Origin of the sequence: Ornithinibacillus californiensis, from assembly GCF_001038485.1 — a bacterium.
Lineage (GTDB): Bacteria > Bacillota > Bacilli > Bacillales > Amphibacillaceae > Ornithinibacillus > Ornithinibacillus californiensis.
In genome coordinates this window covers 1-57,671 of the sequence record NZ_LDUE01000035.1, presented here as the reverse complement: position 1 = coordinate 57,671, position 57,671 = coordinate 1, and the positions used below count along the sequence as shown (strand labels likewise).

Sequence of the window (57,671 nt, the reverse complement as noted above, 5' to 3'; positions counted from 1 at the left end):
AGGCAATGACATTATGGTTGGAAAGGTTATTGGTCTCCTCCAACAACGATTCGAACGTATTCATAAACGCTTTTGCTTTGGCGATATCTTTTTCCTCAGCTGGGTATAAGGAATCATGGATAAAACGTGCATGATCAGCCAGTACCCGTAGCCAAAATTGGTGCTCAAAGGTAGCACTTGTTAGATAATCCTTCAATTTGACTCACCCCTTTTTCTTCGTCATATTAATGTATTCCTATTCTGGAGCTAATATTAATCAAAAATGAAAGAGGGACTGACCCCTTTAAAGATAGATTATCGTACATTTTCTATTTCGACTGGTATTTGTCCAATAGATTCGGTCTATCTTCACATATGGTAATGGTATAAGGGGGGTGAGAAAATGCTAGAGGTATTATTTCTTCCGATTATAGCGGCTCTATTCTTTCTACAGATGTCCTTTTTTAGAAGATTAATGGCAAGACAGGTCGATCAGACGCTACAAACTCTAGTAACAGACTATGAGCCAATACGAACTCGTGAGAAGGTTGTCGCTGTTCCTAGTCAAGTGCAACCTGTTGCAGTCCAGCAACCGATCAATCAACTAAAAGAATAGTGCCCATGAGCATGACCCATGCCCGGCCCCAAAACGTTAACCCACTCCCAATCCAACTAGAAAGAAGGTGAAAACTTGTATCAAATCCTGCTGTTTATCCTGACACTTGGTGTATTTCTATTTGGGATGTACCTCGTACGAACCGGTCTATTTAATCTTTCCGCTGATAGACTAAAGCAGTTGCTAATGAAACTAACAGACTCCCCGTGGAAAGGCCTCCTTCTTGGAACGGTCGTCACGGCTATCTTGCAAAGTAGCTCCGCGGTTTCCATTATTGTCATTGGTCTGGTGGCTGGAAGGATGCTCACCTTCTCCCAATCCATCGGTATTATCCTCGGTGCAAATATCGGAACAACCGTCACAGCAGAAATCATTGCCTTAGACATTGACGCGATGATCCTACCAATGGCCGCCATCGGTGCGATTATGTTTCTCATCAATCGGGACAAAATTCGTAACTCCGGAATGGCCATCCTAGGCTTATCCGCTGTCTTCGGGGCAATGTGGGCGTTCCAAGAGCTTGCAGCGCCACTGAAGGAATTGGCCATCATCGATGATATATTCTACGTCCTAGATGGCAATCTATTCTATGCTGTCATTGCCGGTGCCATCCTGACCGCTGTTATTCAGTCTAGTTCCGCAACAACTGGTATTACGATGGGATTCATTGCAGCGGGTGTCTTACAACTAGATACCGCTGTAGCCATCGTACTAGGAGCAAATATCGGAACCTGTGTGGATGCTTGGTTAGCTTCGATTGGTGGAGGAAGAGAGGCAAAGCTTACCGCTTGGTCACATATATGGCTCAACGTTATCGGAGTGGTCTTATTCTTCCCATTCATTGGCTTACTTGCCGAGCTTGGAACACATCTAGCCAACAGCCCAGCAGTACAAGTTGCCCATATTAGTGTCGTCTTCAATGTGCTTAGCTCACTCATTGCCCTTCCATTTGTCCATAAATTTTCTAAATTCATTAAGATGGTCCACGACCGAAAACCTGTAGATGACACTTAAATCAAACCAACCATCTCCTATGGATAAAGGAGATGGTTTTTTTAATCGAAAGGAGGAAGCGTATGATTATCGTTATAGGAGTTATTCTACTGCTTGGTGGATTGCTTTATGGAATGTATCTTACCCGAACAGCTTTGTCAAAATTAGCTTCCAATGCATCTAATATCCCACTCATCGCCAAATCTACCTTACTAGCATTTCTAATAGGTATTGTCTTAGCCATAACCGTCCAGCATAGCCTCGTAGCCATCGTCATTCTCGTAGCATGGGTAACCGCAAGTTCCCCTTCCTTTCAGCAATCAATTGCCATAGTGCTCGGAATCAACCTCGGTGCTAGTATCGATATCCTTCCTGTGGATTATGAGCTATACGTAGCTCCCATGGCTATCACAGGTGCGTTACTTTATTATGTTAGAAAAGGTAATATCCGCAGCTTAGGTTATTTACTGATGGGGATTGCGACTATGCTCGGGGCGCTATGGGGGTTAGAAAAAATCGGGTATATCTTTTTCCAGATGATTGATGTGAATGAGATGGTGCCTGTTATTAAGTCTAGTCAGTTGTATACCTTGTTAGCGGGAGTGGTCACTCACTTGTTTGGGAATGTGGAGGGGCTACTATTAAACGGGGAAGTTGCTTGTCTATTAGGAGGAAATGTCGGCCTAGCTTTGTTCGCATTAATCGCTTTGGTTGGTTCTAGTAAAGTAGCGTATGATGTGGTGCGAGTCTATGTAGGTGTCAATATAGTCGGTGTGCTGCTTTGTTATCCGTTTATCGAGTTCTTGGAAGCGAGTATTCCAGGAGATTACGTGAACCTCGTATTTAATAGTACGATCTCGATTCTAGCTTTTCCTATTATCTATCTACTAAGTATGCTTAAGGAAATAAAGAAAGGGCTGTGAGTTCGTCTCACAGCCCTATTAAAGATGCTTACTTACACATCAAATTCAATCATGTCAATTCGGTCACAAATCGCAATAAATGTGTGATGGTCATCGTTCGTAAAGTACACCAGACCTCTTAAGCGATCATATTTTACGAAGGTGTCTACAGTTGATATGTCTTCTCCGTTCATCATTAATTCCTTAACTCTCGTACCAGATGGCGTTTGTTCTAGCACTTTGCAGATAGGATTGGTTGTAAACATGGATTACCCTCCTTTTACTAGATTTACTACACTATATGAAAACTAGTGGTGTACGTGTAGTTGGTTGATGGAATTAGTAGAAAATGTGCGATTGATTGATAGATTTAGTAGATAAATGGCTAGTGCGGCTTGGGGTTGGAGGCCAATATAAAAACACATTGGAAGGGGGCGATCCAATGTGTTTTCCAGCAACTTCTCAGAATGAGAAAGAAATATATTATTTAGGCTTTACTGCTATAAATTCATCAATTGTTTCCGGTGTATGTTTCCCGTCTTTATCTTTGAAAATATCGATATTAACGGTCACATCCATACAGCCTAGGTATTTCCCATTTTCATCGCGTACGGCCATGAACTTTTGGTAGATTTGGCCAGCGTCTGCGCCTGAGCGTTTCGGGAACCAAAATTCCCATTCGTCACGTGCGCCTGAACGGAAATCATTCAACAACTTTTCAACATGGTGAGCCATTCTTGGATGAAGCTCTAGCACATGGCGACCAATCGCTGATGTACGGCGACCATGAACGCGGTCTGGATTATTGGAATACCAGCGGAAAATATCGTCCGCATCGCAGAAACCCATTTCAAATGGTAATAGATTAATGATGGCATCTAGCGTGCTTGCTTTAATGGCACCCGTTTCAAAATTGATCACTGCTTCTGGACTAATTAATTCGGACAGTTTGTTCATATCTATCAATCTCCTTTATGAGAATAGAAAATAAAATATATGTGAGATAAGTATCGCCTATATCTAGGTGATTGGTTATCTTATTTTCATGGTAGCGCACTGTGATGTACTTCACAGTGATTTGAATCACTTAAATGCCCCATATCTAAATGTTCAAGAATATCTCACAGAATGGTTACATTTTGTTCACATGGATTTAGGTATTTTTAAAAAGGAAGCTCACGTGTTAAATTACGGCTGGTTTGATACACTAATAAAAGAAGAATGAAAAAGGACGGTACGAGTCATGAAAATAACGATTATATCGGTAGGGAAATTGAAAGAAAAGTATTTGAAGCAAGCGATCGATGAGTATTTGAAGCGGCTAACGTCATATGCCAAGGTGGATATTGTCGAGGTAGCGGATGAGAAGGCTCCGGAAAATATGAGCGAAGCGGAAATGGTTGAGGTGAAGCGGAAGGAAGGCGAGCGGATTCTTTCCCATATCGGACAGGATACGTATGTCATCACGCTTGAAATCGGTGGAAAGATGATAAGTTCCGAGCAGCTAGCAGCTAAAATGGATGAGCTAGCGACGTATGGGAAGAGTAAGCTTGCGTTTGTGATTGGTGGATCGCTGGGGATTAGTGAAGAAGTTCAGAAGCGGAGTGATTATGCGTTGTCTTTTTCGAAGATGACGTTTCCTCATCAGTTGATGCGGCTTGTTTTGTTGGAGCAGGTTTATCGGGGGTTTCGGATAATAAGGAATGAACCTTATCATAAATAGTGGTAAAGCAGATAGTAGAAGTTGAAGTATGCAATACTGTGTTAGAGCAAATTAAATAATAAGTTAACAGCCCCTAAGGATTTTATAACAAGTCTGAAGGGGTTTTATATTTGTTTTAGAAATAGTTATTAACACGGGAATGAATGTTCTGTTTTTGTTCAGGGATTCAGTGATATTATGATATAATTATACATAGTAGAAAGTCGAAAAGGAAGGTAGAGCAATGTTAAATAATATTAAAACCTTGATCTATCAACCAGAGGGCAGGAATACATCAGTAGAAGTTAAAATAGCAGATGGAACAGTTTGGATGACACAGAAAGCAGTAGCAGCACTTTACCAAACCACTCCGCAAAATATAACAATTCATTTGAAAAATATTAGTAGAATTTTAGATTTACTTCAAGATACTAGGTATTACATAGTTCAAAATAAGGAAGGAACTAGGAAAGTAAAAAGGAAAATTTTACATTATAATTTAGATATTATTTTTAATATCGCTACAAGAGGCCAATATTTTGAGGAATTTAATAATCTTATTAAATTCGCACAAATAAATGGTGTGAAAAAAGAGTTCTTAATATTTGTACCAATTAAAGAACGCAGATTTGGAGAAATACTAAATAATTCTTTAGAAGGAATTGTTGATATTTATTATCAATATAAAGTGGACAATTACATGGTTGATTTTTATATACCACAATTAGAATTAGTAATTGAATATGATGAAAAACATCACAAAAAACAAATAAAGGTCGATAAAATACGCCAAGAATACATTGAGGAATTGTTAGGAGTTCAATTTATTAGGGTTAATGAGGGGAAGGAATTACAAGGACTAAATCAGGTTATTAAGTTACTTTTAAAAATGAACGTTAGGATGTCAAAGTGAATTTCTTGGAGGTGTTGGAGATGAATAATAAAACAGATATCTTAATCTATCAAACTGAGGACGGAAACACAAAAATAGATGTTAGATTGGAGAATGAGACAGTTTGGATGACGCAAAAGGCGATAGCAGAAATGTATCAATCGACTAAGCAGAATATCAGCCTTCATATTAAAAATATTATTGATGAAGAGGAATTAGATGAGGATTCAGTTGTCAAGTTTTACTTGACAACTGCAAAAGATGGAAAAGGTTATAAGACAAAACACTACAATCTCGAAATGATCATAGCAATCGGATACCGAGTTCGTTCCCATCGAGGCACACAGTTCCGTCAATGGGCAACAGAACGCTTAAATGAATACCTTGTCAAAGGTTTTACGATGGATGATGATCGTTTGAAAGACATGCGTAATTTTGGACAAGACTATTTTGATGAATTACTTGAAAGAATCCGTGATATTCGTGCTTCAGAAAAAAGGTTCTATCAAAAGATTACAGACATTTATGCTACATCGATTGATTATGATTCAAATGCAGAAATTACACAGGAATTTTTCTCAACGGTTCAAAATAAACTTCATTTTGCAATCCATGGTCAGACGGCTGCTGAACTCATAGTAGAAAGAGCAAATGCAGGGAGAGAAAACATGGGACTCACTTCATGGAAAGGTGATAAAGTACGCAAGCGAGATGTTACGGTTGCTAAAAATTACTTATCTGAAAAGGAGTTAAAGTCGCTTAATCGAATTGTTACAATGTATTTAGATTATGCAGAGGATCAGGCTGAAAGGCAACGTCCAATGTATATGAAGGATTGGATTGATAAACTAAATGCATTTCTGCAATTCAATGATCGTGAAATTCTAGAAAATGCCGGAAAGGTCTCAAATGCCGTTGCGGATAAGATAGCAGTACAAGAATACGAAAAGTATAATCAAAACCGGATTCAACAAAATACAAATGATGACTTTGAAAAATTTATCGAGAATCAGAATTTAAAGAAGTGAAACAGTAGCGATCAATTCACGCTATCTGGAAAAAGTTCCTCACTCTTGAAACTTTGAAACTACTTATTAAAAAAATATTGACATGGAGTTAACTCCATCTTTTAAAGTGTAAGTAATAAAAGATGGGGGTGTCGGAAATGATTCAAAAGGAAGAACAAATAAAAGAAATAAAACAAGTACTGCTAAGAGCAGATAATAAAATTGAGTATCTGCTGAATAAGAATAAGCGGATGAATATTCAATAATTAATTTTTGGGGGATATCTTTTATATTACATCTAAGATATTTCACAATGAGCCATATCATAAATAGAGAACCTAATGGTAAAATTAGTTTGTTCCATTCAAACTGTACGTAGTAGCTAAAACTACTAAGTACCACATCTTAAGTTGTTATATCAAATAAGAAGTAATCGCAAAACCTTGTCACGGGGGCGGTTACTTCTATTGATTTAGAATGACGACGACAATCTGAAGTGAAAAAGGAACTAAACTATGTCAGTTTTTGGAATATTTTGTATTTACACCACCCCTAGTAAGCAATATAATTAAAGGAATTAAGAGCCAATATAGATTGGGGGACGTTGAATGAAAAAGCTCTTTAAAATCACATTGATTAGCTTGATATCTATTTTACTAATTGCAATGGTACTACTTTTATTAATAGGAAGAGACAATCATAATGACCTCAGTGGAACCCTACCAGAACAGTTAGACCAATATCTCATAGAGGAAGGTTTTCAGGGAGTTGTTTTAATTTCACAAGATAATGAGGAAGTATTCAAAAAAGGCTATGGACTGGCAGGAGCAGATATTCCGAACACCCCAAGTACCCACTTTCAAATCGCATCTTTAACAAAGACCTTTACCGCTATTGCAATTATGCAGTTAGTGGAGGAGCAATTGTTATCCATAGATGAACCAATCCGTACATATTTCCCGGAATACCCCAATGCAGACAAAATTACCGTTGGCCATCTACTTAGTCATAGTTCCGGAATCCCAGATTATCTTAGTCCTGATTTTAATTTTGACTTTAGTAAAGAATGGAATCCAGAGGACATTGTAAAAGTTACTCAAGATGCGGAGTTGTTATTTACCCCAGGAGAGAGTTTTCAATATAGTAATACTGGTTACGTAATGTTAGGGATGATTATTGAAAAAGTTAGCGGATTAACCTATGAAGATTATATGGAAGAGCATATCTTTAAACCAAGTGGAATGGCGAATTCCATGTTCTCTTTAAAAGAAGGAATCCCGGCAGCAATTGGGCATGTTAATGGTGAAGAAGGACCGTTTATAGATAATTCAGCGGCATTTGCTGCAGGAAACATTATCTCAACAGCTGAGGATCTAGCCCTTTTTTATCAGGCTATCAGAGATCACGTGCTTATTTCTGCTGAATCAGATGAGTTGATGGGAACTACTCATTTTAAGAAGTTTCCATATGAATATGGTTATGGATGGGAAACTCAGAATGTAATGGGATATGAAGCCGTAGGACATTCTGGTGGATACCCGAGCGGATTCCGTCACTATGTCACTCTTTTACGAGATAAGGGGATTACGGTCATTGTATTAAGTAATGAAGCGACCAATAAATCAAAATCCATGAATCGGAATCTTACTTCGATTGTGTTGCAGGAACCAATTTGGATTTGGGAAGAGAAATATTAAAATACTACTTTTAAAGCATATCTTACTTATATTTTCTTAATAAATTACCTATAAAAAGGAAAGAGATAGCGTTTTTTTGCTATCCCTTTGGATTTCGATTATTTAGAAAAACCGACTCTTATATCATTACCTGTGAAGACTACTTTTGTTTTTAAGCCGTCATAAGAGAATGTCTTTCCTCTATGATTTAGAGAATATTAATAAGGCTTTTGAGGATTCAAAAAAGAAGTTTGAGTCTATTGAATATGAATTAATAATTATATTACACTCCCATCTTAGTTAAGTGGAATGAGTTGTATACATGTCCCTCTTAGCAAAAATCGAGTCTACCAACTAGAAATTACCTAAAGTCCTAGGTGGTAGACCAATCTTTTCCAGCGCCATGGTTCTGTCGTTTCACGCTGAGGTTTTACGTTATAAACGAGACAAATTCAAAACAGAAATTGCTAAAAGCTTACACCGTTCAAACAACGAATCTACCACTGCATATTCATGTGGTGTATGATTTCCTTCTCCTACTGGCCCTAAAGAACAAACAGTAGGTACACCAGCTAATGTAGCATATGCAGAATCCGAGCTTCCTTGACTAACAACTGCATTCGGTACATCCATATCTAGCTCCTGTGCAGTTGCCTTAATTACTTCAAATAGCCTTTTATTCCTTTCTGTCACTTCCATTGGGTCAAAACCACCCATATACGTTAAGGTCGTTTCCGTACCTTCAATAAATGTTTTAGCACTAATCGCTTCTAATGTATCATACATCATTTTCTGTTGGGCTGCTGTTTGACAGCGTGTTCCGATTGTAGCTTTGGCATAATCAGGACAAGTATTTGCTGCTGTACCACCTTCAACTAATGTAACATTAAAGGTATATCCTTCATCATGGTTCGAAGCTGCATCAATTTCAATCATCTTTTTCGATAATTCTATAATCGCATTCCGTCCACTTATCCAGTCGATACCCGTATGACTCGCTACCCCGCTCACTTCTAACTCATAGACAGATCCACCGGCTCTTCCGATAGATAGATTATTTTCTAAGCTTCCAGTCTCCGTATTAAACGCACATAATCCATTTTTTGATTCCTCAAGTAACATAGCTTTAACATCAGAGTTCATATGGGCATCCTCTTCATCCCCTACAATGATTACCTTCAATGGATAATCAAACTTGCCCGCTCTCAATGCTTTTATTGCATACAAGATGGAGACGACGCCACCTTTCATATCCAGGATTCCCGGTCCATATGCTTTCCCATCCTTGATATGAAAAGGATGATCATGTAAGAATCCTTTTGGAAATACGGTATCAACATGGCCAATAAAAAGAATTGGTTTAGCCTGTTCTACATCTCCAAATTCAGCAACGACAGCATTTCCTGCCTTTTCATAGGTGATAATTTTCGTACGGAAACCCTCTTCTTTTAAAATTTCAGCTACTTTATCTACTAATGTATCAATTCCATCTTTATGATCTTTTGCACTTTCCACATTTACTAGTTGTTCCCATAGAGCCAACATCTCATCTCTACTATGATTAATATAGTCCATCACCTTTTGTTTCATATCTTCCATTCCTCTCCTCAACTAAACTCTATCTATTTTTCTATTCTCTGGCTCTTTAAAACGGCCCATAATTAATCATAACAGCAACTGCTACAAATACGCCCCCAAGAACTAACCAGATGAGTAGTAACGGAAATACAAACTTTACCCATTTAACATACGATACTTTTGCAATTGCCAGACAAGCCATTAATGTTCCGGATAAAGGGGTAATAATATTCGTTACCGCATCCCCTAACTTAAATGTTATAAACACGGATTGTCTTGTCACTTCTAGCATATCGCCAATAGGAACCATAATCGGCATAACAATGGCAGCCTGTGCAGATCCAGAAGATACAATTCCATTGAATATTAAATTGAATACGTATAACATCACCATCGATACGACTGGTGTTAAGTCTTCCAATGCAGTAGATACTACGTACACGATCGAGTCGACCAGGTGTGCATCTTGTAATACGACAATAACCGCTCCAGCTACACCAACAACCAAGGCACCATACATCACCCTGCCGGCACCTTCCATAAATACTCTTACAAACTGATTTGGATTAATTCGTGCAACGAAAGCAACAAGCATAGCTAACATGAGAAAAATTGCAGAAAGTTCGTTAATGGACCATCCAAATTGTAAGGAACCATATAGAAACAGGCCTATCGCTGCGAAAAATAATAGGATGATTAATTTATGTGAATGGGTAAAAGGTGTAACATCTTCCATTTCCCTTTCATTATTCAGTTTGCTAGATTTGCTTAACAAATTAGTAGAAGAATCGTAGCTCATCTTCTTCGCGTATCTACTTATATAGATAATCGTAGTAGACACAAAGGCTACAAATATGATGACCCTAAAATAAACGCCAGAGAATATAGGAAGACCTGCAATCATTTGCCCCATAACTGTAACAACTGGATCAAAAACACCACCTGTAAATCCTGAATAGGCACCTAAGAACACCATTGCCACTCCGATAACCGGATCTAGCTTTAATTTTTGTGCTAGCAAGATACCAATTGGAACAAAGGCAACGGTAAGGTTAGGTGCAATCCCCATGGTAGAAATCACTGCAAAAATCGTACCAAAAGTAAAAATGAGTAGGTTTCGATTTCCTTTGGATTTTTGGAGAAGCGTATGAATTCCTGATTCAATTGCTCCAGTATGTTCGATAACTTTAATAACTCCACCAACGATAATGATGATAAAAATAATACTCGATGCACCAACTAATCCCTTTTGAATCGCACTAAATAAATCCATAATGGAAAGTGGATCTGTTGTTATATATTGAAAACTACCTGGAACAACTTGTGTAATTCCATCCATCTCTACTCTTTCATATGCACCTGATGGAAGGACATATGAAGCAACATACGCTAATACCAAGAAACTAAATAAAATTACATAGACGTCTGGTATGGCTAGCTTATTCCCTTTCTTCTTACTCTTACGCTCATCTCTCTCCTCAACTCGACTCAAAATAGACATCATGTCATCCTTTCTTTTTCATATTAAATTTTCTAAGCTAAAAGCTCACTCATGTTTCTATTTCCTCAACTCAGCTAGGAATAATTAGCCAATCACCCTCTCTGCTCACTTTCTTTAATAGTTCAAAAAAGTGTTAATGGTCTAATATTAACATGGTTCTCTGATTCACAACAAGATAAATAGGACATGGGCAGCGTCCTTAGCTAGGTTCACTGTCCCATTTAGGCTGCAAGTAATTTGGGAGAAGGTTCCTGTCCCCTTGTCACTATTTAAATGAAGTTGATGGACGGTTCTTGTGCTTCAAAATTGCTCGGGTGAGGCATGAGAATAACCCCCACACTCCATCTAAACTAATAATCCAATTCCCTCTGTAAATACTAACTAATATGCTATAGTTAACAAGCCTTAAGATTACAAACGGACATTAATATACGAAAAGAGACGTGATGACCCTTGCCTGACTTTTTACAACTTGGTATTCGAAAAGAGATTAACCATACATTACAGTCATTAGGAATAGTGACTCCAACTTCCATTCAAGAACGGACGATACCATCCGTATTGGAGGGGAAGGATGTTATTGCAAAAGCACAAACGGGTACAGGAAAGACATTGGCTTTTGTTCTTCCGATTCTGGAAAAGATTGATGTGCAAAAGTCAGATGTTCAAGCACTTATTTTAATCCCAACAAGAGAATTAGCGCAGCAAATTTCAAAAGAAATAAAGAGAATGGTTGAAAACGTAGAAGGCATCCATACGTTAGCTGTGTACGGTGGTCAGGATGTGGCGCATCAGTTGAAAAAGTTAAAAGGTGCCACGCATATCGTCGTTGCAACACCAGGGCGGTTATTAGATCATATTCGTCGTGAATCCATCAATCTTTCTACGGTTCAGATGCTTGTGTTGGATGAAGCGGACCAAATGTTACATATGGGCTTTCTTCCAGAGGTAGATGACATTATTCATGAAACACTTTCTTCGAGACAAACCATGCTGTTCTCCGCAACCATGCCTAACGAAATTCGCTCTTTAGCAAAGAAATATATGGTAGAGCCAGAATTCATTGAAGTGAAAGCAAAGACTGTAACGGTTGATGAGGTCAAACAAGTTGTTATAGAAACAACGGATAGAAGAAAGCAAGCTACTTTACTACATTTAATTGAAGAACATCGTCCGTTTTTAGCGATTATATTTTGTCGTACAAAAATTCGTGCTAAAAAGCTACACGATGCATTGATTGCAAGCGGCTATGAATCAGACGAATTGCATGGTGATTTAACACAGTCCAAACGCGAAAAAGCGATGAAACGATTTCGTGAGGCGAAAACGCAATTTTTAGTTGCAACTGATGTTGCTGCACGAGGCCTTGATGTAGAAGGGGTGACACATGTCTATAATTATGATATTCCACTAGACGCAGAAAGCTATGTTCACCGGATTGGACGAACTGGGCGTGCAGGTGGAGACGGGGTTGCCATTACGTTAGTGGCTCCTAAGGATATGGAATTCCTACGAATGATTGAAAAAGGGATTCATCAAAAATTTGACATACAAGTGATTGAAGGGGTAAGTATCCCCGATCGGGAGGACTATAATAGAGTAAGCCGTGAACAATTAAAAGGAGCAAGTACCTCTGAAGGTCGTAGAAGAGACGGCAGGAGTTCGGCAAAGCCTTCTTCAGGTAAGAAACCTACTAATCGTCGACCGAAAGGCAATTCAGGTACAGGTAGGAACCGTTCTCGCTAAAGAGTGTAACCTAGGGGGTCAGACCCCTATTCAGGAGGGATAACCAATGTTACATAAACGAATAAAACAATACGTTTCATCCGAATTGATGGGTGAAGGAAAACAAGTTGAACTATATCAAGAGGAAAAAGAGTTTATTAAGAAATATGAATTAATCTCAAATGACATTACATTAATCGAAAAAGAGCCTACGACACGTTTCCAGGATGCTTACATAGAAAGATGCGATAAAGAAACAGAAGAAATGCTCGCTGAAGAATCATTCGTTTTCTTAGAACAACCGATTGACTACCTTCAAAAACACAAGAATGAGTTTCTATATTTAGAATCGAATTGGTTGGAACTAATCGGCCTCGATGCGGTTTCGGTGGAAATGAGTGATGTATTTGGTACATATGACGTCATGGTAGGATTGCAGTTGCAGAAAAAGTTTGAGACATCTCTTAAAGAAAACTTAAGTAAAGAATTACATGGAGATGAAGCAAGATTTGAATTGATGTTCAACCAAAAGGATGGCATGTGGGACTTAAACTTTGCCTTGAATTATGTGCAAGGGTTTAATGAGGAGATGACATTAGAGGAAGCTTTTCGGTTAATTTATCGATTTATATTTAAACTGGTGGAGAGAATAGAAGAAGGAAGTAAGGACGTAAATTAACGGATTCTATACAAAGAAGGGACGTATGTAAACATGATAAAAATTAGCATACCTAATCCAGATATTACGATTACAGAACGGAAGCAAAATCTGAAGGAAAATGAACCACAAATCAAACCCATTTATGGATTTATTGATTTTCATCTTATACCAAGAGATAAAGGTGGCATCTTCTTATTTTTTAATATAAATGATGAGCTTCTTTTTGTTGGAAAGGCACGGAAACTACGCCAAAGAATCAAAAAACATTTTGAGGATACTGTTTCACCTATTAAAATGCACAGAGACGAAGTGTATAGAATTGATATATGTTTAGTCGAAGATCCAATGGAACGAGAGATTTATGAAACGTATATCATTAATGAGCTGAAGTCGAAATATAACGTTGATAAGGTGTTCTATAAATAAGTCTGTTGGAAATTAGAGGGACGGTTCTTGTGCTTCACAATTTGCTTGGGTGAAGCAAGGGAACCGTCCCTATACATATTATGAAATGGTTGGCTCGTCCTTATGCTTTTTTATAATAACAAAAGAAGCAATCATATAAACAAACGAAATCAAATAGAATAGGCTTGCAATGGTTAAGAAATCAATGAGATAACCGGTTAGTATGATTCCTATTCCGCTCCAAAGTGATAGATGTAGATGATAGTTTCCAATTCGTTTACCGGCAGTATCTTTATCATTACTCCGAGCCAAGAAGGCTTTTTCTGTATTTTTTTGAACTGCACCGAGAATTCCCATTACGATCTGTATCACATACACTTGCCATACCTCGAAAAGAAGCGGGATAATCAACATTACCGCAGCCATTCCAAGTGTATACATAAGAAGCATGTTTTTATCACCAAACCGATCACCTAATCGACCGATGAGTGGGTAGGTAAAAGCTGCTGTTAAGGTAAACAATCCATAAGCCCAACCAAACTGAGAATAACTATCCCCAATATTTCTAATCAATAATAGATAAAAAGGAAAGACAACACTACTTGCGGCAACGAGAATACTTTGGGCAACGAGAAACTTACGGAAATTCATTGGCTATACTCCTTGTAAAATAAATTCATAAATAGTTCATCTGGATCATACTTTTTCTTTTGCTCAAAAAACTCCTTGTTACGCGGGTAGGCCTCATCCATTTGAGCTTGTGTAGGATAAGAATAATAAGGCAAATAATAGGAGCCATCGTGTTCTAAAGTAACATCAATCATTTTCTGGATAATCTTTTCTGTTTTTTGAATGTCTTCTTTACTTTTTCCTTGGTTAATTAACAAGACAAGGGCAAACATATCCTCTTTCGCATAGGACAGTACTGCCTCTTCATCCTTATTTACATAACGCACAGTAATATTTAATAGATTCAGCTCTTCATTTTCAAGCACGATACGTAAATCATCGAGATAGCTAGTAAACTCATCGATTGGTACAAAGTATTCTTGTAAGATTTCTGTTTTTGACGGGTTGTCATACTCCATAAATTTACTGTCCCCACGCATGGCGTTGTTACGTGTAATATAGTTACCATCTTGGCCTACATATACCTTGCTTTGCAATTCCCAGAGTAGGTTCTTTCCCCAGTCACTGTAACGGGAAAGTCCGAGCATGAATTTTTGAGGGGCAGCAAGTGTATCTCTCTTTAATGTTGCATATTTGGCAAGCGTTTCTTGGTGATCTACTAATTCATAATCCGTGACATACATACCTTTTAACAAGGTATCCGGAGCTACTGATAATCTAGCAATATGCATCCGAATAGCTTCATTTTCTTTCACTTCTTGAACAAAATAATCCGGATAATCCTCGTAATCGATGGAACGGGAACGAATTTGATAGAGTTCATCATTAGTTAAATGCAACGTGACATCTAGAATAATGCCGAACAAACCATATCCTCCTATTACTAGTGGGAATAGTTCGCTATTTTCAGTTCGACTAACATTTTTGATATCGCCTTCTGGAGTAAGAAGACGGAAAGATTCAACCGTATCAATAAGCGATCCATAGCGAATATCTCTCCCATGTGCATTGATACTAATAGACCCACCGACCGTAAAAATATTCTGTGACTGCATGACCCGAATCGCTAGGTTATCCGGATTAATTTCCTTTTGGATATCGTCCCATGTAGCTCCACTTTGAACCGTAATGGTTTGCTCATCAGGGTTATAATCTAGTATTTTATTATAATTCTTCATATTGATCACGATACCATTCGGATAGTATGTATGCCCTCCCTGACTATGCTGCATTCCGGCGACAGAAATTTTCTCGTGGTTAGAAATGGATTCCTTCACCCAACGCTGCAATTCAGCCTCACTAGTAGCGCTGTGAACTTCTTTTATCTTCGTAGGTAGCAACTGACCGACATCCTCCATGAGTAGCGGCTTTTGATTATACAGCCAAAGAGAAGAGGCTAATGCTATTCCGTATAAAGTACTAATGAGTATTATATTTTTTTTCAACATAGATCTCCCCAAATTTATGGTAATTACTGCTAGTTTTAGTTAAGTATAGCTTTAAAAACCTAAGCTTACAATGATCTTCCTTGCCCAAGCATCTTGGTCAGGAGCTGATAAAAGTGGTTCAGGCTCAGACAAAACCTTTTTCATTCTCTATGCCCCCAATTCAGAATCTACTATAATGAATGATTATCATATGTAACAAAAAAACAATTCCATAAAACTTTTTCCTAAATTCACAGTCTAATAGATAGATACAGCAGTAAGGGGGTTACAGATTGAATGAAGATCTTTCATTAATAAAACAAGCCATACAAGGAGATGACACTGCTTTTTTGCATGTCATGAAGGTTTATAAAATGGATCTGTATAAGACAGCCATAGCGTATTTGAAGAATGAGCATGAAGCTGTGGAAGCAATCCAGGAAGTGACTTTTCGAGCGTATAAAAAGATTCATACGCTCCGCGAACCCTCTTTTATAAAAACATGGCTAATCCGAATTATGATCAACTATTGTAATGACCAATTGAAAAGGAATAAACAAATCCTAGTAAACGATGAACAGATTTATTCTCTTGGTACTACTGACAACCACACAGTAATGGAAATGCAGGATGCCATGGAACAGTTAGACAATACATCACGGGAAATTTTAACCTTAATGTATTTTCATGGTCTTAAGATTAAGGAAATCGCCGAGGTCATGGAACGACCAGAAGGAACAGTAAAGACGTGGTTGAACAAAGCATTAAATAAATTTCGTGATATTTTGGAGGAGAAAGGTGGGGAACTAGATGTTTGACAAGGAGGAAGAGAAGCTGAAGAAGTTTAGCCGGTCATTGGATAAAGTACCGATTTCAGCTGATGAATTGGATGCTGCGATTATGACAGGATTCTTGAAGGCGAAAGAGGGAAGAAGACGCAAACGTCGTAGCGTAAAATGGGGATTCAGTGTAGCACTTGTAGCTATCTTACTGTTGGTATTTGTTACATCCATCCGTGTTTCTCCGGCTTTTGCAGCATATGTTTCGAATATCCCTGGTATGGAAAAAATTGTTGAGATGATTTCCAATAATAAAGGGATGATGATGGCTATTGAAAATGACTATTACCAAGAAATTGGAGCATATGTAGAAAAGGATGGATTACGTATCACGATTGACGGCGCTATTGCTGATGAACAGGGCATTGTTCTGTTCTATTCATGGGATTCGGAAAAGAAATTAAATTTAGCTATAGAAAATGTAGAGTTAACCCATCGTTCCGGTGAGAGCTTTGATAAAAGTTTTTCATCTCACTATGGTACCTACTATGGTGATGATGAGATGACGAAACAGGGCATGATAGAATTCTACTCCCAGATACCCTATGATGGCAAAGATTTTTTACTAAATTTTGAAGCGTATGGGGAAGAATACAGCATCCCATTTTCACTGGACAAGACCGTCAAAACAAAGAAAGTTTATGAAGTGAATGAAACGGCTGAAATAGATGGCCAGAAAATACATGTGACAACGGTGGAAGTTTACCCAACAAGAGTTGCTGTTCATGTGGAAGTGGATCCGGATAATACAAAGCAACTATTTGAATTTGAAGACCTTAGACTGGTTGATGAAACAGGAGAAACATGGGGAGGAATTACGAATGGGTTTTCTGCTTCGGGAGGCCCATCTGATAAGGAAAAAATCATTTATTTGCAAAGTAATTATTTTCACGAACCGGAACAACTATTTCTTGTCTTTAACCAAATCCAGGCTATCGACAAAGATGAGGCCTATTTAGTTATCGACACTGAAAGGGAACAGATACTGAAGCAGCCAAAAGGCAATAAACTGAGGAATCTAAAGATAGAAAATGGTACGCTTTCCTTGAATGTACACGCAGATAATGAATTTAACGCGCATATTTTTGGAGAGACAAAAGATGCTGGTGGGAGAATTTTAGGGAGCAGTTCCTCTTTTACTACAACAGAGGAGGAGTTTATAAGCCGAATGGGTGTCACCTACGAGAAGAACTTAAATCAATATAATTCACCGATTACCATTGAGCTCACTTTTTATCCGGAATGGATTGAGGGAGAGGCGAAAATCCGGATAAAATAATTATATCCATTCTTTCCCTTGTGAGTGGCGGTGAGAATATGAGTTAATGAAGGTGTCGGACCGATAGACTCTTGCGAAAGGAGCTGATTAGGTTGAACACATTTACAGAGGTGATTTCCCAATAGTGGGAAGTCTTAGATGGGACCGTTTCTAACGGTCCCATTTCATTTATTATTGTATTTCAGAAAATTAACATCTTTCGGTAATTAAAGGAATCATTTATAATTTTCCATAAGTTGAACAATAGAAAGGGGTTGTAAATATTGGACATAAAATGGGTTTTTGTTGATAACTATCTTCATATTAACAAGGAGGACGTAAATCGTGCAGTACAAAAATGCAAAAGAGGTTCTTCCCCCTAGTTTGCTGAAGGAAATGCAGGAATACATTCAAGGTGATTTGATTTACATTCCAAAAGCAAACGAGAAGCGGATGGGATGGGGAGAGGCTAGTGGATCGAAAGCGTTAATTACGAAGCGTAACAAAGAAATTCTACAATTATACACAAATGGAAAGTCATTCGAGGAATTAGGGCAGCAGTTCCATTTGTCGATTGACAGTATACGAAAGATTATTTATAAGATGCGTTGAATGGGGTGCCTGTCACCTCCCGACTTTTGTCGAGATTCGACATATTTGGGAAGTGACAGGCACCTTTTAATGAACAAAGAAAAACGGGAGATGGGATATGAATATTAGATTCGAAACGCTAAATTTTGTATTAAGGAGACGGTTCAAGAAGGATATCATCTCGGCTGACTGCCAAACCATGCCATTACAGGGCGGCACTGTGGGAAGTGTGCACCTGGTAACGGGAATCGCCGAAACTACGGATGGCGAAAAATTGCCATACCAAATCGTGCTGAAAGTCCAGAAGATTTGGGAGCGTTACGGCGACCCCGGTTCATGGCGCCGGGAATATGATCTCTATTCGTCTGACTTGGGAGCGACGTTCTCGGATGCCTTTCGCTGGCCGACATGTTATCACGCCGAAATCAATGCAGAAGAAAATGAAATCCAGATGTGGCTGGAGTATATCGATGGTGTTACCGGTTTAGACTTGACCGCCGACATGTATGAACAGGCCGCGCTGGAGTTAGGACGCTATCAAGGCAAGCTGTATGTGGAGCGGCCCGCTGTGCTGCAGAGCCTGAATAACCTGAGCAATAAGGATCTTATGAAGAATACGTATTTGCATTACCGGTCATGGCCTGTCGTCTACGATTATATACGCTCAAAGGACTGCGAATTCCCGCAACACGTGCGGCAAATGCTTATCGACATCGATGAGCACGCAGACGAGATACTCGCCCGCATCGAAAAATTGCCCATCGTGTTATGCCACCGGGACTTCTGGGTGACCAACCTGATTTATGCTGACGGTAAATTCGCGATCATCGACTGGGATACATCCGGATGGGGCTACCTGGGCGAGGATCTCGCAAGCCTGATTGCGGATGAAGCCGATATCGATCACATGGTCGAATACTACCAGCGATGTGTCCCCGCGTATTACAAAGGCTTTTCGGAGTATGTGGATGTATCGCCGATTGCAGATCATTGCGTCTACGAGCTGATCCTTCTCGTATTCGGGTACAGGCTTGTGGAGTGGTATCTCTACTCAGAGGACGATAACGAGAAGACAAAGCATGTCCATACGCTTCAAAAAATATATGAAATGAAAGAAGCATAGGTAAGAAACATAGGGACGGTTCTCATGATTTCACTATTCGAAAAGTTAATCATGAGAACCGTCTCTTTGTATCTCTTCTAAAAACAACTATACTATAGTGCTGGTTTGACTAATAATATTTCACCTGGGTCTAAACCGGCCCGAGTATATAACTCAGGAATTTCATCTCCTTTTAACCCCGCCAAAATTAATGCAAGCTTCCCTTGTTCAAAAGCGTTTTGTATGGATTTACCGAAGGCAATAGCGGAATAAAACTGCGCAGCAAATTCTCTTGCAGCATCATCATAGACGGCTTCATTCATACCAATTGCACAGTCAATATGTTCTGTTACAGCTTCCGCTTGTCCACTAGAAAAACAATTATTAAAAATAACTAGTTTAATGGAATCTGACATTGTTTTCATTAATAAAGTGACGGCCTCTTTGGATAGAAGGCTTGTAGTCCCTTCAGTTGTTTCTAGTACAATATCGTGTTCTAGAGAGCCGTGGCCACTAAAGTGAATTATATGGGGTTGTACTTCATTTATAGCTTGTAAAATATCATTGGAACGTACTGCCCAGCGAGATTGTAAATTAATTGAATCTCGGTATTCAGAAGCGCGTATTTTTTCGTGGATAAGACGAATTTCTTGGTCTAGTCGTAATGAACTCTGGTCAATAGGATTGGAGGCTAAGAATAGAACGTTTATTTTTTCTGGTAGAGATTCAAAGTTAATTGAAATGGAGTTGGCTGAAATTTCCTGACTAATTCTTTGTTGTTTTTTTAACTCATCTGTAATAGCTTTTGTGTGTCTTACTTCAACAGTATGATTCTTTTTTACTTCCTTCGCCTCTGATCGCTGCAATTGATTCAATGCTTGATTAAGGGATTTAATTTTATTTGCTTTTTTTCCTTTAAGGTCACCGATTTTTTTTTGTGTGTTAATCACTTCTCGTTGTTTAGAATTAAAGGTAGAGGTACTTTTTGTACGTTGTATAGTTTTTAATGCCTTGGACAACTTTTCTTGTTCTTTTCCTATTTCCTTTTCAATACTAGCAATATCCTTTTCTATACCCTGAACTTTGTTCCGATACATTGTAACACTCATAATTACCACCTCTTTTTTGAGTTTCAATTCATTAACTTTAACTTTATAAATAAAAAAATCTACATAATATCATTATTTTATTTAATAAAGTACTTACCTATTTAAGGCTATTATTTTTAAAGCAATAGTTTTATATGTTTGCTTTGCTCATAATTCTAATAGAAAAAAGACTACCGAAATAAACCGGTAGGCCCAAAAAATTAATAGAAACGGTATTTATACTGTCCGCCATGGACAATTAGGTACCATCTTCCTGCTCCTTCAACTGATATATTTACCGGTGTACGAGTGTAATGGCCACCATAATACTTGAATTTTCGGCCGGCTTTATAATGTTGGAAGTTGATACTATCTACGAGAAACACATCAGCAGCATTTTTCAAATGGACTTCAACTGAAAGGGAATTATTAGTGTCGGCATATGGGATTTGAGCCAAGAAAACCACCTCCTAAAATAACTTTACCATAATTTGGAATTTTTTAAAAGTTTTATTGGGTGTTTCCTTTAGTGGAATATAATATATTCACAATAGGGGAAGGCTCCAGGATCCATTGTTGTAATGATAGTAGTACAACAATACTGAAAACAAATAGAATGTTAAGTAGTTTTAAGTAGTGTAAGTTGCTAAGATTGTAAATTGTTCGGTGCTACCTAATAATAAGTAGTAAAGAACCGTCCCTTTGCAACCTAAACAGACCGCTTAAGTATTCTTCTTAGGTCTAAGTCACAAGAGTTTAGACTATTATGGTAATATTGAATTATCGCTATTACCATATTTTTACTACTAGGAGGATCCGGATGGTTTTCATATATATACTAATAATTCTGTTTCTGGTACTATTTTTCATCAACTATAATTACGCGACCATAAAAGGGAGATTCGGTGAAAATCGTGTTAATAAACTCCTTAGAAAGTTAGATGAAAATGAGTATAAAATCTATCATGATTTGTATGTGCCGACAGAAGAAAATAAAACGACTCAGGTCGATCATGTTGTAGTGTCTTCATATGGTATTTTCGTGATAGAAACGAAGGCCTATAATGGATGGATTTTCGGCAATGAAAAAAGTAAATACTGGACACAGGTTATTTATAAACGAAAAGAAAAACTGTTTAATCCAATCTGGCAAAACGCTGGTCACACTAAAGCACTAGAGAATTATCTAGGAATAGAAAAGAAATTGTTTACATCAATTATTGCATTCTCTAATCAATCTACTTTTAAATTCAAAGAAAAATTTACCCGTGCAAAGGTAATTCATTTTAGAGATTTATATAAAACGATTAAAGAGAAAAATGCTATCATAATCGATAATTCATTGATAAATAATTTACATAGTAAGTTAAACAAACTAGTTGTTGTAGATAAGAAAGAGAAAAAGCAAATCAGTAAGAAGCATGTCCAAGAAGTTAAATTGGAAATAGCAAAAAGCAAGACTACTAATCTTGATAAATTGAAATGTCCAAAGTGTAATTCTGATTTGGTTAAAAGAAAAGGGAAGTATGGGGAGTTTTTGGGGTGTAGTAGTTATCCGAAGTGTAGGTATATTGGGAAGTTGTGATTAGAAATGTTGTAGTAATTTTAAATGTGGCTCTTTAAATTATGTAAAATCTATAGATAAATTTAATAATTGCGAGGGATAATCTAATGAGTAAACTAATAGATAATAGCATAACAATTTTTGAAGCATTGCAAAATATCAAGGATGGGAAATATGTAATGCCTGCTTTTCAAAGACAATATGTTTGGAACATGGAACAGATAGAGAAATTATGGGATTCTATCTTGTTGGACTATCCGATTGCGACATTTTTGTTTTGGCGTGTTGATGATTCTAATGTTACGTGGGATACCTATTTTTGTAATTTCCTCTCTAATGTAACTTTTGATAGCAGAAAAACGGCGGATAGTGTGAATTACGAATTAACAAGCATTAATGTTAAGAATACAGATACTGCAATCCTAGATGGGCAACAAAGATTAACATCTTTATTCTTATCATTATTTGGCGAGGCGTATATACGTCCTAAAAATGCTAGAAAAAATAGTGGGAGTATAATCCGTACTAAACTGTTGATTGAATTAAATAAGAATAAAGTAACGATAGATGAAGAAGAGTATAACAGTAAGAAATTCGATATTAAATTCAGTGATAAAATAGGAAAAATAAGTCCAACTCAGTTTGAATTGAAAGATATTCTAAGCGAGGAATATCAAAACGAAGCCACAAGAGAGTCAGCAATTGAGCAAGCAATTGTGAATGTTCCTGCTGATAGCAAAGAATATGCTAGAAACATTTTGCAGTTACTATATAATAAGATTTTTACAGCGAAGCTAGTAAGATATACTGAAATTACAGACATGAAACAAGATGATGCTCTTGAAATGTTTGTCAGATTTAATAGTGGAGGAAAACCACTTCGCAAATCGGAGATTACGATGTCAATTCTAGAGGCATACTGGCCAAGTGCGAGAAGCGAGTTTGGTAAGATTCTAGTCGATTCTTATGAGAAATTCGATACAGACTTTATTATTCGTTCAGCCTTGATGTTATATGGAGATGTTGTAAAATCGAATATAAACAAAGGTATTGCAGAAACCTTGAAAAACGATTGGAACGAATTCAAAAGAGCGCTCACAAATCTAGAGAGATTACTTCAGGAGTTAAAAATAGATGTTAGACATTTTTCAAGCAGTTGGAACGTTCTGCTACCGATTATATATTACATTTATTACAATACCGAATATAACAATAACATTAATGCAGTTCGTGCATATTTGCTTAGAGCTATATTTTTCACTTATTTCCAATCTGGTACTACAGGAAAGCTACAACAAATGAAGAGTTATATAAACAGCTTTGATCATGAAATAACTATTGAAATGCTTGATCAAATCAATGATTTGAGAGTGACAGATGGAAAAATAGAGGATGTCCTTAATTCTGAAAAGGGAAGTAGAGTTGCTGGAGAAGTTCTTTATTATTTAAATCTTGATTGGAGAAATAAAAACTATAAATATGAACAAGACCATCTTCATCCGGTCAGTCGATTTGATAATAGTAAGCCAACTTCGATTTCAATGGATGATTGGAAAAAGTGGAGAAGTATGCGAAATAAACTTCCTAATCTTCATCTACTTGAAGGAAGAAGTAACGGAAGTAAAAATGATATGAGGCTTATTGATTATTACAACGATATGAATGATGTACAAAAGCTGAGATTTCATGAAGAGGCAATCATATCAAAGGATGTTTCGCTTGAATTTGAAGATTTCGAAGAATTTTATGAAAAGCGCAAAGAGCTCCTTACAATGAAGATTCGTGCTTTGCTTGGATAATATGATGTCTAGGATATTTATTGTAAAGGATGAAAACAATTACTGTTGCAGCTCTAGAAAATAGTACTATACCTACCCTCAATAGAAGTGTGGAATTAATAAGGATGCATTGGTCAGAATCTAGTAATTGTTGGTATACTGGGAAGTTGTGATTGAAGTAACCAATATCAATCTTAAACTATCAATAGCATTTTCTTCCATGGTTAGAAAAAATTTTATAAGGAAATACCCATAAGGTAGAGTATACTTAAACAAATAGGTCTAAATACCTATTTAGTCTGAAATATGAGTACTATAGTTTAAATTATGATTAAATGGTCTATTCCTTTCATGCTGAGGATAAAAATAATAGGAGTTGAATTTATTGTATAAGGAAAAAATATGGTTTTCTCCAATAATTATTGGTTTATTATTCGCGTTCTGGTTCTTAATTATTCCCCCTGTGGTTGGTATTGTCTTAATTGTTCTTAAATATAAGGACATGAAAAAGTATCAAACTTTTTGGGAGAAAAACAGATTAGGAGAATTGGTAGATTTAAAGGTAAAGATTGAAGAATTAGAAGATCAAATTGATAACAAGCAAAAAGTGCTTCAAGAATTGGAAGAGGTTTTAAAAGAATATCAGCCTATAACAGATATTCTAGAAATCAAAGACCAACTTGCTATAAAAATAGAGACGTTGAGACAAGAGAAAAGTAGTATCGAAAATGAGACTAAAAAGATAAGGGATGAAGCAGCTCTTCTAAAAGATGATATTGAGGGCATGGCGTTTGGATTTTATACACCAAGATATGGTATGGAAACATCTGAAGCATATAATATAAAATTGAAAGAAATTAGAGACAAGCAAAAGGGAATGGTTAAGCAAAAGATAGCAACAAATCATAGTTTGGATTGGCAAATCGGCGGAGATAAAAAGAGAGGTAAAGAGTTTATATTAGATACAATTAAGTTGACATTGCGAGCATTTAATAATGAGTGTGATAATATTATTGCAAAAGTTAAGTATTCCAATGTAGAAGCTAGTAAGGATCGTATTCAAAAAGTATTTGAACAACTTAATAAACTTACCGATATGCAATTAGTGTCTATTACTAAGGATTATAGAGATTTGAAAATTGAAGAACTATATTTAAAATATGAATTTGAAGTGAAGAAAGAAGAAGAAAGACTCGAACAACTTGAAATAAAAGAACGTATGAGAGAAGAAGCTAGGGCATTAAAAGAATTAGAAAAACAGAAGGAAAAAGTAGAGAAAGAAGAACGACATTTTGAACAAGCAATAGAAAAATTAAAGAAACAAATGGAAGAAACAGATGAGGGCAAACATGCAAAACTAATTGAGAAATTGAAAGAATTAGAGAAACAGTTAGAAGAAACTAAGAAAAACAAAGAAGATGTTCTGTATCGGGTTCAAAACACAAGAGCAGGATATGTTTATATCATATCTAATATAGGTTCTTTTGGCGAAAACATCTATAAAATTGGTATGACAAGGCGACTTGAACCAATGGATCGGGTTAGGGAACTAGGTGATGCCTCTGTACCGTTTACTTTTGATGTACACGCTATGATTTTCAGCGAAGATGCCCCAACCTTAGAGAATGCTCTTCACAAGGCATTTACTTATAAACGTGTTAACAAAATCAATGAACGGAAAGAATTCTTCAGCGTTACTTTACAAGAAATCGAAGAAGTAGTGAAGAAAAATCATAATAAGACGATTGAATTTACCAAATTAGCTGAGGCGGCTGAATATCGACAAACTTTAAATGTTGATAGAGAACAAAAGATAATTGCAGGTTAATAAGAAAATAAATATTTAAATTGAACATATAGATGCAGGCAGTGGAATGAGTTGATTCCGCTGCTTTTTATTGTCAAAATTATCAAATGGGGTAAGTGTTAATATCTTCAATATGCCTCAATTTCCTAGGGAAAGATATTATGTATTAGTAACTGCATCCACAATGCCCATAGGTACCAATTGGTAGACCACATGCCTCACAGATTTTGTTTTTTTCTTTTGCTTTATTATGAATATTACTTTTTAGGTTTTGTTTTGGTTTTTTATCTCTTACAATTTTGATAGGGTTGGCACTTTGTCGGGAGTTTAATATTTTCTCTGCTTTTTGTCTTGTCATAAAGACATTAATTCCATAAGTACAATCCTTATATCCTATAAAATCTAGAATTACTCTCATTCTATTATTGCCCATAAATTTTACTATATTTCCTTGTATTATTTCTTCTTGATCAATCACAAATACAGGTTGTCCTACTTTAATAAATACTTCTGGCATGTTAATCCTCCTTTTGTCTTATATTTAAATTATACAAAATATACTAAAATTGCGAAATTATTCAAATTGCCCGGTGAAAATTCCACATTAGGATAGAAATCTATACATTCCTTGTTAGATAGGATATTTTTTCTAATCATCTTCATGTAATGCCTCACCTTCTAATAGCGTTTTTCTGGATTTTAATTCAAGTATAAGATAGCCTTACATAGTCATTCATTCAATTCATGATCTAGCCATAAGTTCTTCCGCAGAATAAAATTCCTCCAAAATGTTATTGGATAATCCTAATTATTTGTTGAAGTGGTGATAACCTTTGAGTGGTAACTTCAATAACAATCCACCTGACTTGCTTTTTATAGTCAGAATGAGCACTAGATCCTCAAGTTCTGATAGATTAACCTTCTGAATGTCATACTTCACTAGAAACTTTGAAGGGATCCATTTGTTTAGTTTCTTAGCTTCGATTAGGATCTTGACCAATGAGTTGTTCATCTTCATTCCTCCTTTCATAGTGCGCTCCTCTCACCACGCATGTCGTCTCTGTAACGCAAAAAACCGTTATCTATCCATAGGGATAAACAACGGTTTATATAAAGGGGTGGGGCATGAAACGGATGGGTAACCTCTTTCATAAATAAATGCAGGTGCCTAGGGAAAATATATGTAATTTTCTTCTCCACAGTTGTATTACTATAGAACTACATATAAAATAAAGATATAGTATAAAAAAAGTAAGAAATAGGAGTGACTTCAAGTGGAAGTTAAACTTTTTCAAAAGACACAGCGTCATTTAGCATCTTCAATTAATGAAGTGATAGATAAATACTGGCAAGATGAAATAGAAGAACCAGAAATGATAAATACAATTCAAAAGCTGTATGCCATAAATAAAGCTAAGATGGTGAAAAATGGGCAATATACTACAATAATTCGCCAGCAGTGTGGAAAAAAGAGGCTAGATGTGGTGAGTTGTATCCTACGATTAAATGAAAAGAACGAACAGTCTTCCTAATCTCTATTAAGTAAGAGTTAAGCCAACTTAATAATCGTAAAGTGTATAGAACTCTTTTAAACTACGAGAAACAAGGTGTAAATAAATCAAGTCTAAAAGTAGAGTGTTAAAGCATGGTGAATTATTAACACTATCTTGGATAGTTAATGACGGGTTAGATTTGATACCTAATGATTGAACGAAAATAATTAGCAGAGGCCTTAATAAACTTTGCTATAATATTATCAATATTAACTAATAATTAAAGGACTGAAACTCATATGTCAAAAAAATATTTATTAACGATCACAGAAATTGAAGATAGAGTTAAACAATTAGTCGAAAATTTAAATGAAGAGACTTTTATTGAAGAGTTTTTAAGACTTTTTGATATTCCTAAAACTAGTATCACACGTGCTAAATCGAGTGAAGGGGATTTTTTGATACGAAATAAAGTTCATTATCGTAAAGTTGAAAACAATCCACTACAAGCTATTGATGAAATAGAGCAGGAAATTGTATCTCAAAATCAAAAGCCTCGCTATATTATCACAACTGATTTTGAAATGCTTTATGCAAAAGATACAAAAACAAATGATTCTCTTGCCATTCACTTTGAGGATTTACCAACTTATGCAGAGTTTTTCCTTGCATGGAATGGGATTGAAAAAGTAGATTACCAAAAAGAAAATCTAGCAGACATAAAAGCTGCTGAGCGTTTCACAAAACTTTATGATGAATTGGTTAAGATCAATCCAGAGCTTTCAAAAAAAGATGCTGAAGGTAAAACCTTTAACCTTTTTCTAATTCGTTCACTTTTCTTATACTTCTGTGAAGATACAGAAATTATTACTAAGGGCTCTTTTACTAATGTCCTTAAAACAAGAACTAAAACCGATGGAAGTAATCTAAATTCAGTCATCAAAGAATTATTTTTAATCCTAGATGTGCCTGAAAACCAAAGACACGATACGCCAGAATGGTTAAAAAAATTTCCATACGTTAATGGTAAACTATTCAAAGAACCACATCACGACTTAAATTTCAGCACTTTAACCCGAAAACTACTTATCGAAGCAGGCGAGCTGCTTAACTGGAATGAAATCAATCCCGATATTTTGGGTGCAATGATTCAAACTGTTGCAAACAAAGAAGAACGCCAAGTCTCAGGCATGCACTACACTAGCGTATCAAACATTTTGAAAGTAATTAAACCTCTATTTTTGGATAATCTTCAAGCTGAGTACCAAAGACTTTCTGATCGTGCGGATGATTACTTAGAACGAGAGATTACCGAAAAACAAAGACGTGAACAACAGCGTAATATTATCAAAGAACTGAATAATTTGCTTGAGCGAATGAGTAAAATTAAGTTCTTAGATCCGGCCTGTGGATCTGGTAACTTTTTAATTATTGCCTACAAGGAGTTGCGCAGACTCGAAATCCAGATCCTTGTTAAAATCCGTGAAATCCAGGATGCTTTAAAAGAAAAGAATGTTTATCAAGGAGATTTTCTCAAACAATCTAAGATTAAACTAAACCAATTCTCAGGCATTGAGCTTGATGATTTCGCACATGAGGTGGCTATACTTTCTCTTTATATTGCTGAACATCAAATGAATGTTGAAATGATAGAATCATTAGCTGATTATCAGCCTAGAATACTTCCACTCCAGGAATCAGGAAATATCGTACATGGTAACGCATTACAATTGATTGGGATGAAGTTGTCCCGTATGAAGCGAACGACGAAGTATATATTATTGGGAATCCACCGTACATTGGGACAAAAGGTAGAAACCCTCAAAGTGAAGAACAAAAAGAAGATTTACGTGTAGCAATCCATCCAATCGAAACACGAATAATGGATTATATTTTCGGTTGGTTTGTAAAGGCAAGACGATATATTTTCCAACGAAATGCTAAAGCTGCATTCGTCTCAACTAATTCACTATTCCAAGGAGAACAGTCTCCCTTTGTGATTAATAATATTTTAGATAAATTAGAAATTTCATTTGCGTATCCATCGTTTAAATGGAGCAATAGTGCTAAAAACAAAGCTGGGGTAACAGTTGTAATTGTCGGTTTTGCAAATAAAAGCGATGAACCTAAATTAATTTTTAAAGATGCAGATATTATCGCTGTTGAGAAAATTAATGGCTATTTAGAGTCTGGTGATAGTTTTAATATTAAGAAATCAAAAAATCCTAATTCTGAGCTTCCGTATCAAATGAACGTTGGGAGTTCTGAATATGGGGATAATAATCTTATTTTATCCATTGCTGAGAGAAATAATCTTGTAGAAAAATATCCAAGTGCAGAAAAATATTTGAAAAAATGTGTAAACGCCGATAATTTAGTAAAAGGTACTTATACTTATGCGTTATGGATTGAAGATAGTGAAGTAGATGATGCTGTAAATGTTCCTCTAATAAAGGAGAGAATTGATAAAGTTAAGGCTTTTAGAAGTCAGAGTAAGCGTGTTGGGACAAAGAGAGCGGAAAATAAACCTTGGAAATTCGCAGAAGATAGATATCAAGCAAAGCCAGCAATTATATTGCCGGTAATTAACTCAGAAAAACGAGATTATTTACCTGCGGTATTTATTGATGAAAATACAGTGCCAACAAATGCTAACTATGTGATATACGACGCCCCAATTTGGCTCCTCGGTATCTTAGAATCTCGAATGCATATGACTTGGCTTCGCGCAGTTGGTGGCAAACTGGAAACAAGGTATCGCTATTCTGCAGGAATGGTTTATAATACTTTCCCAATTCCTAAGCTCTCAACAAATCGTAAAAATACCCTTGAAGAAGCCGTTTTAGAAATGCTAGATGTCCGTGAAGAAGAAGGGGGTACTCTCGCTGAGCTTTATGGAGGTGCGAATAAACCAATGAACGCTAGATTACGCAAAGCACATGAAAAAATTGATGGTATTGTGGAACGTGCTTACAAGCAAGAACCATTCAAATCTGATGAGGAACGTTTGAGTGTATTGTTAAAACTTTATCAAGAAATGGTAAGTGAGGATAAAAAATGACATCTAACATTTTTGAAATTAATTATAATGGTACTGGACAAAGCCAAAATATAAATAAATTAGGTATGCGTGAGATGCAGGCGCGTGTATATGAGAAACGTGCATCACAATATCTATTAGTTAAAGCTCCTCCTGCTTCAGGTAAGTCACGCGCATTAATGTTTGTAGCTTTGGATAAGCTTACAAATCAAGATATAAAAAAAGTAATTATAGCGGTTCCAGAACGTTCAATTGGAAAATCTTTTCAAACCACAGCGTTAGCAAAATTCGGCTTCTTTACGGATTGGGTTATTAATGCAAAAAATAATCTCACGGATCGTGGGTCGAGTAAAAGTAAAGTGTCACAGTTTGTTGATTTTATTCGTTCTACAGACTCAGAGGATAATATTATGGTGTGTACTCATGCAACTTTACGTTTTGCTTTTGAAAATTTGAATGAATCGGACTTTAACAATGTTTTACTTGCCATTGATGAATTTCATCATGTATCACAAGATGATAATTCTGTCCTTGGTAATGCGTTGCGTAATATTATGGGTAATTCTTCTGCCCATATCGTCGCTATGACTGGATCTTACTTTCGCGGTGATTCAATCCGGATTCTTGAACCAGCTGATGAGCAAAAGTTTGATAAGGTAACTTATACTTATTACGAACAACTTGAGGGTTACAAGTATTTAAAAAGTTTCGCAATGGGCTATAGCTTCTATAGAGGTCGTTATACAGATGCACTTTCAGAGGTTTTAGATACTTCAAAGAAAACAATTATTCATATTCCAAATGTTAATTCAGGTGAATCAACTAAAGATAAATACGATGAAGTTGATCGTATTTTAGAAGAATTAGGTGATGCAAAATTTGATGAAAATACAGGACTTTGGCTAGTAACTGAAGAAACAGGACGAGTATTAAAAATTGCTGATTTAGTTAATGAGGATGGTCGTGAAAAGGTTCAAGAATATATCAGAAATATGTCTAAACTCGATGACTTAGATATTATTATTGCACTTGGTATGGCAAAAGAGGGATTTGACTGGCCTTTTGCAGAATATGCTTTAACAATCGGATATCGTAATTCTTTAACTGAAATTGTGCAAATTATTGGTCGCGTGACTCGTGATAGTTCAAATAAAACTCATGCACAATTTACCAATTTAATTGCTCAACCAGATGCTCAGGATGATGAGGTCATGTTTGCGGTTAATAATGTCATGAAGGCAATAACTGCGAGCCTTTTGATGGAATCTGTATTGGCTCCAAACTTTAAATTTAAGCGTAAGGATAATGATGATCAAAAATCAAAAGGAACAGATATTTTTATCAAAGGGTTAAAAGAGCCAAGTACTAATCGTTCAAAAGATATTATTCAAAACGATTTGAATGATTTGAAAGCCACTGTTTTACAAGATAGTCAAATTCAGCAAGCTATTGCTGCTGGCGTAGTGGCGAAAGTGATTAATAAACAACTTATACCTCGTGTCATAATGAATACCTACCCTGATTTATCAAATGATGAGACTGAGGAGGTACGTCAGCACTTAGTTGCACAATCTGTTATTCAATCTGCTGAGCGTGAAGAAGGAACTGGCGGAAATCAATTCCTAAAAATGGCTAATAAATTTATCAATATTGATGATATTGCCATTGATTTAATTGATGAAGTGAATCCTTTCCAACGCGCTTATGAGGTTATTTCAAAAGAAATAGATGCACCAACATTACGATTTATTCAAGATTATATGGATGGTATAAAATTTACCTTTTCTGAAGATGAATTAATTATGTTGTATCCTCAAATTGTTCAATTTAAAAATGAAAATGGAAGAATTCCAGATAAGTCTAGTTCAGACCAATACGAGCAAAGATTAGCGTATGCTTTATTACGTTTAGAACAACTAAGGAGAGAGAGACAGAATGGATAAGCGTACTCTTGATGATATTTTTTCGGATCCAATTTTTGATGAACTAATAGCTGAATCTCCTAAAAAGGAAGTGAAGCGAATTGACCCGGATTTTGAAAAGTTTCAAGAGATTATTGATTGGATAAAAAATCACGATGGAAAAGAACCTCAAAAAACTCGTAATATGCCTGAAAGAAAATTATATTCCAGACTAAAGGGCTATCGGGATAAGCCAGAAATGATAAAGAAGCTAGCTGTGATAGATGAACTAAATTTGTTTGATAGTAAAAATACAGTTTTAGAAAATCCGATAAAAAGTCCTGAATCTCTTGACGATATTCTTAATGATGACATACTTTTTGAGAAAAAAGACAAAGTTGATTCACTACTTGATTTGTCGAGATATAAGAGAACAATTAATGTTGCTGACAAATACAGTGTTCGGAAACGAGCTAGTCATTTTGAACGATATGAACCTCTATTTAAACTTGTTCAAAAAGAAATTGCAAATGGCACTCGTAAAATAATACCTGTTGACACTGAAAAAAACATTAAACCGGGTAAATTTTATATAGATAATGGGATTCTGCTATATGTTCTATCAATGGGTGACTATTATATAGATAAAAATGGTTATCGTAACGCAAATCTACATCTTATTTATGAAAATGGAACTGAAAATAAAGGGATTTTACTGAGGTCATTTGCATCCAATCTCTTTGATAACACTCGTCATGGTAGAATGGTAACCGAAGTAATGAGTGATGTTATGGGAGAAACTACTGTTGAAGAAAGAGCTGCTGAATATCTGACTACTGGCTATATTTATGTAGTAAAATCACTTAGCTCGAATCCTGAAATATCAAAGTATCAAAACCTTTATAAAATTGGTTTTGCTAGTGGGAGTGTAGAAGAACGTATTAGTAATGCTGAAAATGAAGCCACTTATCTTTATGCACCTGTTAGAATTGTTGCAACATGGGAAGTTCAAAACTTTAGTGGTCGGAAATTAGAAACAGTGATACATCATAGATTTGCAGATAAGCAATTACAAATCTCTGTTCCAACAGCAAATGGGAAAATCGAAAATCCGAAAGAATGGTATATAATTTCTTTGGATGAAATTGAAGCAAATATAAATGATATTATTATGAAATTGAATATTTAATTTTAAATTAGGATAGTTGTTAAAGTATCTTTTGTAATAAATACCAATGAATCTTATTCTTTTTAATACAAAAACCTAATAGTATTAGCGTCTAGTTTTTGTTTACTGAAGTTATAACTTAATTCCCTGCCCAGTAAAATAAGGGGTCTAACCTCTAATTTACATCTAATAAGTTGGAATGGAAGAGCGCCAAAATATGATATTAGAGATTGGTCTCCTGAAAGAGAGAAAATGGGAAAGGGTATAACTCTGACTATCGATGACCTCAAAGAACTAAAGAATGCTCTTAATGAATTAGATGAGTTATTATAATTGATAAAATAGATAATATAAAAAAACTATTAACGATTTTGAATCGGATATAGAAGTATTTAGTAAAGAAAACATTGTGCATCAGAAGATTGTATAACCCGATGAGATTTGCAAGAGCGCAATATCGATTCGGGTTTTTCTTTAATTATAGGAGGAGTATTATATGACAAAATGGTGGATGATTCGTGCAGGAGATAATAATGAATTAATTCCAATATGGAAGGACAAAGGTATTGCTTCCATTGGTTGGCCTAAATTGGGCGACCCTAAACAATATCGTTCAAAGGAAGAAATGTTAACTAAAGCAAATACTGTATTTGCTGATAGTAAACCTAATACTAGAAAGAGCTGGATTAACCAGGTATGGCGTTTTAGCAGAGAAATAGAGAAGGACGATAGAGTTATCACTTATTTTAAAGAAACTAGAGAATATTTGGTTGGAACTGTAACTGAAATTCCTTTTTATAATGACTCAATAGGGGATCCCGCATATCCAAATAATATAAGGGTGGAATGGGAAGATACTACAGTTATCAGAGACACACTATCACAAGCAGCAAAGAATAGTTTAGGTTCGGTATTAACAGTGTTTCGTGTGGATGATTGGGGAAGTGAGATTGAAAGATTATTAGAGTACCCCTTTGTTGAACCGGAGGAAACAGATGAAGCTGAAGAAAGTGAAATAATAGAAGACTTGGTTAATAAGGCGCTAGTAATGGTACAAGACAATGTTGATAAACTCGACCCATGGCAAATGCAAGAACTGGTTGGGGGACTTTTGCAAGCTATGGACTACAATGTACGGGTAAGTCCAAAGGGCCCTGACGGTGGAGTAGATGTGTTGGCTTATAAAGATGCCTTTGGATTTGAAAAGCCTATTATTAAAGTTCAAGTAAAGCATCGTAAGTCTTCTGCATCTGCACCAGAGATTCAGCAGTTATTAGGGGCGAATCCAATTGATGCTAATAGTCTATTTGTTTCAACCGGTGGATTTACTTCACAAGCAGAAGCGGTAGCTAGACATAATTCTGTTAGGTTGGTAGATCTAGAAGAGTTAGTAGATTTGGTTGTGAAGTGGTATGAGAATATGCCGAATGATGTTAGGGCGTTGTTGCCTTTGCAGAAGATGTATGTACCTGAGTAAGAAACAAAAAAGAAAGTTTGCTTCCATAAATATTAGACACTTAAAGAGGGAGTGTGTGATTTGGTAAATACCCCAAGCATTATCAATACTATAGACGGTGAGTTAATCTATAGTGATTCAAATAGTAAGGGTAATGATGTATCAGTTCCTTCAGAGTTAATAGATTCTGTAAATAAAGTTATTCAAGAGAGTATTAAGAATAACGATTTTCCTTTAAACAAAGATAAACTAGATAATTTATGGAAAATAACCATAAAGCCAGAATTTCAAAATGGAATTGATGCTGGAAACCTATCTATTAAAAAAGGTTCTCTTGAGATAAGAAATGCTAAGACTGGTAGATTTGTTGGAAAGGCTCAACTTAATGAGATGAAAGCAGAAGAACTTATCAGGAAAAATAAGCCATCCGCACTCTCTAATATTTCTAGAAACATCGCCAGCTTATCAGGGCAACTACAAATGGCTGAAATCTCAAAAAAACTCGATGTTATACATGAAAAAATAGCTCAACTTGGTCAGTTTTTATGGAAAGAAAAAGTTTCTAAGGTGCATAGTATAAATTCAGTTATTGAAGAAGCTATTGAATCACTTCCCAACAAGAATGCCATGGTTAGGATTAATGACTGCATTAAAGATTTGATGTTTTTATCCGACTTTTTTGAGGAAACTATCGAAGAAGTATTAAGTAGAAAAGTAGAATATAAACCTATATTGAATTTCATAGATGGGTTGAAGGTTTGGGAGTGGAGAAGTAAATATAGGAGCGAATACAATAAAAAGTATAATGATGAAATTCAGTTATTTATGCATGAGTATAGTTTTTTATTGGATTTATATTTCCAAACTCTCGGTCTTATAGGAACCTGTTATCAAATAACTAATGAATATCATCATGCTTCTAAATATTATAGGAAGATTGAAACTAAAATAAACTACTATTCGACCGAACTAGTTTCCAATTTAATATATTTGCTGAATGTTGATGGGATTAGTATCAATGATGATGTTTCTCTTTTACATATTGCTGAAAAGCTAAAAAACAGAAAGTTACCTACAACTTTATTACAAGAAATAAATTCGAACGATATTAAAGTAGATGAAGTTAAAAACATGCATAAAAGACTTGTTTCACAATTTGAAGAGATTCAAATTTCTTATGATGTCGATACACAATTATTAATGGGAGACATAAACAATGACTGAATTGAATTGTCCATATTGTAAAAGAAGAAGCAGATTTATAGAAAAAGAACAGGAAAAATATGAATGTGAGTCTTGCAATAATATTTATAGACTGTGCAAGGTAAAGAGTTGTTCAAATCTCGCTAATTACGGATTCATTTGTAAAGAATGTATTGGTAAAGGCATTAAAAATGGCGGGTCAGCCGGCCTAAGTGTATTAGCAGTTGCTGGTGGTATTGCATTAAAGGTGTCAAGGAAAGTTAAGTAAGATGAGGGGGGCCAGACCCAAAATGTCATCGAAAATGGATGTTTTAGTGCAGATAGAGGCTATCTTATGTGATCTGGGTTAATTAAGAGTTTCTTTCAAAATCGTGCAGAAATTGTTAGTAAGCAGCTGGAAAGAAGGCTGTTATTAGAACTATTCTTTAGAGACCTTGACATAATTATTGCCTGTCCCCTACTCAAGTATGAATAAATGAAATAATTTGGTAGAATAGAATAAGAGTTTTGCCCTAGTAATATATATAGTAAAATACTAGGGCTATTTACATATTAAAAAATAAAATGGTAAGATCCTGATTTTAATAATTACAAGCTAAAGGAGGGATATTATTGAGTATTAACAATACATATATTATTAGAATGAGATTTAAATTAGTTATACATGAGAGTGATGGCCAAGCATTCGAGAACCTCTTCACTAAGATAATGAGAAAGAGTAATAAAAATTTTGAATTAGTTAAAGCATACGGTAATGTTGGCGATATGAAGAATGATGGATTTGACAAACAAACAGGTACATATTATCAAGTGTTTGGCCCGGAAGATTCAAGTAAAAAGAAAACAATAAATGATGCAGTATCAAAGTTAAGAAGTGATTTTGAAGGCCTTAAAAAGCAATGGGACTCAATATGTCCAATAAAGCATTTCTATTTTGTAGTTAATGACAAATATAAGGGGACTCCTGCACCACTTATTCAAGAAATGATTAAATTAGATAATGAAAATAAAGAGATAGAATGTAAATTATTTTCTGCAGCAGATTTGGAAGACGTACTTATGAATCTACAATTGGAAGATGTTTATGATGTGATAGGATTTTTACCAGATGCTAATATAGGTTTGCTAGATTTTAATATACTAAATGAAGTAATTGAGTTTATTATGAATTCGCCTGTTACATTTACCTCCGAAAGTAAGATGGTAGTTCCTGACTTCTATGAAAAGATTGAGTTTAATGGTTTAAGTAACGAAATAAATGATATGTTGGTATCTGGAAGTTATAGTGAAGGTTTCTTAGAAGATTATTTTTCGAAAAATAGCGATTATGTAAGACAGGAATTAAAGCAAAAGTTTAGCGAAATGTACTTGGTGGCGAAGCAAGAGATACCGGATGATGAAGAGTATTGTGCAGACAAACGTTTTTATTATATTTTAGAAAAGAGTTGTCCAAAGCATACTAAAGCTGTCCAAGATACTGTTTTAGTTTTGATGGCACATTACTTTGAATCATGTGATATTTTTGAGGAACCCAAAGGTGTGAATATTTTATGATACTACCACAAAAGCACATTAAATTATCAGAATCTCTTTTTGGATTGGGAGGATTTATATTAGGGTTGTTAGATACTCCAAAAAATGTTGATAGGTTATGGGAGGATTTTATTGAGAGTGTTGAGTCTAACTCATTTCCTACACAACACAGTTTTGATAATTTTATATTAGCTCTTGATTACTTATATATTATAGGTTTGCTTGATACAGATAAAGGGGGGCGTCTTATAAGATGCGACTAATAAAGCTATCTTCCAATATGAACAGCTTCCATGAGGTTAAGTTTAAGGATGGACTGAATTTGATTGTTGGTCGTCAAGCTAATCCAAATAATTCGGACAATAGGAATACATATAATGGAGTTGGTAAATCTTTAATTATATACCTGATTCATTTTTGTTTAGGGTCAAATAAAATAAAGGTTTTTGAGGATAAAATTCCAGGTTGGGAGTTCAGACTAGATATTGAACTTAATGGAGAAAAATACTCTTTACATCGTAGTACCTCTAAACAAAATGAATTATATATTAATGATGAGAAACATACGCTGACTTCATTTCGTAATGAATTACTACCCAAGGCATTTAATATTAAATCACCAATTAAGAGCCTAACCTTTAACACACTTTTCCCTCGTTTTATAAGAAGAGATCGAGAATGTTATTCTCATTATGACACTTTTGTAAAGAAAGAACAGGACTACAGTAAATTGTTAAATAATTCTTTTCTTTTAGGATTGGATATTGGCCTTGTTGAAAACAAAAAGCGAATAAGAGATGAGCATAAGTCAACAAAGGATTTAGCAAAAAACATTGAAAATGATTCTACTTTAAAGGGTTATTTTGATAATAATGAAGATGCGGAGATAGAGATTTTAGATTTAGAGGAGGAAATTAATAAACTTGAGGATGAAATAGGTAACTTAAAAATATCCGATAATTATCATGAGATTGAAAAGGAAGCAGACAACGCTAAGTTTAAAAAGGCAAGTTTGGAGAACAAAAGGGTTATTATAAATAATGCTATTAGAAGCATTAACAAATCGTTGGAAATAAAGCCTGATTTATCCGTAAAAAAGGTTATGGAATTATATAGGAATGCGGAAAGGGAAATTCCTGAGATGATCGCTAATGAAATTGAGAAAACAGTTAGTTTTCATGAGGATTTATTACAATCAAGGAAAAATAGATTATACAAGGAATTAAATAAGAAAAAAACACAGCTATCCGATATTAATAATCAGATAAAACAAATAGGGAATGAAATAGACGGATTCCTAGGTTATTTAGATACCCATAAAGCATTAGACGAATATATTTCAATAAATAATAAACTCAGCGCTTTGAAAATAAAGCATGAAAAGCTTGAGGAGTATCAAGAAATCCTTAAAGCCTATAAGAAAAAAGTAAAAGCCTTGCAAACTGAGTTTACCACACAAGACCAATTAACGGATGAATATCTGGAAGGGATAGATGATTTACTTGAACGAATTATGCAAACTTTCCGGGAGTTAGCTAAAGAGTTTTATAATAAGCCAGGTGGTATAACGATAGAAAATAATGAAGGAGAAAATACTCTAAGGTACAATATAACCGCTAAGATACAAGACGATTCATCTGATGGGGTAAATGAAGTTAAAATTTTTTGTTTCGATATGACTTTACTTTTACTACAACAAAATCACAATATGAAGTTCTTATTTCATGATAGTAGATTATATAGCAATATGGATCCGAGACAGAGGTGTACCCTATTTAATTTAGCATATAATAAATCTAGTAAAAATAATTTTCAATATATCGCTAGTGTTAACGAAGATACATTATTGTCATTTAAAGATTTAATGGAAACGGATGATTATCAAAAGGTTATAGAGGATAATATAATATTAGAGTTAACTGATGAATCAGAAGAAAGTAAATTACTTGGTATTCAAGTGGACATGGATTATGAAAAGTAACATTTTACGCATTAGGTTATACAAACCGCTTTATAAGTGCGGGGTGAACTTTTATAAAGATATGAAAATCTAGCTATCGAGTTTAGAGGGTAGGGTTCATAAAATAATGAATCCTACCCTTTTTATTATATGTCTAATATCTTATTAAAATATTCTACATTAAATAATTCTTCATATGTCTCAAGCATATCAAAACTTCTAGAAAAATTTATTGCATCTATAAAAGTAATACCGGTTGTAAGCATTTGTTGTCTTGCAGTATGAAGAAAGAGTTCATAACGTTCGTAAGTTGGATTACTAGATATTTCCCGTATTGAGTATCTTGAAAGTAAGGGAGAAGGATCCTGACTTGAAAAAATTCTAACAATTTCATAGTTTCCAATAGTACTTGCCAATTGCCCTTTCTTGGATCCGGCAATTTTATTCCAAGGTGGAATAGTGTTAAACATTTTTTTATACGCCTCAATCAATATTCCTTCAGTCATAATATAATCTTGTTTAACAGGTTCGTCGTCATAGTCCCTAACATTTACCAATTCAGGGTCTTTACAGAATAAATCAAAAATATTTCTACTAGTAACAGGCTGGTGATGTGAAGATTGAACGAAAATAGAGTATCCCATTTTCTCATTTTCCTTGAAATATTCATTAATATTTTCAACTTTGCATCCCTTTGGATCAATGGTGATTAAACCGTTATGTTGTTTAAATCTTTCTGACAGGTCTCTAGCTAGTCCGATGTACAGAATTTCACGGGTTTGGTAATTCCAAAAGCAGTAGATACCTGCAGAGGCCCAACCATTATTGTCATTGGGATTACAAATATCATTAATAGCATAGGCTAGATCATCTTTTTCATTTTCCTTATAAGCATCTTGTATTATAGTACCAAACATCAATCTTCTCCTCTAAGTTTTTATAATCCAATTATAATATGAAAGTACCGAACTTTGATATAGTAGGCTGATTTTTGTAAGTTATTTTACCCTACAAACCGGTACGGTGAACCGTACCACAATTAGTAAAACAAAAGGTAGAAAAACTAAAAACAGGCTGTCAACAAGACAGCCTATTCACTAATCTCAAGCTACATCCCTAGTTACTCTTCTTCCACATTCACACACCCTGTTAAAAAAACCTAATAGCCACTTGGGTTAGTATTTCTCAATCCTCTTCCCATTCATACTTCTTCCTCGGCCTAAAAGGATCTAAGTATGCATGAACTTCTCTTTCCTCATATGAGTCCCCGGGATATTGAAGAATTTCCTCTTCTGTGAGTTCATCAAATGATTTTTCTGGATTCAGTTTCTTCAGCATTTTACATCCTCCTCTCTAACATTCTCAAAAATTTTTGCGATAACACCTGTAAATCTCGGTGAATTCTACTTCCAGGGTATCGCAATCTTACTAATCTAATTCGACACCTAACCACAAATTCCTTTCATATTTTTGATTTTTCAACTTTTTATAAAAGAGACCAATTTATGTATGAATTATGGTGGTAAACAGGAAATTTTTCATAGATTAAGTGGCAAATTAGTAATTTTTTTTAATTAAACTAGCTTCTCACCTGAGCACGTTGAAATAAAGCCCCCTCTATTAAGAAGGAATTTTTAAATTTTTATTGAATTATTGATAAAAGAACAAAAGAAGGAGGAATAACCATGAACCACGACTTCGACCGCCTACGCTGCCCCAAATGCAAAAGACTCTACAAGATGAATGACCAAGTCTTCCTAGATGAACTGAATACAGTTGTCCACCTAAAATGCTACAGTCCTTATTTCGTCTTTAGAGTCAAAGATAAAGGTACGTACAAAGAGATAATGGAAAAGTACCACTTCTTTAGTGAATTAGCTCCTGAAGCTCCTAGTAATTGATACAATCAAATTGGTCCTGTCCATTTGCTTAAGCAACTCCGACCTAGGTACATCAACAGGAACTTCTCTACCATTCTTAAACACGATCAAGGATTGATTGCTGTTTGGTTTCTCCTCTACGATACTTTCCACATGATGATAAAAGATCCAACAACAATTCCAATCCTGATACGCATGTGTTGGAAAGACAAAGATATGACGGTGAACACTAATTGGGATAGGCACTTTTCTTTTATACCCCGTAAGATGTGTAATAGATTCTCTTCTACCTTGAAACGTACTAAAGTTATCCAAACAGCCCCTTTTGATAATCTCAAAAGGGGTTTTCTTTATGTATAAGGTTCGGTCCGTTTCGATTGCGATTGTTTGATAGTCTGTATGGTCGACAGGAATTAATGCTAGGGTTTGTTCGTTTATTTCATAGAGTGGAAGAATATAATTCATGAGACTGTCCTACTTCAAAGTAATATCGATATCCCTAGCTTTTAATTCCTCAATAATCCGATCAAAAATATCATTGATATCTACCCCGGCATGACGCAATCTTAGTAGCGTTTCAATACGTAGCTTCTTCTTTCCTACCTCTATATCGCTGATGTGTTGAGGGCCAAGTCCCGTATCCTCTGAAAATCTTTCCTGTGTCACATCTCTTTCAACTTTTCTATATTTTCTAAGTTCATTACCAAAGAGTTTGGTAATCAAGTCCAGCTGTTCTTTTTCCATATGGGCACGTCCTTTTTGTACCCATTCTCATAGGGTTGCCGAGAATCAACCACACACGAACGTATTGATATTTACAAATTATGTAAAAAATACTTAACTTTTTTCATAGATAAAAAAGCACCTAACTTCCATTTCCCGCTCTAAAATTCAATTTTTAAGCACTTTTTTCTGCCAAAATTCCATTTTCCTAGTAGAAAATTCAATTTTCCAGCCATTTTTCTAAAAGTTAGGCGATGTGACAACTCCGGACAAGCAGATTATTCTAATGGTGCCGGCACAATTAAAGGTGTAGAGGAGTGTTACATGGAAAAGAAAGATTTTACGTTTGAAGAGATTTTTAAGCAGAATGAAAAGCGAATTCACTATCACATACACAAGCTGCATATCAGGGATCCATACAATGAGTTTTATGTAGAGGGGCTTTATGCGATGTGGCTTGCTTATAAAAAATATCAACCAGACAAAGGACCGCTGGCGACGTACTTCAATTTTGCCATTCGGAATCGGTTGATTGATACGATTCGGAGTAAGTCGAGGGATCAGAAGATTAATGAGGCGTATGCTCAGAAGGAAAGCATTGATAAGCAGGATGGTAACTATTCGACGATTAGTCATGCGCCAATTTTATCAGCTAAAGGTATAGAGATAGATGATACGGAGGTATGGGATGAGGTAAAGAAGATTCTAACCCCCAATCAGTGGAAGTGGGTAGATTATTATATCATTCAAGGATTGTCGCAGAAGGAAATTGCAGATCGGGAAGGCGTCAGTATTGATGCAGTAAAGAGCTGGGCGAGGGAGGCTAGGAAGAAACTGCAGGCTTCCGATGTACTTACTAGTTTTGACAAATAAGTAGGGTGGGGACAGACCCCACCCGTTCATTTGAAAGAGGTTGAAGATGTGGATGTCGGGGCGTTGCTAAAGGAGTATTTGGCATCAAGCATCGTGTAGTGTGTGAACCGATTTTTCAGGTTATTGGAAATACACTTCAAGTGATAGCTAACAATCCTTAGACAATACTAATCTAGTTAATAGAGAGAGGAGGATAGCCAATTAGGCAGTATTGGATGACTCAAATAAATGATCGTAGAGAATTATTAAAATACATATTTAGGGAAAAGGATGTAGTCTTAAGTGTTATAAAAGATAGTATTGCCAATTTAGATCCATGGGAAATGCAAAAATTAGTAGCAGGACTACTCACTGCAATGGGTTTTCAAACAGAAGAAACGGGCAAGGGGCCCGATGGTGGAGTAGATGTATTAGCATACAATGATATCATGGGAAGGGAAAACCCAATGATAAAGGTACAAGTAAAGCATTGGAAAAAGAAGGTATCTTCTAGGGAAGTCCAGCAATTAATAGGTGCCCATCCAATGGAGGCTAGGAGTCTATTTGTCTCGACTAGTGGCTTTTCAGATAACGCCTTACGTGTTGCTAAGCAAGCCTCTGTACGGGATATCGACCTAGATAAACTTGTAAGGCTGGTTTTGGAGCGGTATGAGGAGATGCCAGTTGAGGTAAAGGCGTTAATTCCTTTAAGGAGGATGTATGTGCCGGAGTTGACTTGAGAAGATTGATATTAGCAGATCCGCACTTAAGAATTAGCTTAGAAATATGGGAAGGTACTCACTTCAAATGGAGCCTTTAACGGTTTCTAGTGATACTTATTCCTTATTATGGAAAAACATAGCGTGTTTTTGAGTGACAATAATCAAGATTAAAACCGTTTAAATAAGGAACAAGAAACCTGTAACCTCTCCTCGAGTAAAATCCGAACAATAAAGTTTTTTTAAAAACAAATGTTAATATTCTATTGCGATATGAATGAAAATCTGATATATTAGCAAAGTAAATTTAATAGGTTACTCGTATATGCTTAGTAATATGGTCTAAGCGTCTCTACCTGGTTCCCATTGTAAGAACCGGACTACGAGTTAAAGTATAGAGGTGTCCGGTATCCGTGCGCCTAATTATTTGATGTGGTATGACTTTTAGCAACCACATCGTTACTTTGACTCTTTGGTCTAGAAAAGGTAGATTAGCTTCTACTTTTTCTAGACCTTTTTTTTCGAGTACGACATCTTAAGGAGGACACCATATGAAAAATAAAGCCCCGTATATTTTGTTAACTCCAGGGTTGATTCTATTAATCGTTTTTATGCTTCTTCCTTTGGTTACGATTATATGGCCAACGTTCTATGATGGGAAGTTAACGTTTGGTTCGTATCTATCTTTTTTCCAAAATCAATATAATGTAAGTGTTTTTTGGCGGACGCTAAGTATATCTCTTATTGTAACGATGATATGTATTCTACTAGGAGTTCCAACCGCCTATTATATCGCAAGAACCTCCAAGAAATGGCGTGGGCTATTGATGGCGATGACACTATTCCCATTGCTCACCAATTCAGTGATTCGTAGTTTTGCTTGGATTAATATTCTTGGTACGAAGGGTGTGATCAATGATTTACTCATGAATGTAGGGGTTATCTCAGAACCTATTAAAATGCTTTATACCGATTTTGCAATTATTGTTGGTTCTGTTTACTTATTCCTGCCTCTTATGATTATCACACTAGTTGGAGTAATTGAAAACATTGATCTCGAAATGATGGAAGCAGCTGAAACATTAGGGGCAAACCGATTTATTGCCTTTCTGAAGGTCATCTTGCCGCTGAGTGTACCAGGGATTATCGTTGGTAGTGTTCTTGTTTTCTCCGGAACCTTGTCGGCCTATACAACACCGCAATTACTTGGAGGAAATCAAAAGATGATGCTGTCTACCTTCCTGTATCAAAATGCTATGACTCTCGGAAACTGGCAAAGCGCTGGAGTGATTGCGGTGATTATGATTGTGACGACGATTATTGTGATGAAACTATTTAATATGGTAGCCGCAAAATTAGATAAGCGAGGTGGAGAACATGCGTAAACACCGTGGACTTTCCATTATTGCAATGCTTGTCTTCGCATTTTTATTTATTCCATTGTTCATCATTGTGGTGACATCTTTCGGTGAAAATCCAACCATTCAGTTTCCAATCCAAGGATTTACGTTTGATTGGTATGTGAATGTGTTTGAAACCAATTCCTTAATCGAGAGCTTTTACTTGAGTATCCAAATTTCGTTGCTTGCAACAATCTTAGCTTTACTTGTCGGTATTCCGGCTGCCTATGCGCTGGCACGCTATTCGGTGAAAGGGCGCAACATCATGAAAAGTTTCTTTTTATCACCAGCGATGATTCCAGGGGTTGTCATTGGATATGCTCTTTTCCAATTTATCGTTATCCAGCTGCAACTGCCGATTTTCCAAGGATTATTACTTGGGCATTTCTTAATTAGTCTTCCTTATATTATTCGTGTGGTTGGTTCTAGCTTGGATCAATTGGATTTTTCTATTGAAGAAGTAGCTTGGACATTGGGGAGTACAAGACTTAGAGCTTTTGTAAGAGTCGTCTTACCGAATATCCAAGCAGGTATTTTTGCTTCCTTTATGTTGGCTTTCATCAATTCCTTTAACAATATTCCAGTCTCCCAGTTTTTATCTGGACCAGGAGTAACGGCATTGCCAACATCATTAATGAATTATATCGAATACAACTATGATCCGACGGTATCCGCACTGTCTGTATTATTAATGGTTGGAACCGTGGTACTCATGTTTATTATTGAAAAAACACTCGGCTTGGCAAAAATATCTTAAATGAGGAGGACAACCATGACATACGTCGATTTGAAAGATATACGAGTCAGTTATGACGGGAAAAATAATATATTAAAAGATCTGAATTTATCCATTGAAAAAGGTGAACTAGTTTCCTTACTAGGACCATCTGGTTGTGGGAAAACAACGACATTGCGTGTGATTGCTGGATTAATCGAACCAAACGATGGCGCTTTTGTCGTGGACAACAAGAATTTAACGCGCGTTCCGGTTCATAAACGTAACTTCGGAATGGTGTTCCAAAGCTATGCCTTGTTTCCACATTTAACGGTAAAAGAGAATATTGGCTTTGGTTTGAAATTACGTAAAGAAGATAAGACAACGATGAATCAGAAAATCCAAGATATATTAGATGTTACTGGACTAGGAGAATTAGGGGATCGCTATCCAAAGCAATTATCTGGTGGTCAACGACAACGAGTAGCACTGGCCCGCGCACTAGTCATTGAACCAAAACTATTGCTGCTTGATGAACCACTTAGTAACTTAGATGCAAAACTTCGGGTTCAAATGCGGATTGAAATTAAACGAATCCAGCAAAAGTTGGGGATTACTTCTGTTTTTGTCACCCATGACCAGGAGGAATGTTTCTCTATTTCTGATCGAGTAGCTGTTATGAATAATGGGGTCATAGAGCAATTTGACAAACCAGAGGAAATTTACAATCGTCCGAAAACAGAGTTTGTCGCAAGATTTATTGGCTTTGAAAACTTTATTAACCTAACCAAGCAAGGGGAACAAACATACACCACGTCAGAAGGTCACGTACTAAAAACAGGCCACCGTTGGGAAGATGGGAAACAAGTAGCGACCATCCGACCAGATGATATCGTTATATTACCAAACGGAGCAGAACAGCGCACGAATGTGATCCCAGGAAAAGTTGTCGTTCGTACGTTTCTAGGGAAAAGCTATCAATATGAAGTAGACACAACAGTTGGGAAAATATTAGTAAATGGCTCGAAAGAAACGGCGTATCCTTCAGGAGAAGAATTATTGCTTTATTTCCCAGAAGAGAAGTTAATTTTAGTTTAAAAATTCAAGCAAGATAGGAAAGCATAACACAGTCCTATTGACACGCTTAGAATAAAGGCAATTGCCAGGTTTTACTACAACGTATGAAAATAACATTAACGAAAAAGGAGCACTTACTATGAAAAAAACTATCATTGGATTAGCACTAGCAACAACATTGGCATTAACAGCATGTGGAACAGGTGATACGTCAGAAGATAAGAAACAACTAGTTATCTCTACTTTTGGCCTAAGTGAAGACATTGTGCAAGAAGATGTGTTTGCCCCATTTGAAGAGGAACATAATGTTGAGATTGTTGTGGAAGCGGGGGGCGGATCGGAGCGATTCACGAAATTCAAAAATAATCCGAACTCCACTGTAGATATTATCGAACTATCTCAATCCCTAGCTTCAGAAGGAAATGCATTAGACTTATTTGAGAAAGTGGATGCGGAAAAAGTACCGAATATGGAAATGTTAGTTCCTGCTGCAAAGGAACTTTCTGCAAATGGGGATGGACCAGCATACACGCTTAACAGTATTGGTATTATTTATAACGAAGAAGCGGCTGGTATGAAAATTGATGAGTGGGCTGATCTATGGGATCCTGCATTGAAAGGAAAAGTATCGATCCCTGATATCGCAACAACATTTGGTCCTGCGATGGTTTATATGGCAAGTGACTATAAAGGTGTAAATATTGAGGATGATAATGGACAAGCAGCGTTTGAAGCATTAAAGGAGCTAACTCCAAATATTGTGAAGACTTATAGCAAGTCTTCTGACCTAGCAAACACGTTCCAATCTGGTGAAATTGCTGTTGCGGTAATTGGAGATTTTGCCATTCCAGTTATATCCGAAGCAAACCCAGAAGTACAATATGTGGTACCTGAATCTGGCACGTATGCAAACTTCAATACGATGAATATTAATAAAAATTCAGAGAACAAAGAATTAGCATATAAATTCCTAAACTGGAGAATTAGTCAAGAACTACAAGAAACAACTGCTGTTTCTCTTAATGAAGCACCAACTAACCAAGAAGTAGTATTAACGGATGAGGTAGCGAAAAATAAAACATATGGTGACGTTGCCCAAAAAGCAAAAGCACTGAACTTCACATTTGTTAACACGCATATGGAACAATGGATCAAGGATTGGAATCAAATTATAAACCAATAATGGTAAATAGTGAAAAAAGAGGTTGTCATAGACTTCCTCTTTTTTCAATGAAAGAGAGGAGTACTAGGATGAATGTAGATCTTTTAATTCGCCAGGCAAACGTTTTTAATACGTTTTTAAAGCAATTTGAAGTAAAAGATATTGGAATTGTCGATGGGAAATTCTTTTTTGCAAACACCATGGATTGGTCTACAGTAAACATCAAAGAAAGTATGGATGGAAGTGGGAAGTATATCATTCCAGGATTGATTGATATTCATATGCATATCGAAAGTTCCATGGTTCCTCCATCTATTTTTTCTAAAGCAGCACTTACCCATGGGGTAACGACTGTTGTCGCAGACGCCCATGAAATTGTTAATGTATTTGGCTTAGAAGGAATGAAGGAATTTTTTAAGGAAGATACGGAGATGGATATATTCTATGCCATCCCTTCCTCGGTGCCATCGACCACGACAGAACTAGAAACAACAGGTGGTGTGATTGGACTTGATGAGGTTCGTGCTTTATTAGAACACCCTAGGGTGATCGCACTTGGAGAGGCAATGAATTTTAAGGGGATTGTGCATGAGCCAGATTCTTTAATTCGAAACATTCTACGAGAAACGCAAATTAAGCGGCCATTCCTGCCAATCGAAGGCCATGTTCCGGACGTAACAGGGGAAGACTTGGCTCGATTTTTATTTGCTGGAATTACTGCCGACCATACCCAGCAAACACCGGCATCGATCTATGAGAAAATTTCGAATGGTATTTTTGTTGAATTACAGAAAAAATCGATAACCAAAGAAAATATCGATGTCATTAATGACCATCAATTGTATGAATACACCGCAATTATTACCGATGATATCATGGCAGATGATTTAATCGAAGGGCATTTGAATGCCAATGTCAAACTAGCTATAGCATGTGGGCTGCCAGTGGAACAAGCTATTTACATGGCAACCTATACACCGGCAAGAAGGATGGGTTTTCAGGATAGAGGAGCGATTGTATCAGGCTTTCAGGCCGATTTTATCATGCTGGATGAATTAGAAGCATTTACGATTGATTCCGTCTATAAGGCTGGTAAAAAGGTTCACCAAAAAGGGGAACCGATTGGTTATCCAGAACAGAAACCGAGTTTTCCTTCACACTTCTATCAATCCGTACAAGGCAAAGCCTGGAAACGAGAGGATTTACAGATTGCTGTTTCAGGAGAAAAAGCAATTTGTAATGTCATCCAAAAAAGTGATGTAGGGACATTTACGAAATGGGTCCAGCGGGAAGTAGCTGTAAAGGATGGCTATCTTGATTGGGAAGCAAGTGGTTTGAGCCTATTAGTTGTAATGGAGCGCTATGGAAAAAATGGGAATCAAGCATTTGCTCTCGTGGAGAATGGACTGAAGGATAAAGGGGCCATCGGTACGACATGGGCACATGATCACCATAACTTGATGGTCATGGGGACTTCTGCAGAAGATATGATTGTCGCACAACAAGAACTTCTACGGGAACATGGTGGATATGTCGTTGTACAGGATCAACGAATAATAGCAAATTGTGCCTTACCAATCGGTGGTATTTTAAGTGATGCTCCTATTCAGGAGCTTGGAAGAGATTTACAGACAGTTCGTCAAGCAATGGTAGACTTAGGTTATGTGAACACCAATGAAATCATGTCCTTTTCCACATTATCCTTACCTGTTTCCCCAGCAATCAAAATAACAGATAGAGGGATGCTAGATGTTCGAACACACGAAATCATTCCTTTCATTGAGAAGGTGATCCAATGAGAACGCTCATTAAAGATGCTTACGTGCTAACGATGAATAAGAAGATGGATGTATTTGAAAATGGTTTTGTCTGTTTTGAGGATGATCAAATTATAGCTGTTGGACCGATGGCAGAATTACCTCATTCCTATGACAGGGTCATTGATGGGAAGGGAACTATTGTGATTCCTGGTATGGTGAATTGCCACACCCATGTTGGAATGATTCCATTTCGTTCTTTAGGGGATGATTACCGGGACCGATTGCGTCGGTTTCTTTTTCCATTAGAAAAGGAATGTATGACAAGGGAATTAGCGTACGCTAGTGCCAAATATGCGATTGCGGAGATGCAATTAGCAGGGATTACAACATTTATGGATATGTACTATTTTGAGGATACAATTGCAAAAGCAACCGAAGAAATGGGAGCGCGCGCCATCTTAGGTGAAACGGTGATCGATTTTCCTGCTTGTGATACGACAGAGGCACATGGTGGACTAGATTATGCGAAAAGCTATATTCCCAATTGGTTGGGGCACGAACGGATTACACCAGCTATTGCACCACATGCACCTAATACGAATTCGAAGGAAGCACTGATGGAAGCAGGCCGGATCGCTACGGAATTTGATGTCCCTATGACCATGCATGTCAGCGAAATGGATTATGAAATGGACTATTTTCAAGAAACGTATAGCATGACACCGGTTAGCTTTTTAGAAAGTATCGGATTGTTAAATGAACGATTTGTGTTAGCGCATGGGATCCACCTATCCGATTCGGACATCGATATATTACGTAAGTACGAGGTGAAAATAGCCCACTGTATTGGAGCAAATACAAAATCGGCAAAAGGTGTTGCACGAGTAAAGGATCTGCTAGAAAAAGGCGTAACGGTTGGCCTTGGAACAGACGGACCAAGTAGTGGGAATACATTGGATTTGTTCACACAAATGAAGCTATTTGCTAATTTTCATAAAACAGAACTAAAAGACCGTGCGGCATTCCCAGCACAGGATATTGTAAAACTAGCTACCATTGGAGGGGCAAGTGTTCTTGGTTTAGAAGATAAAATTGGATCGTTAGAAACAGGTAAAAAGGCAGATGTTGTCTTAATTGAAACGGAATCCGTGAATATGTTTCCAATTTTTGACCCGTATGCTGTTCTAGTTTATTCAGCCAATGCGAGCAATGTAAGAGATGTATTTGTTGATGGCAAAGCGATTGTTAGGAATAAGCAATTGACCCAGATGAACCTCTCAGACATACGGCAAGAATTAGCAAGTGAGATGAGAGAGTTTACTAATAGGGCAAAGGAATATAGATAGAGGATTAGGTTAATTCCATACAAAATGATAAGAAGAGAGGCAAGGGAGGATTCCTTGTCTTTTTTTGTCCCTTACAAACTAAATGCGAAAATATAAACAGCCAAAATAAAAATTTACAATACAAAACCAACACCTCAGTAAAACCTAGTTGACAGGTAGGATTAATATGAATTACTATAACATTATTGGTCTTTTAAACTCTCATTTATTCGAGAGTTTTCTTTTGAAGAAATCTATAAAAATAGTGTCCTACTATTTCAAATACTAACAACTAGGAGAGATTGAGATGCGTTTAAAACATGCTTTACCTCTATTAACAATACTTATTTTGTCACTTATCTTGGCTGCTTGTGGGAATGACAGCCCGAGTGGTGAGACAGAAGATAATGCAGTTGGAGAAAAACAATCTGGCGGAACTATTGATGTTGCGTTTAACAGTGAGCCAGATACATTAGATCTGATGTCCAATGCTTCCAGCCCGACAAGAGACATTGCGTGGCATATTTTTGAAACTTTAGTGGCTCTTGATAAAGATTTTGCTGTTCAACCGATGATCGCAGAGGATTATAACATTTCTGATGATCAAAAGGTTTACACCATCACGATTAGAGAAGGTGTGAATTTCCATGATGGTACAACAGTTGCATCAGAGGACGTAGCAGCTTCCTTGGAAAGATGGCAGTTAGTATCTTCTGTTGGTAAAACAGCAAGCAATTTTATCGAAGAAGTAAAGACATTAGATGAATTAACGATAGAAATTACATTAAATCAAGTCTATAACGGCTTCCTTGACGATATGGCTGCACCGAAGACAGGGTTAGTTATTATTCCAAAGGAAATTGCTGAAGAAGCAGGGGAAAAGCCTTTAATTCCAGAACAGCTAATTGGTACGGGTCCTTATCAATTTGAAAACTGGGAACGCGGTAAGGAAATTGTTCTGAAGAAGTTTGATGATTATTCTCAGCGTGAAGAAACAGATTGGGGCGGTCTTACAGGTAAGAAGGAAGCAACCCTTGATCAAATTAATTTCTTAATTGTGAAGGATCCACAAGTGAAATTGAATGGTATTAAAACCGATTTATATGATTATGCGCAATCCATTCCGACAGATTTATATGAAGTGGTTGAAACCACACCAAATACTAGTCCTGTTTCCTATATCAATGGTTATACCATGATGATACCGGATAAATCAGAGGCACCATTTGATGAATTGAAAGTTCGCCAAGCATTCCAATATGCGCTAGATAAAGAGGAAATTGCACAATCTACGTATGGGAATGAAGAATTCTATAATATGGATGGAGCACTATTTGATCCATCCCAAACAGAATTATATAGTGCGGAAGGAACCGATGCTTATTTAGTGCATGACCAGGAAAAGGCAAAAGAACTTCTAGCAGAATCGGATTATAATGGTGAGCCGATTACCATTATGTATTCTAACAATAATGAAGGATATAAACGTATTTCCCAAATGGCTGAGCAACAACTGGAAGCGGTAGGATTTACCGTCGAACTAGAGCCATATGAGTGGGCAACATATTTAGAGAAATGGCAAGACCCTAGTAGTTGGGACATCGTTACGATCGGGTATTCTACTAGATTTTCACCGAATGAGTTAGGATTCCTTGTTCAGGATAAGAATAGCAGTGGTTGGTATAGCAGTGATCGCTGGACAAAATTAATGAACCAATGGGCATTAGCTGCGTCTTCTGAAGAAAGACAAGAAATTCTAGCAGAAATGAACCAAACTGTGTCTGATGAAATTCCTTTCTTGAAAATAGCAAATGAAACAACATTAGACGTCATGAGTGATGACATCCAAGAATATGATGCTTGGATTGGTCCACGATTCTGGAATACGTGGAAGAAATAATAACCATAGAGGGAGTCATGTCAGTTTTTCTATGACACGGACTCCCTAGTTCTATTTCGTAGAGGAACATAAAGGAGGGAATAAGGGTGTTACATTATACGTTACGAAGACTTGTCGCTATCATTCCTGTTTTATTTATCGTTAGTATCATTGTATTTATGATTATCCACCTAACGCCAGGTAATCCTGCTTTCCTTATCTTAGGGGAGGATAGTTCTCCTGAGGCGGTGGAACAATTGGAACAGCAACTAGGACTGGATAAGCCTAAAGTTGTTCAATATGTGGACTGGGTAGGGAATATCGTGACAGGGGACTTAGGTGCGTCCATCTATTCGGAACAGCCCGTATCGGAAATTATTGGCGAACGAATTGGCGCGACATTTAGTTTAATGGTGGTAGCCATGTTAATCACCCTACTTATTGCGATACCAACGGCCATTTTTATTGTGTGGAAACGCAATACCGTGATGGATCCGTTGTTTTTATCAGGTTCCTTGCTAGGGACCTCTATTCCTGAGTTTTGGTTAGCGTTACTGTTAGTGCTTGGCCTCGGTGTTGCGATACCGATTTTCCCAGTAGCTGGTTATGTACCGATTTCTGAGGGAATAGGCGATTGGTTGCATCATTTGCTTTTACCGGGGTTAGTGTTGGCCTTTGTAGAAATTGGGTTAATTGCTCGGATGCTTCGGGATAGCATGCTGGAATCACTGAATCAAGATTATACGAAAACAGCTCGAGGAAAAGGTGTGAAAGAAAGTACGGTGCTCGTAAGGCATGTGTTAGCCAATGCGCTCATACCAACGACAACCGTTATCGGTCTGACTGTTGCTGGGCTACTTGGGGGAACGGTTATTGCGGAAACAATCTTTACCATCCCTGGTATTGGTCAGTTATTAATTGATTCGATTCATCGTAGGGATTATCCAGTGATACAAGGTGTCGTTTTATTCATTGCTTGTGTATACGTTCTTGTTAATTTAATTGTCGACCTATTGTACGCCTTTTTAGATCCAAGAATTCGCTATGATTGACCTATTCAAACAAGGAGGTGCCCGCATGTTAAGCAGGAAACGAAATCTTATTCCGTTCGTCTTTTTAATTTTATTATTTGTCGCAACGATCACCGCTGAATGGTGGCTTCCGGTATCTCCAAGCGTCATGGACTCCGGTCTACGGTTAATGGCGCCATCATCGGAGAATTGGTTTGGAACAGACCATTTTGGTAGGGATCTCTTTGGGCAAACGATTGTCGCTGCAAGGGTTTCTTTATTAGTTGGTTTTACAGTTGCCCTACTGTCCACGGTATTAGGAACGATAACGGGTCTACTCGCGGGATACTACAAACGATTAGATTCGATTATTATGCGTATTATTGATGGTATGCTTGCCTTTCCTTCGTTACTATTGGCGCTGGCTCTTGTAGCGGCTTTAGGTGGCAGTGTAACCAATATTATTATCGCGTTAACGTTCTCGTTTTGGCCTGTTATTACACGGGTCGTACGTTCGAGTGTTCTTCAAGTGAAAACAATTCAATATGTGGAAGCTGCCAAAACGTCGGGAGTGAAGGATCCGGTGATTTTAGCCAGATATATTCTTCCTAATATATTATCTCCTATTATTGTGCAAGGGACGTTTATTTTTGCACGATCGATACTAGCAGAAGCGGCACTTAGTTTCTTAGGTGTTGGCGTGGAGCCATCAATCCCAACATGGGGAAATATGTTACAGGAATCCCAGATTTATATTACATTAGCACCATGGTTTTCGATTTTTCCTGGTATTTTTATCGTGATGACCGTCTTGGCATTGAATCTGTTAGGTGATGGGCTTCGAGATGCCTTTGACCCGTATGCCAAAGGAAAGAAGAAAGCTAGAAAACGACTGTTCAAGCAGAAGAAGCAATATGCATCATGAGTAATGGGGAGGGATAAAAGGTGCTAGAGATAAATAATTTAAAAGCGTATATAGATACACCGGATGGGATCGTAAAGGCCGTTGATGGGGTGTCCTTTTCCATTAAAGCTGGTGAAACCATTGGTATCGTAGGGGAATCGGGAAGTGGTAAAAGTGTGCTTGCTCATTCGTTGATGCAGTTGAACCCGAAGCCTCCAGTCTTCTACCCGCAAGGAGAAATTCTGTTTGAGGGAAAGAATTTGCTTCAATTAAAGGAAAAAGAACTTCGGAAAATACGCGGTAATGAGATTGCCATGGTTTACCAGGATCCGATGTCTAGTTTAAACCCGGTACTTAAAATTGGCGATCAGTTGATGGAAGCGATATTGACTCACAACCCGATGACAAAAAGTGAAGCGAGACAGCGAGCGATTGAACTGTTAACCGATGTCGGTATTCCAGATCCGAAGAAAAGGTTGAACGCCTATCCGCATCAGTTTTCAGGTGGGATGCGCCAGCGTGTCTTAATAGCTATTGCCCTTGCATGCAATCCGAAAGTTCTAATTGCAGATGAACCGACGACCGCACTTGATGTTACGATCCAAGCGCAAATTTTGGAACTAATGAAACGGATTCAAGAAAAGTATGGGACGGCTATTATTATCATTTCGCATGATTTGGGTGTCATTGCGCAAATGGCAGAGAAAGTTCTTGTGATGTATTCTGGTAGAATCGTAGAGAAGGGGAATGTGGAAGAGATTTTCTATCAAACTGCTATGCCATATACATGGTCATTGCTCCGTTCCCTGCCGCGCATCGATTCGGAAGCGCATGAACGTCTGCTTAGTATCGAGGGACAGCCCCCTAATTTAATGAATCCGCCAAGTGGGTGTAATTTTCATCCGCGCTGCCCGTTCGCAACGGAACAATGTAAATTGGTTGATCCGGAGTTAACGGAAAGATCCGCAGACCACGCTGCTGCTTGTATTCTATCGGAAGCGGAATTTGAAGAAGCGAAGAAGCGTATTGAAACAAAAGATCAGGAAAGGGGGCAAGGACATGACTGAACCGTTATTGGAAGTTCGGGATTTGCATATGCACTTTCCGATGAAACAAGGCGTCTTGCAGCGGAAGACAAACGATGTAAAAGCAGTAAATGGCGTTAGTTTTACGTTAAATAAAGGGGAAACATTGGGTATTGTTGGTGAATCCGGATGTGGAAAAAGTACCCTTGCCCGTACGCTCGTTAGCTTATTAAAACCAACCTCTGGCGATATTTTATTCGAAGGGGAAAGTATTTTAAACTATAATTCAAAGGAATTGCATGCTTTAAGACGAAATATCCAAATGGTCTACCAGGACCCCTATACAAGCCTTAATCCTAGGATGAAAGCCGGAGACATTATTGCGGCGCCATTAAAAGCGTATAATCTAACTACGAATCTTAAAAAACGTGTGCTTGAATTAATGGATTTAGTAGGGTTAAAAGCAGATGACTATAACAAATTGCCGCATCAATTTTCTGGTGGACAGCGCCAACGGATTGGAATTGCCCGCGCCCTGGCGCTTAACCCTAAATTATTGATATTAGATGAACCAGTGAGTGCATTAGATGTTTCTGTTCAGGCGCAGGTCATTAATTTGTTGGAAGATTTGCAGGAAGAGTTAGGTTTAACCTATCTATTTATTGCGCACGATTTATCGGTGATTAGACATATTTCGGATAAAGTAGGTGTCATGTATTTGGGTAAGATGATGGAGATGTCCGACAGCGAATCCTTGTATAAGGATGCCCGTCATCCATATACGAATGCATTACTGTCGGCTATCCCTCTTCCACATCCTGGTAAGGAGAAAAAGCGGGAGCGTATTGTGTTAGAAGGAGAGCTTCCATCACCAGCCAATCCTCCAAGCGGCTGTGTCTTTCACACGAGATGTCCATTTGCTACCGAGTTTTGTAAAGGAAATGTACCTGCATTTGACTTGGATGAAAAGAATTCATCTGGTCACTATGTGTCTTGCTTTTACCCGATTGAAAACAAATAAGGAGCATTAGGGAGGAGAAACGGTATGGAGTTGCAAAAGATTTCTTTAATGGATGCCTATATGTTAGAAACGTTAAGAAGTAAAGGTGTACCGAATCAAGAATTGCTAGAAGCAAAGGACAGTAATGCTTGGAGTGAGTTACATCCGTCGTTTGATTTTAATGACTTGCTAGGCTTAAGGGAGAAAGATCCAGCTGCCTTTCAAATGATTGTGGAAGATGGCTATCAAGTGAAATTTATCACGTTTAATGGCTTAAAAAATCTAGTGAAATTAAAATATGGTAAAGTCGATGAGGTTGATTATCAAACAACGGGTAGAGGTATTCGAGGATTACTGCTTCATAGGGAAGAACGCAAGCAATTAAGGAGCCTTCTTTCTAGAAATTGGACCGTGCAAGAGGAAGAAGTTGATGGCGAGACGGTTCTTCATATTGAATTGGTTTAAATGGAGGGAGATTTTCTCTCCTTTTTTTGTACCAAACTACATTTTCATCCAATTTTGGTTTAGAAAAGAATAATGAGCACTGGCCAAACTACATTTTCATCCAAATTCGGTTTAGAAAAGAATAATGAGCACTGGCCAAACTACATTTTCATCCAAATTTGGTTTAGAAAAGAATAATGAGCACGGGCCAAACTACATTTTTATCCAAATTTGGTTTGAAAAAGAATAATGAGCATGCGCCAAACTACATTTTCATCCAAATTTGGTTTAGAAAAGAATAATGAGCACGGGCCAAACTAC

Annotated in this window: 56 protein-coding genes, 1 pseudogene and 1 riboswitch (1 of these 58 running past the window's edge); of the genes and pseudogenes, 42 read left to right on the top strand and 15 right to left on the bottom strand. The window is 36.7% G+C overall.

Annotated elements, in window-relative coordinates:
* A protein-coding gene (locus tag TE34_RS08135) for a DUF2935 domain-containing protein (protein ID WP_047984324.1) crosses the window boundary here: on the bottom strand, window positions 1–196 show its beginning. The gene continues 590 nt to the left of window position 1, outside the view; 196 of the gene's 786 nt are visible here — the first part of the coding sequence; the start codon lies at window positions 194–196; its stop codon lies off the left edge, out of view.
* 186 nt (window positions 197–382) lie between these two features.
* Between TE34_RS08135 and TE34_RS08130 the strand changes: the two genes are divergently transcribed.
* The 3 genes from TE34_RS08130 to TE34_RS08120 all read left to right on the top strand — a co-directional run bounded on the left by TE34_RS08130 (window position 383) and on the right by TE34_RS08120 (window position 2,511).
* Entirely contained in the window at window positions 383–595 is a 213-nt protein-coding gene (locus TE34_RS08130) for a hypothetical protein (protein WP_047984323.1), read from the top strand.
* Window positions 596–670: 75 nt separating this feature from the next.
* The gene (locus TE34_RS08125; protein WP_047984322.1) at window positions 671–1,609 is read left to right on the top strand and encodes a Na/Pi symporter; all 939 of its coding nucleotides are present in this window, start codon (window positions 671–673) and stop codon (window positions 1,607–1,609) included.
* A gap of 62 nt (window positions 1,610–1,671) precedes the next feature.
* A complete protein-coding gene (locus TE34_RS08120; RefSeq protein ID WP_047984321.1) occupies window positions 1,672–2,511 on the top strand; it encodes a Na/Pi symporter in 840 nt (279 codons plus the stop codon).
* A 32-nt stretch (window positions 2,512–2,543) separates the two neighbouring features.
* Here the strand turns inward: TE34_RS08120 and TE34_RS08115 are convergent, their stop codons facing one another.
* Both TE34_RS08115 and TE34_RS08110 read right to left on the bottom strand, forming a co-directional pair.
* Window positions 2,544–2,756, bottom strand: coding sequence for a hypothetical protein (locus TE34_RS08115; protein WP_047984320.1), 213 nt, complete (start codon window positions 2,754–2,756; stop codon window positions 2,544–2,546).
* A gap of 217 nt (window positions 2,757–2,973) precedes the next feature.
* A complete protein-coding gene (locus TE34_RS08110; protein WP_047984319.1) occupies window positions 2,974–3,447 on the bottom strand; it encodes a PAS domain-containing protein in 474 nt (157 codons plus the stop codon).
* 286 nt (window positions 3,448–3,733) lie between these two features.
* Between TE34_RS08110 and rlmH the strand changes: the two genes are divergently transcribed.
* The 4 genes from rlmH to TE34_RS08085 all read left to right on the top strand — a co-directional run bounded on the left by rlmH (window position 3,734) and on the right by TE34_RS08085 (window position 7,788).
* Entirely contained in the window at window positions 3,734–4,213 is a 480-nt protein-coding gene (rlmH, locus tag TE34_RS08100) for a 23S rRNA (pseudouridine(1915)-N(3))-methyltransferase RlmH (protein ID WP_047984317.1), read from the top strand.
* Window positions 4,214–4,436: 223 nt separating this feature from the next.
* Complete coding sequence (locus TE34_RS08095) at window positions 4,437–5,105, top strand: DUF559 domain-containing protein (RefSeq protein ID WP_047984316.1); 669 nt, start codon at window positions 4,437–4,439, stop codon at window positions 5,103–5,105.
* 20 nt (window positions 5,106–5,125) lie between these two features.
* Window positions 5,126–6,112, top strand: a complete 987-nt coding sequence (locus tag TE34_RS08090) for a virulence RhuM family protein (RefSeq protein ID WP_047984315.1) — start codon at window positions 5,126–5,128, stop codon at window positions 6,110–6,112.
* Between the two features lie 587 nt (window positions 6,113–6,699).
* Window positions 6,700–7,788, top strand: coding sequence for a serine hydrolase domain-containing protein (locus TE34_RS08085; RefSeq protein WP_047984314.1), 1,089 nt, complete (start codon window positions 6,700–6,702; stop codon window positions 7,786–7,788).
* Between the two features lie 414 nt (window positions 7,789–8,202).
* Here TE34_RS08085 and TE34_RS08080 read toward each other — a convergent pair whose 3' ends face one another.
* Both TE34_RS08080 and TE34_RS08075 read right to left on the bottom strand, forming a co-directional pair.
* Window positions 8,203–9,366 carry a M20 family metallopeptidase gene (locus tag TE34_RS08080; protein WP_047984313.1) on the bottom strand — a complete coding sequence of 388 codons (1,164 nt, stop codon included), beginning with the start codon at window positions 9,364–9,366 and terminating at the stop codon, window positions 8,203–8,205.
* 46 nt (window positions 9,367–9,412) lie between these two features.
* Window positions 9,413–10,846: a YfcC family protein gene (locus TE34_RS08075; protein ID WP_157037600.1), complete on the bottom strand. Its 1,434-nt coding sequence runs from the start codon at window positions 10,844–10,846 to the stop codon at window positions 9,413–9,415.
* A gap of 453 nt (window positions 10,847–11,299) precedes the next feature.
* Between TE34_RS08075 and TE34_RS08070 the strand changes: the two genes are divergently transcribed.
* Genes TE34_RS08070 through TE34_RS08060 form a run of 3 tightly spaced genes read left to right on the top strand, consistent with a single transcriptional unit; the run spans window position 11,300 to window position 13,658 of the window.
* Window positions 11,300–12,592: a DEAD/DEAH box helicase gene (locus TE34_RS08070; RefSeq protein ID WP_047984311.1), complete on the top strand. Its 1,293-nt coding sequence runs from the start codon at window positions 11,300–11,302 to the stop codon at window positions 12,590–12,592.
* Window positions 12,593–12,638: 46 nt separating this feature from the next.
* Window positions 12,639–13,250: a hypothetical protein gene (locus TE34_RS08065; RefSeq protein ID WP_047984310.1), complete on the top strand. Its 612-nt coding sequence runs from the start codon at window positions 12,639–12,641 to the stop codon at window positions 13,248–13,250.
* Between the two features lie 33 nt (window positions 13,251–13,283).
* A complete protein-coding gene (locus TE34_RS08060; RefSeq protein WP_047984309.1) occupies window positions 13,284–13,658 on the top strand; it encodes a nucleotide excision repair endonuclease in 375 nt (124 codons plus the stop codon).
* Between the two features lie 78 nt (window positions 13,659–13,736).
* On the opposite strand, the gene TE34_RS08055 is transcribed toward TE34_RS08060, so the two are convergent.
* Window positions 13,737–14,288, bottom strand: a complete 552-nt coding sequence (locus TE34_RS08055) for an MFS transporter (RefSeq protein ID WP_047984308.1) — start codon at window positions 14,286–14,288, stop codon at window positions 13,737–13,739.
* On the bottom strand, window positions 14,285–15,715 hold the full coding sequence (locus TE34_RS08050) for an FAD-binding oxidoreductase (RefSeq protein WP_047984307.1): 1,431 nt from the start codon (window positions 15,713–15,715) through the stop codon (window positions 14,285–14,287). The genes TE34_RS08055 and TE34_RS08050 overlap by 4 nt, the downstream gene beginning before the upstream one ends.
* 272 nt (window positions 15,716–15,987) lie before the next feature.
* On the opposite strand from TE34_RS08050, the gene TE34_RS08045 reads away from it, so the two are divergent.
* The 4 genes from TE34_RS08045 to TE34_RS21725 all read left to right on the top strand — a co-directional run bounded on the left by TE34_RS08045 (window position 15,988) and on the right by TE34_RS21725 (window position 19,505).
* Window positions 15,988–16,512 (top strand): sigma-70 family RNA polymerase sigma factor, encoded by a 525-nt coding sequence (locus tag TE34_RS08045; RefSeq protein WP_047984306.1) that lies wholly within the window; start codon window positions 15,988–15,990, stop codon window positions 16,510–16,512.
* Entirely contained in the window at window positions 16,505–17,812 is a 1,308-nt protein-coding gene (locus tag TE34_RS08040; protein WP_047984305.1) for a DUF4179 domain-containing protein, read from the top strand. The genes TE34_RS08045 and TE34_RS08040 overlap by 8 nt, the downstream gene beginning before the upstream one ends.
* A gap of 324 nt (window positions 17,813–18,136) precedes the next feature.
* Entirely contained in the window at window positions 18,137–18,403 is a 267-nt protein-coding gene (locus TE34_RS08035; RefSeq protein ID WP_047984304.1) for a CD3324 family protein, read from the top strand.
* Window positions 18,404–19,040: 637 nt separating this feature from the next.
* Entirely contained in the window at window positions 19,041–19,505 is a 465-nt protein-coding gene (locus tag TE34_RS21725; RefSeq protein WP_407944358.1) for a phosphotransferase, read from the top strand.
* A 92-nt stretch (window positions 19,506–19,597) separates the two neighbouring features.
* On the opposite strand, the gene TE34_RS08025 is transcribed toward TE34_RS21725, so the two are convergent.
* On the bottom strand, window positions 19,598–20,593 hold the full coding sequence (locus TE34_RS08025) for a CHAT domain-containing protein (protein ID WP_047984302.1): 996 nt from the start codon (window positions 20,591–20,593) through the stop codon (window positions 19,598–19,600).
* Window positions 20,594–20,793: 200 nt separating this feature from the next.
* Window positions 20,794–21,039, bottom strand: coding sequence for a DUF1883 domain-containing protein (locus TE34_RS08020; RefSeq protein ID WP_236687128.1), 246 nt, complete (start codon window positions 21,037–21,039; stop codon window positions 20,794–20,796).
* A 353-nt stretch (window positions 21,040–21,392) separates the two neighbouring features.
* Here TE34_RS08020 and TE34_RS08015 point away from each other — a divergent pair, with 353 nt between their 5' ends.
* From TE34_RS08015 to TE34_RS08005, 3 genes are all read left to right on the top strand, one after another.
* Window positions 21,393–22,157, top strand: a complete 765-nt coding sequence (locus TE34_RS08015) for an NERD domain-containing protein (protein WP_047984300.1) — start codon at window positions 21,393–21,395, stop codon at window positions 22,155–22,157.
* Between the two features lie 86 nt (window positions 22,158–22,243).
* Window positions 22,244–23,935 carry a DUF262 domain-containing protein gene (locus TE34_RS08010; protein ID WP_047984299.1) on the top strand — a complete coding sequence of 564 codons (1,692 nt, stop codon included), beginning with the start codon at window positions 22,244–22,246 and terminating at the stop codon, window positions 23,933–23,935.
* A gap of 364 nt (window positions 23,936–24,299) precedes the next feature.
* Complete coding sequence (locus TE34_RS08005) at window positions 24,300–25,742, top strand: DUF4041 domain-containing protein (RefSeq protein WP_236687127.1); 1,443 nt, start codon at window positions 24,300–24,302, stop codon at window positions 25,740–25,742.
* A gap of 145 nt (window positions 25,743–25,887) precedes the next feature.
* Here TE34_RS08005 and TE34_RS08000 read toward each other — a convergent pair whose 3' ends face one another.
* Together TE34_RS08000 and TE34_RS07995 are read right to left on the bottom strand one after the other, a co-directional pair.
* Window positions 25,888–26,238, bottom strand: a complete 351-nt coding sequence (locus TE34_RS08000; protein ID WP_047984298.1) for a hypothetical protein — start codon at window positions 26,236–26,238, stop codon at window positions 25,888–25,890.
* 291 nt (window positions 26,239–26,529) lie between these two features.
* A complete protein-coding gene (locus TE34_RS07995; RefSeq protein WP_047984297.1) occupies window positions 26,530–26,733 on the bottom strand; it encodes a hypothetical protein in 204 nt (67 codons plus the stop codon).
* 262 nt (window positions 26,734–26,995) lie between these two features.
* On the opposite strand from TE34_RS07995, the gene TE34_RS07990 reads away from it, so the two are divergent.
* The 11 genes and pseudogenes from TE34_RS07990 (at window position 26,996) to TE34_RS07945 (ending at window position 39,496) form a co-directional block, all read left to right on the top strand.
* On the top strand, window positions 26,996–27,253 hold the full coding sequence (locus tag TE34_RS07990; protein WP_047984296.1) for a TIGR04540 family protein: 258 nt from the start codon (window positions 26,996–26,998) through the stop codon (window positions 27,251–27,253).
* Window positions 27,254–27,513: 260 nt separating this feature from the next.
* A pseudogene (locus TE34_RS21430) lies at window positions 27,514–29,294 on the top strand (DNA methyltransferase); the annotation flags it as partial.
* Between the two features lie 168 nt (window positions 29,295–29,462).
* Window positions 29,463–30,275, top strand: coding sequence for a type IIL restriction-modification enzyme MmeI (locus tag TE34_RS21720; protein WP_407944357.1), 813 nt, complete (start codon window positions 29,463–29,465; stop codon window positions 30,273–30,275).
* A complete protein-coding gene (locus TE34_RS07980) occupies window positions 30,272–32,197 on the top strand; it encodes a DEAD/DEAH box helicase (RefSeq protein WP_047984295.1) in 1,926 nt (641 codons plus the stop codon). Before TE34_RS21720 ends, TE34_RS07980 begins: the two co-directional genes overlap by 4 nt.
* Window positions 32,190–33,344, top strand: coding sequence for a GIY-YIG nuclease family protein (locus TE34_RS07975; protein WP_047984294.1), 1,155 nt, complete (start codon window positions 32,190–32,192; stop codon window positions 33,342–33,344). Before TE34_RS07980 ends, TE34_RS07975 begins: the two co-directional genes overlap by 8 nt.
* 126 nt (window positions 33,345–33,470) lie before the next feature.
* Entirely contained in the window at window positions 33,471–33,656 is a 186-nt protein-coding gene (locus TE34_RS20620; RefSeq protein WP_084710658.1) for a YdbC family protein, read from the top strand.
* Between the two features lie 163 nt (window positions 33,657–33,819).
* Entirely contained in the window at window positions 33,820–34,800 is a 981-nt protein-coding gene (locus TE34_RS07970; protein ID WP_047984293.1) for a restriction endonuclease, read from the top strand.
* A 60-nt stretch (window positions 34,801–34,860) separates the two neighbouring features.
* On the top strand, window positions 34,861–36,003 hold the full coding sequence (locus tag TE34_RS07965) for a hypothetical protein (RefSeq protein WP_047984292.1): 1,143 nt from the start codon (window positions 34,861–34,863) through the stop codon (window positions 36,001–36,003).
* Window positions 36,004–36,594: 591 nt separating this feature from the next.
* Window positions 36,595–37,536, top strand: coding sequence for an ABC-three component system protein (locus TE34_RS20215; RefSeq protein ID WP_053075006.1), 942 nt, complete (start codon window positions 36,595–36,597; stop codon window positions 37,534–37,536).
* A complete protein-coding gene (locus TE34_RS07950; RefSeq protein WP_047984290.1) occupies window positions 37,533–37,778 on the top strand; it encodes an ABC-three component system middle component 6 in 246 nt (81 codons plus the stop codon). The genes TE34_RS20215 and TE34_RS07950 overlap by 4 nt, the downstream gene beginning before the upstream one ends.
* 59 nt (window positions 37,779–37,837) lie before the next feature.
* Entirely contained in the window at window positions 37,838–39,496 is a 1,659-nt protein-coding gene (locus TE34_RS07945; protein ID WP_162200018.1) for a DUF2326 domain-containing protein, read from the top strand.
* 125 nt (window positions 39,497–39,621) lie between these two features.
* Here the strand turns inward: TE34_RS07945 and TE34_RS07940 are convergent, their stop codons facing one another.
* From TE34_RS07940 to TE34_RS07925, 4 genes are all read right to left on the bottom strand, one after another.
* Window positions 39,622–40,392, bottom strand: coding sequence for a hypothetical protein (locus TE34_RS07940; RefSeq protein ID WP_047984288.1), 771 nt, complete (start codon window positions 40,390–40,392; stop codon window positions 39,622–39,624).
* A 268-nt stretch (window positions 40,393–40,660) separates the two neighbouring features.
* On the bottom strand, window positions 40,661–40,813 hold the full coding sequence (locus TE34_RS21005; protein ID WP_157037599.1) for a hypothetical protein: 153 nt from the start codon (window positions 40,811–40,813) through the stop codon (window positions 40,661–40,663).
* A 536-nt stretch (window positions 40,814–41,349) separates the two neighbouring features.
* Entirely contained in the window at window positions 41,350–41,820 is a 471-nt protein-coding gene (locus TE34_RS07930) for a competence protein ComK (protein ID WP_047984286.1), read from the bottom strand.
* A 9-nt stretch (window positions 41,821–41,829) separates the two neighbouring features.
* On the bottom strand, window positions 41,830–42,099 hold the full coding sequence (locus TE34_RS07925; protein ID WP_047984285.1) for a helix-turn-helix domain-containing protein: 270 nt from the start codon (window positions 42,097–42,099) through the stop codon (window positions 41,830–41,832).
* A gap of 303 nt (window positions 42,100–42,402) precedes the next feature.
* Between TE34_RS07925 and TE34_RS07920 the strand changes: the two genes are divergently transcribed.
* From TE34_RS07920 to TE34_RS07855, 14 genes are all read left to right on the top strand, one after another.
* Entirely contained in the window at window positions 42,403–42,951 is a 549-nt protein-coding gene (locus TE34_RS07920; RefSeq protein ID WP_047984284.1) for a sigma-70 family RNA polymerase sigma factor, read from the top strand.
* Between the two features lie 215 nt (window positions 42,952–43,166).
* The gene (locus TE34_RS07915; protein ID WP_053075005.1) at window positions 43,167–43,670 is read left to right on the top strand and encodes a restriction endonuclease; all 504 of its coding nucleotides are present in this window, start codon (window positions 43,167–43,169) and stop codon (window positions 43,668–43,670) included.
* A gap of 278 nt (window positions 43,671–43,948) precedes the next feature.
* A riboswitch (purine riboswitch) is annotated at window positions 43,949–44,052 on the top strand.
* 148 nt (window positions 44,053–44,200) lie between these two features.
* Window positions 44,201–45,034 carry an ABC transporter permease gene (locus tag TE34_RS07910; protein ID WP_047984283.1) on the top strand — a complete coding sequence of 278 codons (834 nt, stop codon included), beginning with the start codon at window positions 44,201–44,203 and terminating at the stop codon, window positions 45,032–45,034.
* Window positions 45,027–45,806, top strand: a complete 780-nt coding sequence (locus TE34_RS07905) for an ABC transporter permease (RefSeq protein ID WP_047984282.1) — start codon at window positions 45,027–45,029, stop codon at window positions 45,804–45,806. Before TE34_RS07910 ends, TE34_RS07905 begins: the two co-directional genes overlap by 8 nt.
* 15 nt (window positions 45,807–45,821) lie before the next feature.
* Window positions 45,822–46,862, top strand: coding sequence for an ABC transporter ATP-binding protein (locus TE34_RS07900; RefSeq protein ID WP_047984281.1), 1,041 nt, complete (start codon window positions 45,822–45,824; stop codon window positions 46,860–46,862).
* A gap of 118 nt (window positions 46,863–46,980) precedes the next feature.
* On the top strand, window positions 46,981–48,024 hold the full coding sequence (locus TE34_RS07895) for an ABC transporter substrate-binding protein (RefSeq protein ID WP_047984280.1): 1,044 nt from the start codon (window positions 46,981–46,983) through the stop codon (window positions 48,022–48,024).
* A 68-nt stretch (window positions 48,025–48,092) separates the two neighbouring features.
* Entirely contained in the window at window positions 48,093–49,802 is a 1,710-nt protein-coding gene (locus TE34_RS07890) for an adenine deaminase C-terminal domain-containing protein (protein ID WP_047984279.1), read from the top strand.
* Window positions 49,799–51,109 (top strand): amidohydrolase, encoded by a 1,311-nt coding sequence (locus tag TE34_RS07885; protein ID WP_047984278.1) that lies wholly within the window; start codon window positions 49,799–49,801, stop codon window positions 51,107–51,109. The genes TE34_RS07890 and TE34_RS07885 overlap by 4 nt, the downstream gene beginning before the upstream one ends.
* Before the next feature lie 286 nt (window positions 51,110–51,395).
* Window positions 51,396–52,988 (top strand): ABC transporter substrate-binding protein, encoded by a 1,593-nt coding sequence (locus tag TE34_RS07880; protein ID WP_047984277.1) that lies wholly within the window; start codon window positions 51,396–51,398, stop codon window positions 52,986–52,988.
* An 86-nt stretch (window positions 52,989–53,074) separates the two neighbouring features.
* A complete protein-coding gene (locus tag TE34_RS07875; protein ID WP_047984276.1) occupies window positions 53,075–54,019 on the top strand; it encodes an ABC transporter permease in 945 nt (314 codons plus the stop codon).
* A 25-nt stretch (window positions 54,020–54,044) separates the two neighbouring features.
* Complete coding sequence (locus tag TE34_RS07870) at window positions 54,045–54,902, top strand: ABC transporter permease (protein WP_053075004.1); 858 nt, start codon at window positions 54,045–54,047, stop codon at window positions 54,900–54,902.
* 20 nt (window positions 54,903–54,922) lie between these two features.
* Complete coding sequence (locus TE34_RS07865) at window positions 54,923–55,948, top strand: ABC transporter ATP-binding protein (RefSeq protein ID WP_047984274.1); 1,026 nt, start codon at window positions 54,923–54,925, stop codon at window positions 55,946–55,948.
* The gene (locus TE34_RS07860) at window positions 55,941–56,927 is read left to right on the top strand and encodes an ABC transporter ATP-binding protein (protein ID WP_047984273.1); all 987 of its coding nucleotides are present in this window, start codon (window positions 55,941–55,943) and stop codon (window positions 56,925–56,927) included. Before TE34_RS07865 ends, TE34_RS07860 begins: the two co-directional genes overlap by 8 nt.
* Before the next feature lie 24 nt (window positions 56,928–56,951).
* On the top strand, window positions 56,952–57,371 hold the full coding sequence (locus TE34_RS07855) for a hypothetical protein (protein ID WP_047984272.1): 420 nt from the start codon (window positions 56,952–56,954) through the stop codon (window positions 57,369–57,371).
* Window positions 57,372–57,671: the final 300 nt, after the last annotated feature.

Coding starts and splice junctions, on each gene's coding strand:
- TE34_RS08130 (WP_047984323.1), top strand. CDS start 383: ATGCTAGAGGTATTATTTCTTCCGATTATAGCGGCTCTATTCTTTCTA.
- TE34_RS08120 (WP_047984321.1), top strand. CDS start 1,672: ATGATTATCGTTATAGGAGTTATTCTACTGCTTGGTGGATTGCTTTAT.
- TE34_RS08115 (WP_047984320.1), bottom strand. CDS start 2,756: ATGTTTACAACCAATCCTATCTGCAAAGTGCTAGAACAAACGCCATCT.
- TE34_RS08110 (WP_047984319.1), bottom strand. CDS start 3,447: ATGAACAAACTGTCCGAATTAATTAGTCCAGAAGCAGTGATCAATTTT.
- rlmH (WP_047984317.1), top strand. CDS start 3,734: ATGAAAATAACGATTATATCGGTAGGGAAATTGAAAGAAAAGTATTTG.
- TE34_RS08095 (WP_047984316.1), top strand. CDS start 4,437: ATGTTAAATAATATTAAAACCTTGATCTATCAACCAGAGGGCAGGAAT.
- TE34_RS08090 (WP_047984315.1), top strand. CDS start 5,126: ATGAATAATAAAACAGATATCTTAATCTATCAAACTGAGGACGGAAAC.
- TE34_RS08085 (WP_047984314.1), top strand. CDS start 6,700: ATGAAAAAGCTCTTTAAAATCACATTGATTAGCTTGATATCTATTTTA.
- TE34_RS08080 (WP_047984313.1), bottom strand. CDS start 9,366: ATGGAAGATATGAAACAAAAGGTGATGGACTATATTAATCATAGTAGA.
- TE34_RS08075 (WP_157037600.1), bottom strand. CDS start 10,846: ATGTCTATTTTGAGTCGAGTTGAGGAGAGAGATGAGCGTAAGAGTAAG.
- TE34_RS08065 (WP_047984310.1), top strand. CDS start 12,639: ATGTTACATAAACGAATAAAACAATACGTTTCATCCGAATTGATGGGT.
- TE34_RS08060 (WP_047984309.1), top strand. CDS start 13,284: ATGATAAAAATTAGCATACCTAATCCAGATATTACGATTACAGAACGG.
- TE34_RS08055 (WP_047984308.1), bottom strand. CDS start 14,288: ATGAATTTCCGTAAGTTTCTCGTTGCCCAAAGTATTCTCGTTGCCGCA.
- TE34_RS08050 (WP_047984307.1), bottom strand. CDS start 15,715: ATGTTGAAAAAAAATATAATACTCATTAGTACTTTATACGGAATAGCA.
- TE34_RS08040 (WP_047984305.1), top strand. CDS start 16,505: ATGTTTGACAAGGAGGAAGAGAAGCTGAAGAAGTTTAGCCGGTCATTG.
- TE34_RS08025 (WP_047984302.1), bottom strand. CDS start 20,593: ATGAGTGTTACAATGTATCGGAACAAAGTTCAGGGTATAGAAAAGGAT.
- TE34_RS08015 (WP_047984300.1), top strand. CDS start 21,393: ATGGTTTTCATATATATACTAATAATTCTGTTTCTGGTACTATTTTTC.
- TE34_RS08010 (WP_047984299.1), top strand. CDS start 22,244: ATGAGTAAACTAATAGATAATAGCATAACAATTTTTGAAGCATTGCAA.
- TE34_RS08000 (WP_047984298.1), bottom strand. CDS start 26,238: ATGCCAGAAGTATTTATTAAAGTAGGACAACCTGTATTTGTGATTGAT.
- TE34_RS07995 (WP_047984297.1), bottom strand. CDS start 26,733: ATGAACAACTCATTGGTCAAGATCCTAATCGAAGCTAAGAAACTAAAC.
- TE34_RS21720 (WP_407944357.1), top strand. CDS start 29,463: ATGAACGTTGGGAGTTCTGAATATGGGGATAATAATCTTATTTTATCC.
- TE34_RS07980 (WP_047984295.1), top strand. CDS start 30,272: ATGACATCTAACATTTTTGAAATTAATTATAATGGTACTGGACAAAGC.
- TE34_RS07975 (WP_047984294.1), top strand. CDS start 32,190: ATGGATAAGCGTACTCTTGATGATATTTTTTCGGATCCAATTTTTGAT.
- TE34_RS07970 (WP_047984293.1), top strand. CDS start 33,820: ATGACAAAATGGTGGATGATTCGTGCAGGAGATAATAATGAATTAATT.
- TE34_RS07950 (WP_047984290.1), top strand. CDS start 37,533: ATGATACTACCACAAAAGCACATTAAATTATCAGAATCTCTTTTTGGA.
- TE34_RS07940 (WP_047984288.1), bottom strand. CDS start 40,392: ATGTTTGGTACTATAATACAAGATGCTTATAAGGAAAATGAAAAAGAT.
- TE34_RS21005 (WP_157037599.1), bottom strand. CDS start 40,813: ATGCTGAAGAAACTGAATCCAGAAAAATCATTTGATGAACTCACAGAA.
- TE34_RS07930 (WP_047984286.1), bottom strand. CDS start 41,820: ATGAATTATATTCTTCCACTCTATGAAATAAACGAACAAACCCTAGCA.
- TE34_RS07925 (WP_047984285.1), bottom strand. CDS start 42,099: ATGGAAAAAGAACAGCTGGACTTGATTACCAAACTCTTTGGTAATGAA.
- TE34_RS07920 (WP_047984284.1), top strand. CDS start 42,403: ATGGAAAAGAAAGATTTTACGTTTGAAGAGATTTTTAAGCAGAATGAA.
- TE34_RS07915 (WP_053075005.1), top strand. CDS start 43,167: ATGACTCAAATAAATGATCGTAGAGAATTATTAAAATACATATTTAGG.
- TE34_RS07910 (WP_047984283.1), top strand. CDS start 44,201: ATGAAAAATAAAGCCCCGTATATTTTGTTAACTCCAGGGTTGATTCTA.
- TE34_RS07905 (WP_047984282.1), top strand. CDS start 45,027: ATGCGTAAACACCGTGGACTTTCCATTATTGCAATGCTTGTCTTCGCA.
- TE34_RS07900 (WP_047984281.1), top strand. CDS start 45,822: ATGACATACGTCGATTTGAAAGATATACGAGTCAGTTATGACGGGAAA.
- TE34_RS07895 (WP_047984280.1), top strand. CDS start 46,981: ATGAAAAAAACTATCATTGGATTAGCACTAGCAACAACATTGGCATTA.
- TE34_RS07890 (WP_047984279.1), top strand. CDS start 48,093: ATGAATGTAGATCTTTTAATTCGCCAGGCAAACGTTTTTAATACGTTT.
- TE34_RS07885 (WP_047984278.1), top strand. CDS start 49,799: ATGAGAACGCTCATTAAAGATGCTTACGTGCTAACGATGAATAAGAAG.
- TE34_RS07880 (WP_047984277.1), top strand. CDS start 51,396: ATGCGTTTAAAACATGCTTTACCTCTATTAACAATACTTATTTTGTCA.
- TE34_RS07870 (WP_053075004.1), top strand. CDS start 54,045: ATGTTAAGCAGGAAACGAAATCTTATTCCGTTCGTCTTTTTAATTTTA.
- TE34_RS07860 (WP_047984273.1), top strand. CDS start 55,941: ATGACTGAACCGTTATTGGAAGTTCGGGATTTGCATATGCACTTTCCG.
- TE34_RS07855 (WP_047984272.1), top strand. CDS start 56,952: ATGGAGTTGCAAAAGATTTCTTTAATGGATGCCTATATGTTAGAAACG.